The following is a 54,240-nucleotide window of genomic DNA, read 5'->3' as shown; positions in this document are numbered from 1 at the left end:
GGCAACTGCATCGCACCGCCGCCGTCCGCCGCCCAGCGACCGGTGACGACCCCGCCGACGACGTACTTCGGGTGGAAGCGGCCGTCCTGCACCCACTCGTCGAGCCAGGCCCAGCCGTTCGCGGTGAGCAGGCGAGACAGGCGCTTGTACTCGAGCAGCGGGGCGATGACCGGGTGCTCGAGCTCCTGCAGCTCCCACTTCCGCGTGCTCGCCACCATCAGGCCCGCGGCCCGGAGCGACCGGAGCACGTCGGTCGGCGAGTCCGGGTTGAGCGCCGGGTCGCCGAGGTGTCCGCGGATCACGACCGCGAGCTCCTCGAGCCGACGCGGCCGCACCCCGGCGGGCACCCGCGGCCCGAGTGCGTCCTCAAGCAGGCGCTCGTGCACGTCCGCCCGCCACGGTAGGCCCGCGTGCAGGATCTCGGCGGCCACGAGTGCGCCGGCGGACTCCGCGGTGGTGAGCAGGCGCAGCGCGCCGGGCGTGGTCGAGGTGGCGACCGCGTCGAGCTGGCGGCGGAGCTCGACGACCGGGTCGGCCGCGTCGTCGGCGGGCGCGACGGTGAAGAGCGCGTCGTCGAAGAGCGACGCCTGCGTCGCACGGGTGGGACGGGCCTCCTGGCCGGGGGCGTCCCACGTGTCGCCGGGGAGCCGCGCGAGGGCCGTGTCCCGCGCGGCGAGCGCACCGCGCAGGATGCGGCGGCACAGCCGCAGGTCGGTGCAGCGGGCGACGCGGCCGCCGGCTGCGAGGACGGCCGGGTACCAGCGGGCCGTGTCGTCCCAGACCCAGCGGACGTCCGGTCCGTCGTGCGCGGCGACGAAGGCCGGGAGGCGCGGGTCGTCCAGCCGGGTCGGCTCACCCGCCGGCTCCCCCGCGTCGGTCAGGGGCGTCGCCGTGACGCCGCCGTCGACGCGGTGGAGGACGAGGTGCACCCGTCGATCTTCCCCCGGACCACCGTCCCCGCCGGACCGTGGGTCAGTCGGCGTGGTGCGGGTCCTGCGCCGCGTCCGTGCGGGGGTCGGTGCCGGCGGCGTCGCCCGGGCGGACCGCCGCGGTGTCGGCGACGTCGATGCGGACGTCGCCGTCCTCGGCGCGCGAGACCTCGACCCGCGGGTCCGCGTCGTGCTCGTCGGAGCCGGACATGCGCCGGAAGGTGTCCTGCCGCCGTTCCTCGAAGGACATGTCGACCCCGTCGTCGAGCTCGTCGTGGTCGGGCTGGTCGGGCTGGTCGGGCTGGTCGTGGCCGGTCGCGCTCATGGTGCCGACCGTACGCGCGCGCGACCCGGAGGACCGTCCGCAGGAGTCGAGGAGCACTCGTCGATTGTGTGCGTGATCTGGACAACCGGCAGGATGTCGGCATGCAGATCGACGCCACAGGAACGATGCCCTGGCGTCCGGTGACCCCGGACGACGTCCCGATGCACGCCGTGGTGCGCTACGAGGACCGCGGCCGGTCGGTCCTCGGCACCGCCGTCGACGTCCTCGACGCGCACGGCCGCCCCTCGCTCATCGTGCTCGACGACGACGGGCAGCGGCACGTGGCGCCGTGCGACGTCACGCTCGAGATGCGGGTCGACTGACCGCTCAGCAGAGCGGGACGTTCACCGCCAGACCGCCCATCGCGGTCTCCTTGTACTTCGTCGACATGTCGGCACCCGTCTGCCGCATCGTCTCGACCACCTGGTCGAGCGACACGTGGTGCACCCCGTCGCCGCGCATCGCCATCCGCGCCGCGTTGATCGCCTTGTTCGCCGCGATCGCGTTCCGCTCGATGCACGGGATCTGCACGAGCCCGCCGATCGGGTCGCAGGTCAGGCCGAGGTTGTGCTCCATCGCGATCTCGGCGGCGTTCTCCACCTGCTCGGGACTGCCGCCGAGGACCTCGGCGAGCCCGGCGGCGGCCATCGACGCCGCGGACCCGACCTCGCCCTGGCAGCCGACCTCGGCGCCGGAGATCGACGCCCGCTCCTTGTAGATCGAGCCGACCGCCCCCGCCGTGAGCAGGAACCGGACCACGGCGTCGTCGCGGTCCTCCGGCGCGATCTCGGAGACGTAGGTGAGCGCGTACGACAGCACCGCCGGGATGATCCCCGCGGCGCCGTTCGTCGGCGCGGTCACCACCCGGCCGCCGGTGGCGTTCTCCTCGTTGACCGCCATCGCGGTGAGGTTCACCCACTCCATCGCGAAGAGCGGGTCGTGGTGCGGGTCGTCCCGGGTGAGCTGCTCGTACCAGTCCGCGGCACGCCGACGCACGGCGAGGCCGCCCGGCAGGGTCCCGGTCCGGCGGATGCTCCGCTCGACGCTCTCGCGCATGACGTCGTGCACGTGCAGGAGCCCCGTGCGCACGTCGTCCGCGCCACGGCTCACGGTCTCGTTCGCCAGTGCGATCCCGCTCACGGGCAGGCCCGTCGCGGCGCAGGCGGCGAGGAGCTCGGCGCCGCTCGAGAACGGGTACGGCACGGCGTCGTCGACGGGGATCGCGGCCTCGGCCACGACTCCCTCGGTGTCGCTCGTGACGAAGCCGCCGCCGATCGAGTAGTAGGTCTCCTCGGCGAGCACGGCACCGGCGGCGTCGGTGGCGGTCAGCCGCATCGCGTTCGGGTGCCGCGGCAGCATGGTCAGGGGGTGCAGCACGATGTCGGCCTGGCGGAACGGCACCGTCGCGCCACCGGCCAGTCGCAGTGACCCGGTGCGCTCGAGGTCCTCGAGCGCCGCGACCATCTCGTCGGGGTCCACCGTCTCGGGAGCGGACCCCATCAAGCCGGCGAGCACCGCGCCGAGGGTGCCGTGCCCCTGCCCGGTCGAGGCGAGCGAGCCGTACAGGTGGACGTCGATCCCGGCGACCGGTGCGTCGACGACCGCGGCGGCGAAGGCGGCCCCGGCTCGCATCGGCCCGACGGTGTGGGAACTCGACGGGCCGATCCCGACGCTGAACAGATCGAACACGGAGACCGGCACCCCTGCACACTAACCCGTCCGGACGGGCGGCCTCCGAGTCGGTCGGGCATGGACCGCTCCATCGGCGGCAGCGTGGGACACTCGTGCCATGCCCATCCTCAACAAGGACATGCAGGTCTGCATCTCGCTCGCGGCCCGCCCGAGCAACATCGGCACGCGCTTCCACAACTTCCTCTACGACGAGCTCGGGTTGAACTTCGCGTACAAGGCCTTCACGACGACCGACCTGCCCGGCGCGGTCGCCGGCATCCGCGCGCTCGGCATCCGCGGCTGCTCGGTGTCGATGCCCTTCAAGGAGGCGGTCATCCCCCTCGTCGACGTGGTCGAGGACTCCGCCGAGGCGATCCGGTCGGTCAACACCGTGGTGAACGACGACGGCGTGCTCACCGCGTCGAACACCGACTACGAGGCCGTCGCCGCCCTGCTCCGCACGCACGAGGTCGACCCCGCCGCCCGCGTGGTCCTGCGCGGTTCCGGTGGCATGGCGAAGGCGGTCACCGCGGCGTTCCGCGGCGCGGGCTTCGACCACCTCACGGTCGTCGCGCGGAACACGACCGCCGGCCCCGCCCTCGCCGAGCAGTACGGCTTCGACTGGGTCCCCGTCGAGCAGCAGGCGCCGGAGGCCGACGTGCTCGTGAACGTCACGCCGCTCGGCATGCGCGGGGACGACGAGGACGCGCTGGCCTTCGAGCAGGACCGGGTCGACGCCGCGTCCACGGTCTTCGACGTCGTGGCGTTCCCCGCCGAGACCCCGCTGGTCCGCGCCGGACGCGCGTCCGGCGCCCGGGTCGTCACCGGCGCCGAGGTCATCGCGCTCCAGGCGGCGCGCCAGTTCGAGCGCTACACGGGCGTCGCCCTGACGGACGACCAGGTGCAGCGCGCGAGCGCGTTCAGCCGCGCGGAGTGACGGCGGCGCGGCCCTCGGCGATCCAACGCAACCGGCGGATGCCCTCGTGGTTGCGGATCCAGATGCCCGGCTGTGCGAGGAACCCGGGGACGAGCGACACCGCTCCGCGCACGAACTCCTCGCGCAGGGTCACCCGGCAGCCGCGCGGGTGGGGTTCGACGTCGACCTCGACACGGGCCTCGCCGAACGGCCAGCCCCGCGCCTCGATGACCAGGCGCCGTGGCTCGTCCACCTCGAGCACCGTGGTGGTGTCGTCGATGACGAACGGCCAGATGCCGAACGAGTGGTGCAGCTCGCTGCCGACGGCGGGCCACGCGGGGTCCTGGCCGCGCATGCGCGAGGCACCGACCACCCAGGTCGGGTAGAGCCAGCCGTCGCGGAGCACGTCGAAGACCTGCTCCGGGGTGCAGTGCATGATGCGGACGTTCTTGGCCACGGTTCAGTCCTCCGGTTCGAGGTCGACGTGCTCGGACAGCCCGAAGGTGTGCGTGAGGGCACTGCGGGCGGCGTGCCACCCCGCCATGCCGTGCACCCCGGGGCCGGGTGCTGACGCCTCCGAGCACAGGTACATGCCGCCGCCCATGCGCCAGGGGTCGGACGACAGGACGGGCCGCTTGACGAGCTGCCAGAAGCTCGCGGCCCCGGCGGCGATGTCGCCGCCGACGTAGTTGGGGTTGTACTCGCCCATCTGCACGGCCGTGCGGCTGGCCGACTGCAGGATCGTGTCGCGGAATCCGGGGGCGAACCGCTCGACCTGCCGGACGATCGCGTCCGTGGGGTCGACGTCGGATCCCGCCGGCACGTGCGCGTACGCCCAGAAGACGTGCTTGCCGCGCGGCGCACGACCCGGGTCGACCACCGTCGGCTCCGACCCGAGCACGTACGGCCGCTCGGCGTGCTGCCCGTTCGCGACCGCACGCTCCGCCGCGGCGATCTCCGCCCGGGTGCCGCCGATGTGGACCGTCCCCGCCCGGCGCAGCTCCGTGTTCGTCCAGGGCACCGGGTCGGACAGTGCGAAGTCGACCTTCGCCGCCGCGTTGCCGAACCGGAAGCGTCGGAGGGCGCCGCGCTTCGGGGTCGGGATCTGCTTCCCCGCGATGCCGAGCATCCCCGGCACGCTCGTGTCGAAGAGCACGGCCTTCGCCGGGGTGAGGTCGGCGAGCGACCGGACCTCGCGACCGGTCTCGATCGTGCCGCCGTGGGCGACGAGGTCCGCGGCGAGCGCATCGACGATCGCCTGGCTGCCGCCGATCGGCACCGGCCACCCGCGGCCGTGCGCGTACGAGCCGAGCGACAGCGCCGCGGCGGCCGTGGACAGCGACGGCATGTGCTGGATGGAGTGCGCCGCGACGCCGGACACCATCGCCGGGGCCACGTCGTCGCGGAAGCGCAGGTTCCACGCGGCGCTCCCCTGCTCCAGCGCGCGCAGGCCGAAGCGCGCCACGGTCAGCGGGTGCCGCGGCACGTGCAGGAGCGCGTCGGTGGCGAAGTCGGCGACCTGGTCGGCGTTGCGGGACAGCGGCGCCATGAGGTTGCGGAACGCGGGACCGTCGACGCCCAGCGCCTCGGCCGTGCGCTCGAGGTCGCGGTAGGCGATGCCGGCGCGGCCGCCGTCGAGGGGGTGGCCGTACTGCACGTCGGGCAGCCGGAGCTCGATGCGGTCCTCCATCCGGAAGCGCCGGAAGAACTCGGACTGCAGCGCCATCGGGTGCACGGCCGAGCAGACGTCGTGGTGGAAGCCCGGCAGCGTGAGCTCCGCCGTGCGGGCGCCGCCGCCGATCGTGTCGTTCCGCTCGACGACCTCGACCGACAGACCGGCCCGCGCGAGCGTGACCGCCGCCGCGAGCCCGTTCGGTCCGGCACCGACGACCACCGCATCAACCATGGCCCGAGCCTAGGGTGCCGTGCTTCCGTGCTCGGTCAGACGACCGTTCCGCCGCGGGACGCCCGACCGCGCTGGCTGCCCGTTCCTTCCCAGAACGCCTGTGATGGCTGGTGGAACCGGGCATGCCTGGTGGATCGGAACGACCAGGTACGCCCGAGAGGACCAGGTACGCCCGGAACGACCAGGGCCGAGCGCCGCTCCCGGGCAGGGACCGGCGAGGATCAGGGGCGCGCGCTGTCCGCGTCCGCGGGGTCGGTGCCGTCCTCGGCCCCGTCCCCCTCGTCCGGCTCGTCCGCGTCCGCCGGCGTGGTCGCGGGCGACCCCGCGCCGGTCGGGTGCTCGGCGAGCAGTGTCGCGAAGTCCTCGTCGAGCATCTGCTGCAGGCGCTCGTCGCGGCCGACCTCGTAGTCGTCGGCGGGACGCTGCGCCCACCCGAGCCGTCCGACCACCGTCGTGCCGATGTCGTCCCAGGCGCGGGCCCGGGCGTGCAGGACGATGCCGTCGACGAAGCCCTGGTCGTCGCGACGCCGGTCGAGCATGGTGGCGAGCTGCTCGTAGGTGGCCTCGCGCGTCCGGAGCTTCAGGTCGTCGCCCCGCTTGTAGTCGTGCTGGTGGCGCGAGCGGCCCTTCTGCTTGCTCGAGGTCGCACGGATCTCCCGCATGCGGGCGGCGTCGCCGCGCTGCTCCTCGGCCATCCGGTGCAGTTCCTCGCGGGTCGCCTCGGCGATGAGCGCGTGGTCGAAGTACCCCTGATCGCGGAGTGCGTTCGTGATGATCCGGTTCGCCACTGCGACGGTCACGGCCGCACGGGCGATGAGGAAGCCCTCGTCCACGGCCCGCTTGAGCTCGACCTGGCTCACGGGTCGGTCGCGGACATCGTGCTTGGTGCGTCGTCCGAACAGGGCCATGCTCCGACGATACCGGCGTGCGGCCGTCCGTCCGCAGGCTGACCCCGGATCCCGCCGCGGACGGACGCGGCCAGCTCGCCCGGCCCGTAGCGTCGAGTGCATGACCACCACGCAGACCCTCCCTCGTACCGGCCTCGGCACCGCGAGCCTCGTGCTCGGCATCTGCTCGCTGCTCGCCGGGTGGACCTTCTTCGCACCGGTCGTCGGCCTCTGCCTCGGCATCGCCTCACGGAGCCGCGAACCGATGGCCCGCAGCCGTGCGGGCTGGGGCATCCTCCTCAACCTCGTCGCGCTGGCCGTGTGGATCATCGCCCTCGTGCTGGTCGTCGCCTTCGGGGGCTTCGCGGTGTTCGCGAGCTTCGCCCAGACCCACTGAGCGAGCAGACCCACTGAGCGAGCAGACCCACTGATCCGCGTCGGGTCAGAGCACCAAGCCGTAGACCGCGACGTCGACCCGGCGGTCACCGAGCGGCAGCGCGCTGCGGAGCGTCCCCTCGTGCGCGAACCCGAGGCGCTCCGCGAGCCGCCGACTGCGCTCGTTGTCCACCCCGGTCCGGATCTCGACCCGGGCACTCCCCCGCTCGCGGGCGACCTCGACGAGCGCGGCGGCCGCCCGGTGCGCGATCCCCCGCCCCTCCGACCCGGCGTCGACCCAGTACCCGAGCGACGCCTGGCCGAGGTGCGGGTCGAGTGCGAGCGAGGCGGACCCGACGATCCGTCCCGCGGAGCGGATGACGCACGGCACCGCCCGGTCCATCGCGTACCGGCCGAGCAGCTGCTCGGTGTGCAGCACCAGGGCCTCGCGGGTCACCGGCCCCCACGCCCACGGCTCGGCCGCGCGGAGCCGCTCGAGGTTCGCCGCGACGAGGTCGTGCACGGCGTCGACGGTGCTGAGGTCGCGCAGTGTGAGCGCACACCCGTCGCCGAGGTCCCGTCCCGAAGCCGCCACGTGTCCGACACTAGGCAACGGCACGCCCGCACGTCCGGTGCACGCCTGCAAGCTTGCGCACCCTGCAGATCCGGGCCTGCGACGGCTACAGTGACGCCATGTCCGACACCGCGTCCGCACCGGCTCCCGCGCTGGGCCTGCGCGACCGCAAGCGCCTCGAGACGCGTCGCCGCATCGCCCGCGCCGCCCGGTCCCTCGTCCTCGAGCAGGACCTCGAGCGCACGACCATCGAGCAGATCGCCGCTCGCGCGGACGTCTCCCCGCGGACGTTCTTCAACTACTTCGCCAGCAAGGAGGACGCCGTCCTCGGGCACACCGAGGTCGACCTCTCGCCAGAGGCGCTGGACGCCCACCTCGCCGCGGTGTCCGGCCGACCCGTCGTCGAGGCCGTGGTCGACCTGGCGTTCCTGGTGTTCGGCGAGTCCTTCGGCGACGAGCGCGAGCGCACGGACCGCAAGGAGGTCATCGTGCGCTTCCCGCAGCTCGTGCGCCGGCAGGTGGCTCGGATGACGACGGTGGCCGAGGCGATGACCGGCGCCGTCCGGACGATCCTGGCGCGCGACCCGGCATGGGGGCCCGAGGCGGCGACGCCCGAGGCCGCCGAGATGCTCCTGGGCATGTGCATGACCGGGCTGCGCAGCGCGGCCCGCCACGAGGGCTCGGACCCCGTCGAGGTGCGCGCCCGACTCGTCGCGACCATCCGCGACACCGCCACCCGCCTCGACGCGGCCTGACCCGGCCCGACGCAGACGCCGACCGACCCGACGCAGACCGACCCGACGCAGACCGGCGCAGGCTGCGCCCGCGACGCGACCCCGCGAACGACGGGAGGCGCAGTACCCCACCGGCGCCGCGCCTCCCGTCCGACCTGCCGGATCCGCCGGACCCGCCGGAGGGACCGACGACCCGACGTCCCGACCACCCGGTCAGGGCGCCGTGATGAAGCCCTCGTCGACCATCCAGTCGAACGCGACGTCCGCCGGCTCACGCCCCTCGACGTCCACCTGCCGGTTGAGCTCCTGCAGCACCTCGTCGGTCAACGCCGGCGAGATCTGGTCGTACACGTCGCGGAGCTGCGGGTACTCCTCGAGCGTGGCCGAGTCGATCACCGGCGCGACGTTGTACGCCGGGAAGAAGCCCCGGTCGTCCTCGAGGACGGTGAGCCCGAGCGACTTGATGCGCCCGTCGGTGGTGAAGACCTCGCCGAAGTTGCACTTGCCGCGGTCCGTGGCCGTGTAGACCGTCCCGGTGTCGAGGATGCTGACGTTGCTCGTCGGCACGCCGTCCTCCCCCGAGCCACCGAGCTCCAGGCCGTACTTCTCGAGCATCGGCTTGAAGCCGTCCGCACGCGAGTTGAACTCCGACTCGACGCAGAACGTGCGCTGGTCGACCGGGAGCTTCGTGATGTCCGACAGCGTCTGCACGTCGTCGAGCTCGGGGACGGCCTCGTCGCGCACGGCGAAGGCGTACGTGTTGTTCATCGGCGCGGGTTCGAGCCAGGTCAGGCCGTTGCCGGCGTCCTCGTCCTTCACCGCCTGCCACTGCTCGGTCTTGTCCGGGATCCCCTGGTCGTGCGCCATGAACGTCAGCCAGGCCGTGCCCGTGTACTCGTACGTCACGTCGGCGCTGTGCGAGGTCATCAGCTCGCGGACGGCGACGGAGCCGGGCACGTTGGTCTCGTCGGTCACGTCGAACCCGGCGGCCTTCGCGGCGAGCACGGCGATCTTCCCGAGCACGAGCTGCTCGGTGAAGTTCTTCGACGTGACGGTCAGGTGGGCGTCGTCCGGCAGGTCGTCGATCCGCTGGATCGAGCCGGGTGCGGCGCCCGGTACGAAGGACGCGGCCGGCTGCAGGCCGCAGCCGGTCAGGACGAGGGTGCTCGCGCCCGCCACGGCGGCTGCGGCGAGCGCGCGGCGACGGACGGTCGGACGGGAGGCACGGCTCGCGCCCGGCACGTCGGTGCGGGCCGCTGGGCGGTGCGGCTGGTCGGCGTGCGGCTGGACGGCGTGCGGCTGGACGGCGTGCGGCTGGTCGTCGTGCGTCATCGGAGTCCCTTCGGTCGTGCGACGGTCTCGACCACGCGGCCGATCCAGTCGATGGTCAGGGCGAGGAGCGCGACGAGGAGCGCCCCGGAGACGAGCACCGCGGGCAGGAACAGGTTCACGCCCGTGGTGATGAGCAGCCCGAGGCCACCCGCACCGACGAAGGTCGCCAGGCTGGCGGTGCCGACGAGCAGGACCAGGGCGGTCCGGATGCCCGAGAGCATGACCGGCACGGCGAGCGGCAGCTCGACCTTGAGCAGGACGGCGAACGCGCTCATGCCCATGCCACGACCGGCCTCGACGAGCCGGTCGTCGACGCTCTGGACGCCGAGCATGGTGTTCCGCAGCACCGGCAGGATCGCGTAGAGCACGAGGGCGACCACGGCCGACCAGCTGTTCAGCCCGAGCCAGGCGGCGAGCAGCACGATGAGCCCGACCGCCGGGGCGGCCTGCCCGAAGTTGGCGACCGCGATGACGGCGGTGCTCGCCCGGCGGAACGGCCCGCGGGTGAGCAGGATGCCGAGCGGGATGCCGATGACGAGCACGAGCACGGTGGCCTGCAGGGTGAGCACGAGGTGCTGCCCGGTCAGGTCGAGGATGCTCGACGGGTTGAGCGTGCTGCGCTCGGTGGCGGAGAGGTCGGCGGTGGCCAGCCACACCGCGAACCCCGCGAGGACGACGAGGATCGCGATCGGCTGGACGAGCAGGCCCTTCCACGGGGTCCGCTCTCCCGTGGCGGGCCCGGCGACGGCGGTGGTGCTCACCGGTCGTCCTCGGCGGAGCCGGTGCGGGCGGCGTGCTCGTCGTTCCGTTCCTCGATCGTGACGGGCGACGAGGGCAGCGTCTCGATCGGGTTCGTGTTCGTGCCGACCGGGGCGTACGCCTGGTCGGACGCGGCAGCGGCGCGCGACCGGGTGATCGCGTCCATGACGGTCTCGACGGTGATGACGCCGCGGAACGCCTCGCCGCGACCGGTCACCAGCGCGGCTCCGGCGCTCGAGACGAGCATGGTGTCGAGTGCGTCGTTGAGCGTCGCGGCCTCGCCGACCACGGGCAGGTCGGACTCGACGCCCTCGGGCACCCGGGTCAGGCGCTCGAGCTGGCGGCGGCTCGGCCAGCCGACGGGGCGCTGGCGGCGGTCGACGACGACGGCGTGCTGGTGGCCGCCGGCCTCGTCCATGCGCTGCAGCACGGCGCGGGTCTCCTCACCGGCCGAGCACGTGACGGCCGAGGCGAGCTCGACGTCCCGCACGCGGTTGAGCGTCAGCTGCTTCAGCCCGGCGCCGGAGCCGATGAAGTTCTCGACGAACTCGTTCGCCGGCTCGGCCAGGATCCGCTCCGGGGTGTCGTACTGCACGATGTGCGCACCCTCGGTGAAGATCACGATCCAGTCGCCGAGCTTCACGGCCTCGTCGAAGTCGTGCGTGACGATGACGATGGTCTTGTGCAGCTCCTCCTGGATCCGGAGGAGCTCGTCCTGCAGGCGCTGCCGGGTGATCGGATCGACGGCACCGAAGGGCTCGTCCATGAGCAGCACGGGCGGGTCGGCGGCGAGCGCGCGGGCCACGCCGACGCGCTGCTGCTGGCCGCCGGACAGCTCCCGGGGGAACCGGTCGCGGTAGGTGTCGGGGTCGAGGGACACCAGGTCGAGGAGCTCGTCGACGCGAGCGGCGATCTTCTCCTTCGACCAGCCGAGCATCTTCGGCACGATCGCGATGTTCGCCGCGACGGTCATGTGCGGGAAGAGCCCGCCCGCCTGGATGACGTAGCCCATGCGGCGACGGAGTTCGTCGCCGTCGATGCTCGTGACGTCCTCGTCGCCGACGACGATGCGGCCCTCGGTGGGCTCGATGAGCCGGTTGATCATCTTCAGCGTGGTGGTCTTGCCGCAGCCGGAAGGGCCGACGAGCATGACGACCTTGCCGGCCGGGATCTCGAGCGTGATGCCGTCGACGGCGGGCTTCTGCTGCCCCGGGTAGCGCTTGGTGACCTCGTCGAGCAGGATGCTGCGACCGGTGACGTCGCCCTCGGGTGCGGTGGTGGTGGCGGGGTCAGTGCTGGACACGGATACCTCTCGGGGTGGTCAGGCGGCCGAGGCCGATGAGGAGCAGGTCGAGGACGAGGGCGAGCAGGACGACGCCGACCACGCCGATGACGACGGAGTTCAGGGCGTTCGCGCCGCCGAGCCGGGAGAGCCCGGAGAAGATGAAGCCGCCGAGGCCCGGGCCGAGCGCGTAGGCGGCGATCGCGGCGATGCCCATCACCATCTGCGCCGACACCCGGACGCCGCTGAGGATGATCGGCCACGCCATCGGCAGCTCGACCTGCAGCAGGGTGCGCATCCGGCTCATGCCGATCCCCCGCGCCGACTCGACGACGGTCGGCGGGATCTCGGCGAGGCCGACGACGGCGTTCCGCAGGATCGGCAGCGTCGCGAAGAACACGACCGTGACGACCGACGGCACGACGCCGAAGCCGAGCGGCACGATGAGCAGCCCGATGACCGCGAAGGACGGCAGCGTCAGCCCGATGGCCGACACCCCGTTCGCGATCGAGGTGAGCTGCGGACTGCGGTAGACGAGCGTGGCGAGCACCACGGCGATGAGCGTGGCGAGCACGGTGCACTGGACGACCAGCGAGAAGTGCTGCCACGACGAGAACCAGATCTGGTCCCATCGCTCCACGACGTACTGGAGCACGGGTGGGCCCCTTCCTGGTGGGCTGGACGCCCCACAGGACGGGGCACGGACCCGACCGACCGTACGCAGGGCGACCCCCGTTTGTACAACGACAAGGACGCCGAAGCCGCGGATCCTGCGATTCCGCCCAGGAGGAAAGCCCAGGTCAAGAGGGCAGCGCCCCACACTGCCTGGGAGAACGGTAACGATGTCGAGCGGCGGTCGACTACCGGTCGTGCTCGGCCAGCCCCGCCCGCTCGGCGATGTCGACCAGGTGCGCGCGCCAGTCCGCCCACTCGGCGGCGGTCTTGTCGGCGAGGTTGCCGTCCCCGTCGCCGGCCAGACCGTCGAGCATCTCGCGCACGATGTCGGCGTGCCCCGCGTGCCGTGCGGTCTCGTACGCCAGGTGCACGAGGATCCGGTGCAGCGTCACGTCGCGACGGTCCTCGGGCCACCACGGGACGACCCCGCGGGCGTCGAGGTCGAGCGCCTCGATGGTCGCGTCGGCATGCGCGGCGCTGCGGTGGTGGAACGCGACGACGTCCGCCGTGGTCTCGTCGAGCGAGGCGTACATGTCCTCGCCGTCCCACGACTCGAGCCACGCGGGCGGGTCGGGCAGCGGACGGTCGAAGACGAGCCCGAGGTAGCCCGCCTGCACCCCGGCGACGTGCTTGACGAGCCCGAGCACGTTCGTCCCGGTCGGGGTGAGCGGCCACCGGGCCTGCCGCTCCGCCAGGCCGTCGAGCTTGGCGAGCAGCGCGGCCCGGTGCTTCCGCAGGTAGCGGTGCAGCGTGTCCTTCACCATCGCCGCGTCCGTCGTCGGGGCGGAGCCCTCGTCGGACAGCGCCGACAGGCCACTCGCCGCGATCGACGGCGACGGCGCGGCCGGGGTCACCTGCGGGACGGCGTCGGTCACGTCGTCGGGACCGCCGTCCGCCGCGCCTGGACGCGCGCGACCTCGTGCACAGCGACGCGCTCCGCGGTGAGGAGCAGCGAGGCCACCTCGGTCGCGGTGCGGTCCGTGCCGTCGTTCCAGCTCGTCAGGTCGCGGACGCGGGCCATCCGGATGTCCGGCGCCGGGCACCAGGCGACGGCCTGCCCCTCGTCGGCCGCGAGGGCGTGCCAGACCAGGTCGAGCGCCCGCTGCACCTGCTGCGAGTGCACGACCTGCGGACCGCCGGCGGCCGAGACCACGGCGCCGACCAGGCACGCTGCCACGAGCGGACGGCCCTGGGCGTCCATCGTCGCGGCGCTCGCGGCCTTCCGCACGCGACCGTGCTCGTCGAGGTAGGCGAACCAGGAGTGCTGGATCCACCCGCGCTCGACCACGCCGCGCGCGTCGGTCAGGAGCCGCTGGAGGTCGTCGAGCTCGTGCAGGTGCGCGACCAGTCGACGGTCGCGGGCGACGGCCCGACGGGCGGCGAGGCGGTCGAGCAGGCCGCGGACGCCGGCACGCCCGGGAGCGTGCGGACCCCGGCGGTCGGACCGGGTGGACGGGGCGGGGGTGGCGTCGGTGTCGACGTCGTGCGGGGCGTGGAACTCGAGGGTCATCAGGCCCCTCCGATCTCCGGTGCACGGTCAGGTGAGGGAACGATAAGCCCCGGTGCCCTCAGTCGTCCAGCACCGCGTCGATCGCGGCGGCCGCGGTCGTCCGGAACGCGTCGTCGTCGGTGACGGCGAGTGCCGACGCGAGCGACACCGCCCAGCCGCGGGCGCGTGTCCAGGTGGCCGCGTCGGCGGGGACGAGTGCGGCGAACGCGCGCCGTCCCGCACGGTCGAACGTCAGCCACCGCGTCGCGAGGTCGACCGCCGGGTCGCCCGAGGTCACGTCCCCGAAGTCGACCACGGCGGACAGGTGCTCGTCGCCGAGCGGCTGCCGCTGGACGAGCAGGTTGAAGGGGTGCAGGTCGCCGTGCACCCAGACGGGAGGCCCGGTGTGCGTGGGCGCGCCGGCCGCGGTCCGCCAGAGCGCCGCCAGCTCGGCCGCCCGGGGCACGTCGGCCGTCGCCAGTCGCGTCAGCACCGCGTCCGTGCGGGTCGCCAGCGGGACCGCGCGGACCGGGTTCACGGGGGCGTCGGCGGGGGCGGGCACGTGCAACCGGTCGAGGAACGCCGCGAGCGTCCGCGCCACCGCCTCCCCCTGCGGGCGCTCTCCGGCGGGACGGCCCGGCAGCCAGGGCACGACGCTCCAGGTCCACGGGTACCCGAGCGCCGGTCGGCCGGTGCGGACCGGCTCGGGGACCGCGACCACCCCGCCGACCCGGGCGGCGATGTCCGGCAGCCAGCGCTGTTCGTGGGCGACGAGCCGTGCGGCCGCCGCGCGTCGGGGCAGCCGCACGGCCAGGTCGTCGCCGGCACGGACCACCACGTTGTCCCAGCCGCTCGCGACGACCCACAGCGGTCGGTCGGCCAGGTCGGGGTGCTGGTCGCGGAGCAGGGCGGCGACGAGGGCCACGTCGACGCGGTGCTCGGCTGCCGGGGTCGCCACGGGCCCAGGGTAGCGGGGTCGCCGGTCCGGGCCGGGCGGTCCCGCGAACTGGGGCTGCTCGCGAAACGTACTCCGCGGTATCCTCGTGGCACAGCGACGTGGGTGTCCCTGGGGGGACCCGCGTCGCCCTCAGTCGACCGGGTCCCCGGCACCGTCCGCACACGCGGCCGGTCCCGGTGGGTCCGGCACGATGATCGCCACCAGCCGGGGCACCTCAGCGCGTGTCCGTTCCGTCCCGATCGCGCTGAGCAGGACCGTCCAGAGCTCCCGCAGGCGCTCGTACAGGTCGGCGCGGTCGTGCAGCACGTCCGAGATCATCTGGACGCCCGCGACCGCGGGGTTCACCACGCGTCCGACGAGCTCGGGGTCCCACGACGGGTCGACCTCACCCGCGTCCACCGCGCGCCGGATCAGGTCGGCGGTGTGCCCCACCCAGTGGTCGTACGGGTGCTCCCGCGGGATCGCCCGCGCGTTCGGGTCGGCGGTCAGGCGCAGGCCGGCGCGCACGACGACCTCGCTGGTCATCTGCGCGGCGACGCCCTGCGACATCCACATGAGCGACTCGAGCGGCGACGCCACCCGGGCGGCGGCCGCAGCGGCGTACCGGCGCGAGACCTCGTCCTGCGCCGCGATCACCGCGCTCGCCGTGTCGGCCTTCGAGCGGAAGTGGAAGTAGAGCGCGCCCTTGGTCATCCCGGCCCGCTCGGCGACCCCGTCCATCGACGCCCCGGCGTAGCCGCGCTCGTCGAACTCCGCGGCGGCGGCCTCGATGAGGGCCGCCCGCGTCGCCACCGCCCGATCCTGCCTGCCCCGGCCGTCCTGCGCCATGCCGTCGATGGTAACCAGCGGAGCCGGTCGGAAGGAGGCCCTCAGGGGACCCCCCGCGCGCTGTCGTACCGTGACCGGCATGGACGGATGGCGGAACCCGCGACGCTGGGCCCGGACGGGACGGTGGCTGCTGCTGCCGATCGCGGTGCTCGACTGGGTGGCGCTGACCCCGCAGCCCGTGGTGGTCGTCGCCTTCCTGCTCGCGGTGCTCGGGTTCGCCGGACTCGCCGCGGCCCTGGTCGTCCGGATGCTGCACGGCCCGCGCGGGGCGATGGCCGGGCTCGGCGTGGTGCTGCTGCTCGGCGGTCTCGTCGTGCTCGGGACCGACCCGTTCCCCGGCACGGTCCCGTTCCTCGACCCGTGGTGGCCGGCGGCGATCACGCAGCCGCAGGTGGTCGGCAGCGCGTACTGGAAGACCGCGGGGCTCGGCGTCGAGCTCGCCGGTGTGGCGCTCCTGGCGACGCTGCTCGTGGCGGCGGCCACCGGACGACCGGCACCGCGCGCCCGCTAGCCCGCTGGCCCGCTGCGTCCGTCAGTCCACCCGGTGCCGGGTGAGCACGACGACGGTGACGTCCGCGGTCGTCCGGTCGGTGGGGACCAGTGCCCGGACGTGGTCGACCAGGTCGTCGGGGTGCGCCGCGGCGATGGTCGCGAGGCCGTGCGCGTCCCCGATGCCGTCGAGCCCGAGGGTGCCGTCCGTGACGAACACGACCCGGTCGCCGGGCGCGAGGTCGAGGGACGACACGGTCCGCTGGACCCCGCCGGACCGCAGGCCGAACGGCAGGTCCGTGGACCGCAGCGGGGTGGCGGTGCCGCCGGACAGGTGCAGCGCCTCGCCGTGGCCGGCGTCCACCCACTCGGCGTGACCCGACGTCGGGTCGAACCGCAGGTGCAGGAGCGAGCCGACGGCGCCGGCGGTCGACAGGTCGGGGGTGAGCTGGGCCTCCAGGCCGGCGACCGCGTCGCGGAGCGGCAGGTCCGTCCGGGCGACCACGGCCGCGCGGACCGAGGCGGCGAGGAGCGCCGAGGCGCGACCGGCTGCGGTCACCGTGCCGACGGTGACGTGCACCGAGCCGTCGGCGGCGGTGCGCCAGTCGGCGAGGTCGCCGCCGTCCTCGTCCGCCACGACGAGCCCCGTCACCGACGCACCGGGGACGGTGACCGGGTCCGGCACGAGCCCGGCGAGCACCCGCTGGACGCGGCCGCGCTCTATCGAGTACCCGAGCTCCCGCTCTGCCCAGCGGGCGAGGTCGCCGAGGAGCGCGAGGTCCTCGTCGGAGAAGACCCGCGGCTCGGCGTCCATCACGCAGAGGGTGCCCACGCGCGTGCCGTCCGGCATCGTCAGCGGGGCGCCCGCGTAGAACCGGATGCCGTACTCGGTCACCGCGGGCGACTGCGCGAACCGCAGGTCGAGCGCGGCGTCCGGGACCACCATCGGCTCGGGGCTCAGCACGGTCGTCGCGCAGAACTGTTCGCTCGCGGCGACGCTCGTGCCCTGCTGGAACCCGAACGTCGACTGCGTGGTGACGAGGTCGTGGTGGACGAGGTTGAGGAAGGTGAGCGGGACGCCGAAGGCCTCGTGGGTCATGCGGGTGATGCGGTCGAAGCGCTCCTCCGGGCCGGAGCCCAGGACCTCGAGCGCCTCGATCACCGCGGTGCGCCTGTCCGCACCGGCGAGATGGTTGGTCACGCCTCCTGTGTACCCGACCCACCGCTGAGGAACCAGTCCCGCGGGTGGGGGTCGGCCGTCAGCTGCCGGCGCTCGGACGTGGGAGCGGCCCAGGCTGCGGCGTTCGCGAGCACCCGCTGGACGTCCGCGTGGTGGTACACCGGGTACTCCTGGTCGCCGGGCGAGAAGTAGAACACCCGGCCGAGACCCCGGCGGTAGGCGACCCCGGAGCGGAAGACCTCGCCGCCGGCGAACGTCGACAGGAAGACCTCCTCGTCGGGGCGCGGGATGTCGAAGTACTCGCCGTACATCTCCTGGCGGTCGATGACGATCGGGTGCGGGACGCCCGCGGCGATCGGGTGCTCGGGTGCGATCGTCCAGACCAGCTCCCGCTCGCCGTCGTTGCGCCACTTCAGGGAGCAGGTGGTGCCCATCAGCCGGGTGAACGGCTTCGAGTAGTGCCCGGAGTGCAGGACGACGAGCCCCATGCCGGCGTGGACGGCCTCGACCACGCGGGTGACCACCTCGTCGGACACGTCCTGGTGCGCCACGTGGCCCCACCAGAACAGCACGTCGGTCGTGGCGAGCCGCTCGGCGGTCAGGCCGTGCTCGGGCTCCTGCAGCGTGGCCGTGGACACGGACGCCCCGGGGTGGTGCTCGCGGAGGGCGGCGGCGATCACGGTGTGCAGGCCGTCGGGGTAGTGTCCGAGCACGGTCGCGTCGCCGCGGCTCTCGTGCACGTTCTCGTTCCAGACGACGATGTTCAAGGGACGGCTCTCGGTCGGCGCTGACATGACGACGACGCTACCCGGTGTCGGGTCGAATCGATACGACCGGCCGTGTGTCGGGAGTCTCCCCGGCAGGGTGCGCGACCATGTCGGCATGACTCCCCGATCCCTGTTCCGCGCCGCCGCCGTGGCCGAACTCGTGACCTGGACGCTGCTCATCGCCGGGATGGTGCTGAAGTACGCGCTCGACGCCGGCGACTGGGGCGTGCGCATCGGCGGGAGCATCCACGGCTTCGTGTTCCTGGCCTACCTCGTGGTGACGACGGTCGTCGCGGTGAACCAGCGCTGGTCCGTCGGGGCGCTCGTGCTCGGCTGGGCGAGTGCCGTCGTGCCGTACGCCACGGTGCCGTTCGAGGTCGCGGTCGCCCGGCGCGGCATGCTCGAGGGGCCCTGGCGACGGACGGCCGACGAGCGGTCCGGGGTCTGGGACCGCCTGCTCTTCTCCGTGGTGCGTCGGCCCGGGGTGTCGGCGGCGATCGGGGTCGTGGCGGTCGCGCTGGTGTTCGCCGGGCTGCTCGTGGTCGGTCCGCCCGTCCCGAAGGGCTGACGCGGGGGCCTCACCCGCGCGGCGCGCGGGTTCCGCTGAGCGGGCAGGACACGCCGCTCACGTCCGCCGGACGGGCGAGAACCGTCGCCGAGGACCGCCGAGCGTGACGGATCTGGCTCGCTCGGACACACCGGACGATCGGCCGCCGTGCTCGCACCGCGGTGCGTCGAGCGGGCAGGACGTGCCGCTCACGTCCGCCGAGTGGGCGTCTTCCGTCACGCTCGACGTCGAGCGTGACGGTTTCGGCCCGGACGGGGCGGCGGGGCAGGCGGCACGACGACGGACGGGAGGCGCGGTGCCAGCTGGCACCGCGCCTCCCGTCCGTCGTCGGTGCGCGTCTAGAGGGTGGCGAGCGCCTCGTTGAACGTGACGGACGGCCGCATCACGGCGTTCGTCTTGGCGCTGTCGGGGCGGTAGTAGCCGCCGATGTCGGCCGGCTTCCCCTGCACGGCGACGAGCTCCTGGACGATCGACTCGCCCTGCTCGTCGAGCGTCGACGCCAGGCTGCGGAACGCCGTCGCGAGCTCGGCGTCCTCGGTCTGCCGGGCGAGCTCGTCGGCCCAGTACTTCGCCAGCCAGAAGTGGCTGCCGCGGTTGTCGATCGAGCCGAGCTTGCGACCCGGGGACTTGTCCTCGTCGAGGAACGTGCCCGTGGCGCGGTCGAGCGTGTCCGCGAGGACCTTCGCCCGTGCGTTCCCGGTCACGCCGGCGAGGTGCTCGAAGGACACCGCGAGCGCGAGGAACTCACCGAGGGAGTCCCAGCGCAGGTAGTCCTGCTCGACGAGCTGCTGCACGTGCTTCGGGGCCGATCCGCCGGCACCGGTCTCGAACAGGCCGCCACCACCGAGGAGCGGGACGACGGAGAGCATCTTCGCCGAGGTGCCGAGCTCCATGATCGGGAACAGGTCGGTGAGGTAGTCGCGGAGCACGTTGCCCGTGACCGAGATGGTGTCCTCGCCGCGGCGGATGCGCTCGAGCGAGAAGCGCATGGCGTCCTCGGGCGCCATGACCTCGATCTGCAGGCCGTCGGTGTCGTGGTCGCCGAGGTACGTCCGAACGAGCCCGATGAGGTTCGCGTCGTGGGCGCGGGTCTCGTCGAGCCAGAACACGGCGGGCGAGCCGGTTGCACGGGCACGGGTGACGGCGAGCTTCACCCAGTCGCGGATCGCGACGTCCTTGGTCTGGCAGGCGCGCCAGATGTCGCCCTGCTCGACGTCGTGCTCGATGACGGTCTCGCCCGAGCTCGTGACGACGCGGACCCTCCCGTCACCCGGGAGCTCGAACGTCTTGTCGTGCGAGCCGTACTCCTCGGCCTTCTGTGCCATGAGTCCGACGTTCGGCACCGAGCCCATGGTCGACGGGTCGAAGGCGCCGTTGGCACGGCAGTCCTCGATGACGGCCTGGTAGATGCCGGCGTAGCTCGAGTCCGGGATGACCGCGAGGGTGTCGTGCTCCTCGCCGTCCGGGCCCCACATGTGGCCGGAGGTGCGGATCATCGCGGGCATCGAGGCGTCGACGATGACGTCGCTCGGCACGTGCAGGTTCGTGATGCCCTTGTCCGAGTCGACCATGGCGAGCTCGGGGCCGGCGTCGATCCCGTCGGCGAACGCCTGCTTGATCTCGGCACCGTTCGGCACGCTGTCGAGCCCGGCGAGGATCGAGCCGAGGCCGTCGTTCGGGTTCAGGCCGGCGGCGGCGAGGTCGGCGCCGAAGCGCTCGAAGACGCTCGGGAAGAACGCGCGGATGACGTGGCCGAAGATGATCGGGTCGGAGACCTTCATCATCGTGGCCTTGAGGTGCACCGAGAACAGCACGCCCTGCTCCTGGGCGGCGGCGATCTGGTCGCGGAGGAACGCCTCGAGCGCGCGGACGTGCAGCACGGTGCCGTCGACGACCTCGCCCGCCAGGACGGGGACCGCCTGCTTGAGCACGGTGGTCTCGCCGTCGGCCGCCACGAACTCGATCGTCAGGGTGTCGTCGGCGGGCGCGATCCACGACTGCTCGTTCGACCGGAAGTCGTCCTTGCCCATCGTCACGACGTTCGTCTGCGAGTCGGCACTCCACGCACCCATGCGGTGCGGGTGCTTCTTCGCGTAGTTCTTCACGGAGAGCGGTGCGCGGCGGTCCGAGTTGCCCTCGCGGAGCACCGGGTTCACGGCGCTGCCCTTGGTGCGGTCGTAGCGGGCGCGGACGTCGCGCTCCTCGTCCGTGGTGGGCTCGTCGGGGTAGGCGGGCAGGTCGTAGCCCTGCGCCTGGAGCTCCTTGATCGCGGCCTTGAGCTGCGGGATCGACGCCGAGATGTTCGGCAGCTTGATGATGTTCGCCTCGGGCTGCTTCGCGAGCTCGCCGAGTTCGGCCAGGGCGTCGTCCAGGCGCTGCTCGTCGCTGAGCCGCTCCGGGAACTGCGCGATGATCCGGCCGGAGAGCGAGATGTCGCGGGTCTCGACGTCGACCCCCGCGGTGCGTGCGAACGCCTCGACGACCGGCAGGAACGAGTGGGTGGCGAGGAACGGTGCCTCGTCCGTGAGGGTGTAGATGATCTTGGCCATGCTGGCGGGTACTCCCTTGTTCGACCGTCGGTACGTCCACGCTACTCGCGGCGCGGGATGTCTCGACATCAAGATACATGGGCCCTCCGGCGACGACCAGGCTGCCGGTGACGCCTCAGACGGTGACGCCTCAGACGGTGACGCCTCAGACGGTGATGCGGAACACGCGCACGCCGGCGGCGCGGAGTCCCGCCGTGCCGAGCCGCGTGCGCATGCTCCGGAACGGACGCTTGAACCCCGAGGTGGCGGACGCGATCCCGATTTGGTGCAGGACCTCGGACGTGAGCGTGCGCTCGACCTTCGGCGCGAGGCGGGTCACGCCGGACACGGTGACGACGATCCGGACGGCGTGCGGCGCGAGCAGCGGCGCGATGAGCTCGGCCGTCTCCTGCGCGCGGTGGAACGCCGGGTCCTCGCCCGGGCGACGGATGGCGATGACCGCGAGGTCCGCGTCCGCGTGGTCGGCGACCTCGTGCACGTCGTCGACCCCGACGACCCGCATCCGCGACGCGTCGACGCCGGCCCGCACGGCGGACGTCCGGAGCACCGGCAGCAGGTCCTGGGTACCGGCGAGCACGACCTCGGCGGTCGCGAGGTCGATGGGTTCGTGCCGTTCCCGCGGCGTTCGGGCCATGGCGCAGGTCCTTCCGGTCGCTGGACCCAGACGCTACCGATCCGTCGCCCAGCGGGTCCGCAGGCAGGGTGACGCGTCAGCGGACTGTCAGCCGTTGTGTAACGAGAAGATCACGGAAAGGCCTGTACAAAGCGACAGACTCGTGCAGAATGGTCTGCGGCCATGACGACGACACACGACACCGACCAGCAGCAGCCGGAGACCCCGGTCGTGCACCTGTCCCGTCGCGCTGCCCTCGAGGCCGAGCGCGCAGCAGCCAGGAAGCCCGCCCGTCGCCCACGCGCTCCCCGCCCACGCGCTCCCCGCTCCCCGCGCAGCACGGCGGTCCTGCCCGCCACCGCCGCGGCGACCGCTCCGGACACCGCGGCGACCACCGCAGCCGAGCCGGCACCGGCACCAGCCGCGGCAGCAGCAGCGCCGCAGGTGCTCCCCACGGAGAGCCGGCCCGGTCGACGAGCGACCACGGCGCGCGTGGCCACCGAGCACGTCGACGCCCGCATCACGAAGGTCGTCCGTCGCCGCCCCGCCGCGATCACGACCGCCACCACCGTCCGCGCGCCCCGCCCGTCCCGCTCGCACCGCGCGAGCCGCATCACCCTGACGAGCGCCGCCGCCGCCCTGGCCATGTTCGCCGCGTCCGCGATGCCCGCGCACGCCAGCGCCGGCACGTCGACCGCGACGTCAACCCTCGCGCCGCAGGTCCGCACCCAGGACTACGCCGTCACCCAGGCGGTCACGGCGAGCGCCCTCGACCGTGACGACTTCACCGTCAACGAGGCCCAGAAGGTCGTCGTCGCGGCCACCGGCGGCTCGGCCGACGGCGTGGCGGCGGACGGCTCCGTCTCCGCCGGCGGCGAGGTCCGCTCGCCGTTCCCGGGTCCGGTCCGGATGAGCTCCGGCTTCGGCTACCGCGCGGCCCCGTGCGGCGCGTGCTCGTCGCTCCACCAGGGACTCGACTTCAACCCCGGCATGGGCGCCCCCATCGGCGCCGTGGCGGCGGGGACGGTCCGGGTCTCGGGCACGTACTTCTCGTACGGCAACACGGTGATCATCGACCACGTGATCGACGGCCGCCGGGTCTCGACCCTGTACGGCCACATGATCCCCGGGTCGTCGCCCCTCCGGGCCGGCGACACCGTGGCGGCCGGGCAGTTCATCGGCAGCGTCGGCTCCTCGGGCGTCTCGACGGGTGCGCACCTGCACCTCGAGGTCCTGATGGACGCCGTGACGCCGATCGACCCCGAGGCCTGGCTCGAAGCGCGGATCGGTCGCTCGCTCACCACCTGACCCGGTCGGACGCTCGCCGGATGCCCAGCACCCGCGCAGCACCGACGCGGCTCCGTCCCAGCTGACCTGTGCAGAATCACAGCATGGACGATCACCACAGACCGCCCGCCCGTCGTCGACCCTCGGTGGTGTCCCGCTGATGGACGCCGACACCTGGATCGCCTTCGGGCTCGTCATCCTCTTCGTGCTCGTCGGTGGCGTGTTCGCCGCCGCCGAGATCGCCCTCGTGTCGCTCCGCGAGTCGCAGCTCCAGCAGCTCGAACGCCGTGGCAGCCGCGGGGCCCGGGTCGCCGCCCTCGGTCGTGACCCGAACCGCTTCCTGTCCGCCGTGCAGATCGGTGTGACGGTCGCCGGGTTCTTCTCCGCCGCCTACGGTGCGTCCTCGATCGCGCCGGACGTCGCGCCGCTGCTGTCGGGTCTCGGACTCGACCAGGGTGCCGCCGAGGCCGTGGCCCTCGTGCTCATGACCCTCGTCATCGCGTACCTGTCACTCGTCTTCGGTGAACTCGTGCCGAAGCGCCTCGCGCTGCAGCGCGCCGAGGGCTTCTCGATGGCGGTCGCCCCGACGCTGGACCGCTTCGCGATCGTGATGCGCCCGGTGATCTGGGTGCTGTCGGCGACCACGAACGCCGTGGTCCGGCTGCTCGGGGGCGACCCGCACGCCCGCAGCGAGTCGATGAGCACCGAGGAGCTCCGCGGCCTGGTCGAGGACCACGACGCGATCGACGCGCAGGGCCGCCGCATCGCCCGGAGCGCGCTCGACGCCGGCGACCGGATCCTGCGCGAGTCGATGCGGCCCTGGTACGACGTGTCCACGATCGACGCGTCGGTGTCCATCGCCGAGGCGACGGACCACGCCATCGAGGAGGGGCACACCCGCTACCTGGTCACCGAGGGCTCGCGCGACGACGTCGCCGGCTTCGTGCACCTGCGGGACCTGCTCCGTCCGGCCGACCCGGCCGCGCCCGTGTCGACCCTCGTGCGCCCCGTCCTCGCGATGCCCGAGACGAAGTCGCTGTCGAGCGCGATCGCCGACATGCGGACCGACGGCCACCAGATCGCCCTCGTCGTCGACGAGTACGGCGGCAGCGCCGGCATGGTCACGCTCGAGGCCCTGCTCGAGGACCTGGTCGGCCGGATCCGGGACGAGTACGACCCGCCGGCCGCCGAGTCGGACGGGATCGACGGTGCCACCGTGCTCGAGGACCTGGCCGCGGACGGCTGCCCGCAGCTGCCGGACGGCGACTACGAGACCGTGGGTGGCCTCGTGCAGGTCCACCTCGACCGGGTGCCGGAGGTCGGCGACGTCGTCGACGTCGGCGAGCACCGGCTCGAGGTCACCGAGATGGACGGCCACCGCGTCGCGCGCGTCCGGGTGACGCCCGCTGCCGCGGCGGCTCCAGCCGGACCGGCGAGCGTGGCCCCGCCGGCCGCGTAGCCGGGTCACCGCCGGACGGGAGGCGCGGTGCGGTCCGGCACCGCGCCTCCCGTCCGCCGTCCGGTCACCTCCCACCGCGACGGCCGCGCCGTCCACGGGTACCGCGGGTGCCTGTCGCCGCTCGGGTCCGGCCACGTACGCTCGTGCCATGGGTATCGACGTGCGCAACGAGATCCGTGACTTCCTGTCCTCGCGGCGGGCGCGGCTCACCCCGGACGAGGTCGGCATGCCGTCCTTCGGCGGAGGGGTGCGTCGCGTGCCGGGCCTGCGTCGGCACGAGGTCGCGATGCTCGCCGGCGTGAGCGTCGACTACTACACCCGACTCGAGCGCGGCTCGCTGAAGGGCGTCTCGGACAGCGTGCTCGAGGGCCTGGCCGGCGCCCTGCAGCTCGACGAGGACGAACGCGTGCACCTGTTCGACCTCGCCCGGCTGGCGAACGCCGGGGTCAAGGTCATGCACCGGAACGTCCCGACCCGGGTGCGTCCGGGCGTGCAGCGCCTGCTCGACGCGATCACCGGTGCCCCCGCGTGGGTGCGCAACGAACGCGGCGACGTCGTCGCGACGAACGAGCTGGGCCGCGCACTGTACGCGCCGATGTTCGCGGGCCCCGGCCGACCGGTGAACACCGCACGGTTCACCTTCCTCGACCCCGCCGCCCGCGGCTTCTTCCCGGACTGGGCGGCCACGGCGCGGGAGGCCGTGGCCGTGCTGCGGGCCGCCGCGGTGGCGAACCCCTGCGAGCCGGGCCTGGTCACGCTCGTCGGCGAGCTGTCGACGCGGAGCGAGGAGTTCCGGTCCTGGTGGGCAGCGCACGACGTGCGGGTGCACCGACGGGGCGGTAAGCGGATCGCACACCCGATCGTCGGCGAGCTGCAGCTCGACTTCGAGGCGCTCGAGCTCGTCGCGGACCCCGGTCTGACGATGTTCACGTACTCGGCGGAGCCGGGCAGCGAGTCCGAGCGGTCGCTGGCGCTGCTGGGGACCTGGGCCGCGACGGAACGGTCCGAGCGGCTCGCTGCCGTGCGGGCGGGCGAGGCCGAGCAGGCCGACTGAGCGTCGGGTGGGTCCTCGTCAGGAGGCCGTCGGGCCCGACGGCTGGTCCGGGGCGCCGGTGACGCCGGGACCGTCGGTGCCCTCGTCGCCGAGCGTGTCGACGAGCGCGTCCACACGGAGCCGATCGATCCGCAGCTCCTTCTCGGTCGCCGTCAGCCGCAGCACACGGATCGCGGCGAACACGAGCACGACGAGTGCGACGACGAGCACGAGCGCCAGCAGCACGACCGCCAGGTAGACGATGCTGACGACGGCGAATCCCCCGGAGACCACGCGTCGACGCTAGCAGGGAGCCTCCGTAGGGTGGGGCGGTGACGACGATGCCGACGGACGAGGACCGAGCGGCGCTCCTGCGACGACACCGCCGCCCGGAGCCGACCTTCGTCCGCGCGGTCGCGAAGGCCCTCGGTGACGCCCGCATCGTGCGCGAGGTCCGCGGGGGCCCGGTCTCGTACGTGCCCGCGGACCGCGAGCTCGTGGCCGACGAGGACGTCGATGCCACGCTGCTGACCTTCCCGGCCGAGGACACGCTCGCTGCACTCGCGCTGCCCACCGGTGGTCGTGTCGTGGTGCTCGCGCGCGACCCGGACCGCCTCCGTGCCGGGTGGCTCGCCGAGTACGCGCCCGACGTGGTCGCCGCCGAGGCTGCCGGGCTGCCGACGATCGACCGGCTGGCGACGCTCGTCGGGCCGTCCGTCGACGTCGTGCGCCTGCCGGTGCCGTTCACCTGCGTGGACGGCTTCGGTGAGGGCTACTACGCGCGGCCGGAACGACTCCTCGACGCCGACGTCCGGGCCGCCGACCCCGCGTGGAGCCTGGTCGACGACCTGACCGCTCGCCGATCCGTCGCGGCCCTGCGGAACGCGCTCACGTCGGGCGAGTGGGACGCGCGCCACGGTGCGCTCCGTCGGCAGCCCGCGCTCGACGGGTCGATCGTCCTGCTGCGACCTGGTGCTTGACCGGGCTGCCGCCGCGACACGCCCGGCTTGACACGTCGTCGTAGGCTGGACGCGTGAGTCAGCAGGAGGTGGTCGGCGCCCGGAGCGCCGGCATCAGGGCGTGACGCCCCCGGCTGTGCCGTCCGGCACGGCCGCCGTCGTCGTCGAACCCTGACCACACATCCCCTTCGGCCCGCGCGGCGCACTCGCGCCCGGGCCCCGTCGAGAGCGACCACACCGTGCTGCCCATCAGCGAGAAGACCATCCGTTCCTCCTTCGTCAACGCCTCCCGCAAGGAGGTCACCGGCCTCACCCTGCCCGCCGACCTCGACGCCCTCGACTGGGAGGCGCTCGACTTCCTCGGCTGGCGCGACCCGAAGACCACCCGGCGTTCGTACGCAGTCGTGCCCACGCTCGAGGGCGACCTCGTCGGCGTGCTGTTCCGGCAGGCCGAGGCGTCGCCGCGTGCACGGACACAGTGCTCGTGGTGCCAGGACGTCACGCTGCCCAACGACGTCGTGTTCTCCGCCACGAAGCGCTCGGGCAAGGCCGGCCGCAACGGGAACACCGTCGGGACACTGGTCTGCCAGGACTTCGAGTGCTCCCGGAACGTCCGGCGCCCGGTCCCGCCGGCGTACGAAGGGTTCGACGTCGAGGCCGCCCGCCTGCGCCGGATCGAGGACCTGCAGCTGCGCGCGGCGTCCTTCGTCACCGAGCTCTGACGCCCGGGCACCCGTCGGATCCGCAAGACGCAACCTGGGCGACCTCGCGCAGCGGAGTACCGCTGCGAGGAACCGCCGACGTTGCGTCCCGCGGAAGAGGTGCGGGCGACCGGGCACCCGAAACGCCGGCGTAACGCGCGGTCCCTAGGGTGAGGCGGGTGGACCTCAGCGACTTCGACTCCGCCCCCGCCGCCGACGCCCGGACGACCGCCATGGGGTGGGCAGCGGTCCCCGCGTGGGCCGACGCCCTGGTGGCCGCACGCCCGTACCGGTCGGTCCCGACGCTCGTCGCGGCGGCGACCGAGGCGGCGGCGGCGTGGACCGCGACGGACCTCGACACCGCGCTCGCCGAGCACCCCCGCATCGGCGAGCGCACCACCGAGCCGACGTCCGCCCGTGAGCAGGGGGCGATGGCCACGGCGCAGGACGACGTCGCGGCGGCGATCACCCGCGGGAACGCCGCGTACGAGGAGCGGTTCGGCAGGGTCTTCCTCGTGCGCGCGGCCGGTCGGACGCCGGAGGAGCTCCTCGCCGAGCTCGAACGGCGGCTCGCCGGGGACCCGGAACCCGAGGTCGCCGAGGCCACCGCCGCCCTCGCCGACATCGCGGTGCACCGCATCCGTGCGACCTTCGGCGTCCCGCACCTCACCACGCACGTGCTCGACGCCCGGACCGGCGCCCCGGCCGCAGGTGTCGCGCTGGCGCTGCGGACGGCCGAGGGCGAGGTCCTGGCGACCGGCGAGACCGACGCGGACGGCCGCGCCGGGCTCGGTCCGGACGTGCTGCCCCGCGGCGACCTGGAGCTGCGGTTCGACACGGGCGCCCACCACCGTGCGACCGGTGTCCCGTCGTTCCACCCGTACGTCGTCGTGGCCTTCACGGTGTCCGGGACCGACCACCTGCACGTGCCGCTGCTGCTCAGCCCCTTCGCGTACAGCACCTACCGCGGGAGCTGAGCCGACGCGCGGACGGACGGGAGGCCCGTGGCGGGGTCGCCACGGGCCTCCCGTCCGTCACGTGGTCGCGTCAGCGACCGATGGACGACATGTCGGGGTAGCGGTCGCCGGTCGGGACGGGCAGCGCCGACAGGCGCGCGAGCTGGTCGGCGGAGAGCGTGACGTCGGCTGCGCCGACGTTCTCCTCGAGCCGCGAGACCCGCTTCGTCCCGGGGATCGGGACGACGTCGTCGCCCTGCGCGAGCAGCCAGGCGAGCGCGACCTGCCCCGGCTTCGCGCCGACCTCGTCCGCGATCTCCTTGACGGCGTCGACGATCCGCATGTTCTCCGCGAAGGCCTCCTGCTGGAAGCGGGGGTTCTGCTTCCGGAAGTCGTCGTCGTCCAGGTCGGACGGCTTCGTGATGGCGCCGGTGAGGAAGCCGCGGCCGAGCGGGGAGTAGGGCACCAGGCCGATCCCGAGCTCGCGGAGGGTGTCGAGCACGTCACCCTCGGGGTCGCGCGTCCACAGCGAGTACTCGCTCTGCAGCGCGGTGATCGGGTGCACGGCATGGGCCTTGCGGATGGTGGCCGCCGACGCCTCGGACAGGCCGATGTGCCGGATCTTGCCCTCCTGCACGAAGCCGGCGAGCTGGCCGACGACGTCCTCGATCGGGACGTCCGGGTCGACGCGGTGCTGGTAGTAGAGGTCGATGTGGTCCGTGCCGAGGCGGCGGAGCGATCCCTCGAGGGCCTCGCGGACGGACTCGGGTGCGCTCGAGATGCCGCGCTGCTGGGTGGGCGTCTCCTCGCCGGCCTCGTGCCGGTAGAGGCCGAACTTCGTGGCGACGACGACCTGGTCGCGGCGGTCGCCCAGGGCACGGCGGAGGAGGTCCTCGTTCGTGTACGGGCCGTAGGCCTCGGCGGTGTCGAAGAGGGTGACGCCGAGGTCGATCGCGCGGTGGATCGTGCGGATCGACTCGTCGTCGTCGGAGCCGGCGCCCGAGTAGAAGGCGCTCATGCCCATGGTGCCGAGGCCGACGGTTGCGACCTCGAGGTCTGCGAGCTTGCGTGTCTGCATGGTGCCGGTTTACTCCCGGCGACTCCTCGCCAGGGGGGTACCACCACGGCTACGCTGTCAGGACGGACAGGGGGTCCGTGCGGAAGGGGAACGCCGTGATCGTCTTCGTGATCGTCATCGCCGTCGTGGTGGTCATCGCCGCCCTGCTCGTGGTGCTCGAGGTGCAGAACGTGCGACGCCGCCGGGCCCTGTCGCACCTGGAGCCCGTCGACCCGCGCGCCGGCGAGCGCGCGATGACCGAGGCATCGGCCGCCCACGCGGTCACCGAGGGGACGGCCAAGGCCGCACACCCGGGGATCACCGGCGGCGCCGGCGGACCGCTGGGCTGACCGCGGCCGGTTGGAGGGTCGGGTGCACCGTGTTGCACTCGGCACCGTGACGCTCGTCCGCTTCCTCCAACGGGCTCGACGGCGGGGCCGGCTCCTGGTGGGATCGGCACGTGAACCTGTACCTCCGGCTGTTCCTGCTCGCCGTGCGTGTCCGACTGGCCGGCGCGCGACCAGGACGGCGACCCTCGCTGTGGGTCGAGGCACGCACGCCGTTCCGCGTCGTGCCGACGGACCTCGACACCCTGCGCCACGTCAACAACGGCAAGTACCTGGCGATGCTCGACCTGGGGCGCTACGACCTGCTCTTCCGGTCCGGCTTCTGGCAGGAGGCAGCGCGACGGGGCTGGTACGCGGTCGTCGCCGCGCAGACCATCACGTACAAGCGGTCCCTGACGCTCGGCCAGCGGTTCACGCTGCACACGCGGGTGCTCGGCGTCGACGAGCGTGCGGTGTACATGGAGCAGACGTTCGTGCGCCAGGGTGCCGTCGTCGCCCGGGCGGTCGTGCAGGCGCGGTTCCTCCGGCGGACCGGCGGCGCGGTCACGCCGGACGAGCTCGTCGCCGCGACGGGCGGCACCACGCGGGACCTCACCCTGCCCGCGTGGGTGCACGCGTGGGCCGACGCCGTGCGGATCAGCAGCAGCGAGGTGCGCTGACCGGTCGGCCACGCCGTGTCCTCCGCGCGGACGATGGCCGGCGCGCGGCGGAGGCGTAGACAGGTCGCGTGCAGCAGGAGCGACCAGGCGACGACGACCGCGACGACCGGAGCCGGCGGGCCACGCGCCGGACGGTGCTCGCCGGCGGGATCGGCCTCGGCGTCGCCGGGGTGCTCGCCGCCTGTTCCCGGCCCGGTCCCGCTCCGTCCGGCAGCCCGACGCCGTCCGGGCCCGGTTCGGCCGCACCCTCCACCGGCACCGGTACCCCGTCGTCCTCGCCGACCCCCGGCGGCCCGGACTCCTGGGACGCCCTCGCCGCCGCCGTCACCGGCACCCTGCTCCGGTCGGGGTCGTCCGGATGGGACGCCGCCCGCGTGCTGCAGAACCCCCGCTACGACGACGCCGACCCGCAGGCCGTGCTGCGCGTCGCGGGCGTCGGTGACGTGCAGGCAGCCCTGGCGTTCGCCCGGAACACCCGCACGCCGGTCGCTCTGCGCTCCGGCGGGCACTCCTACACGGGGTGGTCGGCGGGCGGTGCACCGGGCACCGACGTCCCCCGATCGCTGGTGATCAGCACGCAGGACCTCGACGACGTCCGGGTCGACGGCGACACCGCGACGATCGGCCCCGGTGCCCGACTGGCGGACGTCTACGCGACCCTGGCCCGTGCCGGACGGGCGATCGGCTCCGGCTCGTGCCCGACGGTCGGCATCGGCGGGCTCACGCTCGGCGGCGGTGTCGGCGTGCTCGTCCGGTCCTCCGGCCTCACCTGCGACCAGCTGACCGGTGTCACGCTCGCCACCCCGGACGGCCGGGTGCACGAGGTGTCGGCGACGGCGGAGCCCGACCTGTTCTGGGCCTGCCGCGGCGGCGGTGGCGGGACGGTCGGCGTCGTCACCTCGATGACCTTCCGGACGCAGCCCGCGCCACCGGTGCTGCTGTTCAGCATCGTGTTCCCGTGGTCCGCCGCGGCCGCGGTGGTGCGGGCCTGGCAGGACTGGGCGCCGGTCGCGGACCGCCGGCTCTGGTCGACCCTGAAACTGCTGAACGGGACGCGGCACAGCGCACCGACGGTCACCGTCACCGGCGTCTGGACGGGGCCGAAGCGCGGCGCCGACGCATCCGTCGACGCGTTCGTCACGGCGACCGGTGCGACGCCCACGTCCCACACCGCCGACGAGCTGACGTACGGCGCGGCCGTGGTCCGCCTCGCCGGGACACCCCAGCGGGTGTCCGAGGCGGCCACCTCGTCGATCGGGACGCGGAAGCTCACCGGGGCGGAGATCGCGGTCCTCGTCCGCCAGGCTGCCGCCGCGGGGGACGTCGCGGGCAACCGGGAGGGCGGCGTCGCCCTCGACGCCCTCGGCGGTGCCGTCGCGGACGTCGGACGCACCGACTCGGCCTTCCCCTGGCGGAACGCGCTGATGACCGTGCAGTACACCGCGGTCTTCGCCGACGGCGCGGACCCCGCCCCCTTCGACGCCTACGTCCGCGGGTTCCGGCAGGCCATGGAACCGGCCTGGGGGACCGGTGCCTACGCCAACTACTGCGACGCGGCGATCACCGACCCGTCGGCGTACTTCGACGTGAACACCTCACGCCTGCACCGCATCGCCGAGCAGGCGGATCCCGACGGACTGCTCGACCAGCCCCACTGGGTCTGAACCGGACCGCCGTCCTACGATGACCGCATGGACGACGAGGACCTCGTGCTGCCGGACGCCCCCGCGTGGCGCACGTGGCTCGACGCGCACGAGGACGAGACGGACGGCGTCTGGCTCGTCCTCGCGAAGAAGGGCACCACGGAGCCGACGACGCTGACCTACGACCAGGCCCTGGACGAGGCGCTGTGCTCGGGGTGGATCGACGGCCAGAAGCGCGGTCGTGACACGGCGACGTTCCGCCAGCGGTTCACCCCGCGCCGCCGGGCATCGCTCTGGTCCGAGCGGAACGTCGGCCTCGTCGCGGCGCTCGAGGACGCCGGACGCATGCGGGACCGCGGCCGTGCCGAGGTCGACCGCGCGCGGGCCGACGGTCGGTGGGACCGCGCGTACGCCGGTGCCGCGTCCGTCGTCGTGCCCGACGACCTCCGGGCCGCCCTCGACGCGTCGCCGGCCGCCGCCGCCCTGTTCGCCGACCTCGACGGCACGAACCGGTACGCCGTGCTGCACCGGGTGGTGACCGCGCCGAGCGACACCGCCCGGGCGAACCGGATCGCGAAGCTCGTCGCCGGCCTGGCCGTCGGCGACACCCCGTACCCGCGCCCGACGCGGTAGGGCCGTCGCCGGCTGCCGCTGCTTGCCCGTCGACCGATGGCCTGTCGGCCTGGATCGAACCACTATCCCGACGTCGAACCACGCGCGCGCCCTGGTTCGACGTCGGGAACGTGGTTCGGAGCGCCCGGCCCCGCGACGGTCGCGAAGCGCGCGCCAGGGGGACACCGACCCAGGAACGGGTCACGGCACGGGCGTAGACCGGATCCATGACCACTGGTACCGACACCACGAACCGTCCTGCCGCCGCATCGGGCACGTTCCGCATCGGCGGCGACCTCGAGGTCCACCGCCTCGGCTACGGCACCATGCAGCTCACCGGCCCGGGCGTCTGGGGGCCGCCGAAGGACCACGACGAGGCCGTCCGCGTGCTCAAGCGCGCTGTCGAGCTCGGCGTCGACTTCTTCGACACCGCCGACTCCTACGGCCCGTACGTCGCCGAGGAACTCCTCCGCGAGGCGCTGCACCCGTACGGCGACGACATCGTCATCGCCACCAAGGCCGGCCTCACCCGTACCGGCCCGAACGAGTGGCCGCCGGTCGGCCGCCCGGAGTACCTCCGCCAGGAGGCCGAGATGAGCCTCCGCCGCCTCGGCCTCGAGCGCATCGACCTGTTCCAGCTGCACCGCATCGACCCGAAGGTCCCGCTCGAGGACCAGATCGGCGAGCTGAAGAAGCTGCAGGACGAGGGCAAGATCCGCCACGTCGGTCTGTCCGAGGTGTCCGTCGACGACGTCAAGGCCGCGCAGCAGCACGCCGAGATCGTCACCGTCCAGAACCTCTACAACCTGACCGACCGTTCGGCCGAGGAGCTCCTCGACTGGTCCGAGGAGCAGGGCATCGGCTTCATCCCCTGGTTCCCCCTCGCCACGGGTGGGCTCACCGGCACGGACTCGCCGCTCACCGAGCTCGCGAAGGAGAAGGACGCCACCCCGGCGCAGGTCGCGCTCGCGTGGCTGCTCAAGCGCTCGCCGGTGATGCTGCCGATCCCGGGGACCTCGAGCGTCGACCACCTCGAGGACAACCTGCAGGGCGCGACCATCGAACTGACGGACGCGGAGTTCGAGGAGCTGTCGAAGCTGGGCGAGTAGTCCCGACCACCCGACGGACGGGAGGCGCGGTGCCGGCTGGCACCGCGCCTCCCGTCCGATCGTGGCCGATCCGTGACTTGCCTGCTGCTGGCTTGCCTGTGCATACTCGGTATGGGCATACGGAGTATGTCTCGGACGGTACGAGGGGGAAGTCATGAGCGTACGGATGGGCGTGCTCGCGCTGCTGGTGGGAGGGCCCGGGTACGGGTACCAGCTCCGGGGGGAGTTCGAGCAACGGACCGGGGGGAGCTGGCCGCTCAACATCGGCCAGGTCTACACGACGCTCGACCGTCTGGAGCGCGACGGTCTCGTGGCCCGCGGCGACGCCGACGACGACGGACACGTCGTCTACACGGCGACCGACGCGGGTCGCGAGGCGGTCGCCCGCTGGTTCAGCGAGCCGGTGCCGGCGAAGCGCGGGCGCGACGAGCTCGCGATCAAGTTCGCCCTCGCGGTGACCGTGCCCGGTGTCGACGTCCCGCGGCTGGTGCAGGTGCAGCGCTCCGCCGCCCTCGGCACGCTGCAGGACCTGACGCGGCTCAAGCGCTCCGCCGACCCCGCGACCGACCTCGCGTGGTCGCTCGTCCTCGAGTCGATGGTGTTCCAGGCGGAGGCCGAGGTGCGCTGGCTGGACCACGTCGAGTCGACCGTCACCCGGCACATGCCGCCACCGGCCCCCGTCACGGACGTCGCGTCGGTGCGCACCGCGGAGCAGGCACGATGACCGCCCCGCTCCTCGAGCTCGACGCCGTCAGCGTCCAGTACGGCGGCGGCGCCAACGCGGTGACCGCCCTGGCAGGTGTCGACCTGCGCGTCGCGCGCGGTGAGATGGTCGCGGTCATGGGCACGTCGGGCTCCGGCAAGTCCACGCTCCTCGCCTGTGCCGGCACGCTCCTGCCCCCGACGAGCGGCGAGGTCCGCATCGACGGCGAGTGGGTGTCGGACCGCCCGGCGCGCGACCTCGCGGCGCTCCGTCGGCGTCTCGTCGGTTTCGTCTTCCAGGACTTCAACCTGATCCCGTCGCTGACCGCGGTCGAGAACGTCGCCCTGCCGCTCGAGCTCGACGGGTGGAAGGCGAGCCGGGCTCGCCGGGCTGCCGAGCTCGCGCTGGACAACGTCGAGCTCGGCGAGCGCGCCGACGCCTTCCCCGACGACCTGTCCGGCGGCCAGCAGCAGCGTGTCGCGATCGCTCGGGGTGTCGTCGGCGACCGTCGGCTCGTGCTCGCGGACGAACCGACCGGTGCGCTCGACTCGCAGACCGGCGAGGTCGTGCTGCGGATGCTCCGGCGGCACGTCGACAACGGCGCCGGAGCCCTGCTCGTCACGCACGACGCGCGGCACGCGGCATGGGCGGACCGGATCGTGTTCCTGCGGGACGGCCGGGTCGTCGACCAGACCGTGTACGCCGGCGTCGAGACGGCACTCGCCGGCCGGACCGGCTCGTGAACGGCCGTCGGCACGCCGTCGACGCCGTCCCGACCCGCGGTGGCCACAGCAGCCGCGTCGACCGTCGACCCGCGCGAGCGGCACGGACCCGCCGCACCGTCGCGCTCCGTCCGGCGATGCGGCTCGGACGACGGCTGGCGTTCGCGAAGGCCGGTCGGGCGGCGCTGATCGTCGCGCTCGTGGGGATCCCCGTCGCCGGCTTCGCCGCGGTCTCGGTGGTGGTGCAGTCCACCCAGCCCACGCAGGCCGAGTCCCTGCGGTACGACCTCGGGCGCGCGGCAGCGCAGATGCGCACCGCGGCCCCCGACCTCCCCGGGCTCCGGCAGGACCCCGTGCAGTGGCAGTACACGGAGACGAAGCGTCACAGCCCGGCAGAGCGCGCCACCTCGGAGAGCCGGACGGCGAACGTCCTCGACCACGTCCCCGCCGGCGTGACCGCCCTGCCCGTCTCCTCGGACGCCGTGGTCGTCGCCGGGCCGAAGGCCCCGATCGGTCTCGTCGCGGTCGAGGGGGACACGTGGTCTCCCGCGCTCGACGGGCACTGGCACGTGCTGTCCGGCACCGCACCGACCGCGCGCGACGAGGCGATGGTGACGCCGGCGACCCTGGAGCGCCTCGACGTGTCGATCGGCGACACGATCGACCTGACCGAGCCCGTGACGAAGCGGTTCACCATCACGGGGACGATGCGCGACGCCGCCTCCGACCCGGGCGCACAGGCCGTCTTCCTGCCGTGGGGCTCGACGCTCTCGCCGACGACCGGCGAGGACGCGCAGGGCCGCTCCGACGTCACCGTCTACCTGCCCGGGTACGCCCCGACCTGGTCGGAGATCCGGGCGCTCAACGAGCACGGCATCATCGTGCAGTCCCGTCCGGTCGTGCTCGACCCGCCGGACGACCGTCCCCCCGGCGCAGCCCGCAGCAGCTCGCTCGACTGGTTCATCGGGGCGCTCGCGCTCCTCGGCGTCTTCGCGATGTTCGAGGTCGCCCTGCTCGCCGGTGCCGCGTTCCTCGTCGGGACCCGGGCGGACACCAGGTCGTTCGCGATCGTCTCGAGCGTCGGCGGTGAACGCGGGTTCGTCCGGGCCGTCGTGGCCGGCTCGGGCGTGGTGCTCGGCACGACCGGGGCGGTGCTCGGACTCGCGCTCGGCACCGGGATCGGCGTGCTCGCGGTGCACGTGCTCGACGACGGCAACGTCGGCACCTGGCCCGGCGTGCACGTGCCCGTGGGACTGCTCCTGGCGATCGGCGTCGCCGGTGTACTGGCCGGGCTCGTCTCCGCGCTCGTGGCGGCCCGGGCGGCGACCCGCGTGAACGTCCTCGCCGCGCTCCGGGGCTCCCTGCGGCCGGCCACAGCGAACCCCCGCACGGAACGGCGCCGCCGGGTCTGGGCTCCACTGCTCGTGGTGGTCGGCACGGTGATGACGCTCGCGTGCGGTGTCGGCGTGCTCCTGCTCGACGACCGTCCGGTGCAGGAGGACCGGCTCGCCTGGGTCGTCGGCGCCGGGGTCGCGATCGGCCCGTGCCTGGTGCAGCTCGGCGTCGCGCTGTCGTCGCCGTGGCTGCTCGCCCTCGTCGCCCGCTGGTCCACGCGCCTCGGGCTGTCCGCCCGCCTCGCGGCACGCGACGCCCGGCGCAACCCGGTCCGCACCGTCCCGGTCCTGGCGAGCGTGATGAGCGTCGTGTTCGTCGCTTCGGTCGCCGTGACGTGGAACGCGTCCTCGCACGCCCAGTTCGTGCGTGACTACTCGTGGACGACGGCCGCCGGCGTCGCGACCGCGAGCGTCTCCGCGACGGACGAGCAGGGGTATGACGTCGGGCAGGACGCGGAACTCACCGCGAAGGCCGCACGCATCGTCGGCGGGGTGCTCGACCACGACCGGATCCGGGTCCTCGCGGTCGCCCGCGAACAGGCCGGCACGGTCCCGGCGACCCTGACCGTGCCGCACGACTGGTCCGACCGCGACTGCTCCCGCGCCGGCGCCTGCCCGGACTTCCTCCAGACCACCGGCACCGGCGGCACCCACGTGCTCGCCGGGACCGTCGACGACTACGCCGTGCTCACCGGGCACACGCCGTCGACGGCAGTCCGGGACGCGCTCGAGAGCGGTGAGGCGGTGTCGCTCTGGCCGGAGTACGTCCACGACGGCGCGGTGCGGATCGACTCGTTCCGCGACCAGACGTTCGAGAGCCCCGGCCTCGTGACGGACCGGACCGCACGCCCGGACGTCTCGACCACCATCCCCGCGGTGCTCGACGCCCCGACACCGCGCCTCCAGATCGGCGTCTTCATGACCCGCGCGACCGCCGAGCGGTACGGGGTCCCGGTCGTCGACGGCCTGCTCGTCACGAGGCTGCCCGGATCGCTCTCCACCCAGCAGTACGACGACCTGGCGTCCGCCTGGCGGAGCGGCGCCGGCGCCGACGGCGACCGGTGGGGCGGCCCGTCGTTCTTCGTCGAGACCGGTCCGCGCGACGACCGGGCGCTCGTCTTGGCGATCGTCCTGGCGTTCGCCGCCGCGGTCACCATCGGGGCCACGGCCGTGGCGGTCGGACTCGCGCGGTCGGACGGCCGACGCGACGACGAGGTGCTCGACGCCGTCGGGGCCGCCCCGCTGCTGCGTCGGAAGGTCTCCGCCTGGCAGGCCGCGATCCTCACCACGGTCGGTGCCGTCGTCGGGACGGTCCTCGGGCTCCTGCCGATCCGCGCGCTGACACTGCGGTTCGGGGACGGACCGGTGGGGACGTCGCACATGCCGTTCGTGGCCGACTGGCCCGTGCTGGCGCTCCTCGCGCTGGGACTGCCCGTCGTCGTCACGGTGGGCACGTGGCTGGTGTCCGGCCGGGGCCGTCGACCGTCGGTGCGTCGTGCGCACTGACCGCGAACCTGTGAGCCGCCGCGAGGACCCTCAGCCACGCCGCCGGTTCCCCAGGTCGGGGGACTGGTCCTGGAGGGTGATCCGCGGGTTACCGTTGCGTGTGACCCGCACGACCCGCCTCGCCATCGTCGCGAGCATCGTCTCCGCCTCCTGCATCGCCGGTGCCGGCGCCTTCGTCCTCTCGTCGACCCACACCGCCAGTGCCGACGACCGTCCGGTCGCCGGGGCGGTGGACACGCGGGTCGAGCGGAGCGCCGAACTCCCCCGGCCGAGCACGCCGGACCAGGTCGACACGGGGGCCCTCGACACCCCCGCGCTGTCCGACGCCGTGCCGTTCGCGTACGCCGGGGACTCGATCACCGCCCGACCCGACTCGTGGCTGCACCAGCTCGAGTCGGACGACCGGCTGCACGCCGTCGGCGGCTACGCCCACAGCGGGTACCGCGCCGACCAGGTGCTCGCCGAGATCGGCCCGGTGCCGCAGGCCCGCGTCCTCGTGGTCGAGGTGGGCACGAACGACGTCAACCAGGCGATCCCGACCGAGCGGACGATCGCGGACGTCGACGCCATCGTGCGCAAGGTCGGGGCGGAGCGCGTGCTCGTCGTCGCCGGGCCGCCCGCCGACTGGACGTGGAGCCACTGGGGAGCCGACCGACGCACCGGGCAGCTCGTGCTGACCGACGCGCTGCACGCGGAGGCCGACCGGCACGGGTGGGCCTTCGTCGACCCCTTCCGGGCGATCCGCACCGCCGACGGCGCCTACGTACCGGGCACCTCGCCGGACGGCATCCACCCGACTGCCGAGGCGAACCGCGGCGTCGCCGCGGCGATGGCCGACGCGATCGAGCGCACCGCGCGCTGACGGCGACCATCGGCGGACGGAAGGCCCGTGGCGACCCCGCCACGGGCCTTCCGGCCGTCCCGGATCACTCGGGCAGCGGCTCGGCGTACGTCCGGAAGTGCCCGCGCTCGGTGTGGATGGTCCAGAGGCGCTCGGCGATGGCCGCGCCGGAGTGGTCGTCCTGGCCGTCGTCGATGCCGAACGGGATGATCAACTGGCCGACGTGCACCTGCTCCTCGGCGACGGCGTCGTGCAGGAGCTGCGCGTAGGCGCTCTCCCCGGCGAAGGCGACGGAGGTCCCGGTCACCCGCGCGCCCGGACGGACCGCGCTGCCGCCGTTGACGAACAGGATCGTGCCCTTCCCGATGGCCCGCATGCCGGGCAGCACCTGGCGCACGGCGTTCACGGAGCCGTAGACCGAGAACTCGATCGGGCCGACGAGGTCCTCCGCCGTGGTCTCGAGGACCGGACGCATGTACTCCTTGGCCGGCAGCGGGCTGTACTGCAGCACCTCGATCGGACCGAGCCGCTCGGTGGCGGCCTCGAGGGCGGCGCGGAGCGAGTCCCCGTCCCGCACGTTCGCGGCGAACCCCTGGGCGCGGTGGCCGGAGTCGCGGAGCTCGGCGGCCAGCGAGTCCAGCCGGTCCTGGTTGCGGGAGATCAGCGCGATGTCGAAGCCCTCGCGGCCGAAGCGGTCCGCGACGGCGAGCCCGAGGCCCTTGCCGGCGCCGACGATGGCGATGGTGGTCATGGATGGTCCTCTCCGACCGGGAACGATGTGCTGCCGACGGTAGGCCGGTGCGCGCAGCGGTGAGGGGTTGTGCCGGGAACCCCCAGGGCTTTCCCGACCGCAGCGTGTGGACTCGCACCACGACCCGGGAGGAACACCGTGGACAGCACCCGCACGACCCGCAGCACGCTCCGCAGCCGCCGCACCTGGTCCGCCGTCGGGCTGGCCGCCGTGACCGCCCTCGCCCTGGCCGGTTGCTCGGACGACCGGGGCGCGACCGACTCCGGCGACGCCGCGCAGAGCAGCACCGCCAGCCCGCCGTCCGACCTCGCGGCCGGTCAGGTCGCTCCGGACGGTGCCACCTCCGACGTCGTCAGCGGGCTCGAGTCCCCGTGGTCGGTCGTCCCGGTGGGCGACGACGGCGACGCGTTCGTCAGCGAGCGGGACTCCGCCCGCGTGCTCGAACTGCGCGCGGACGGCTCCACCCGCGAGGTCGGCACGGTCGCCGGCGTCCGGCACGGCGGCGAGGGCGGGCTGCTCGGCCTCGCCCTGCACGACGACGACCTGTTCGTGTACTCGACCGCCGAGGACGGCAACCGGATCCAGCGCTACGAGCTCACCGGGGACACGGGCTCGTGGCGGCTCGGTGAGGCCACGACCGTGATCGACGGCCTGCCCGCGAACACCTTCCACGACGGCGGCCGGATCGCGTTCGGCCCCGACGGCATGCTCTACGCGAGCGTCGGGGACGCCGGCAACCGGTCCGAGGCGCAGGACCGCGACTCGCTCGCGGGCAAGATCCTCCGGATGACGCCCGACGGCGCGGTGCCCGACGACAACCCGTTCGACGGCTCCCCGGTGTGGTCGCTCGGCCACCGGAACGTGCAGGGCATGGGCTGGGCGGCGGACGGCACCATGTTCGCCGCGGAGTTCGGCGAGAACCGCTGGGACGAGCTCAACGTGGTCGAGCCGGGGAAGGACTACGGCTGGCCCGAGGTCGAGGGCACCGGTGGCGAGGACCGCGGCTTCGTCGACCCCGTGCAGCAGTGGTCCACCGACGAGGCGTCGCCGAGCGGGCTGACCGTGATCGGCGACACCGTCTTCGTCGCGAACCTCAAGGGCGAGTCCGTGCGGGGCGTACCGGTGTCCGACCCGTCGACCGCGACCGAGTACTTCGCCGGGGATTTCGGCCGCATCCGGACGGTGCTGCCCGGGCCGGACGACACGCTCTGGTTCGTGACGAACAACACCGACGGCCGCGGCGACCCCCGCGACGGCGACGACCGGATCGTCTCGGTCCCCCTGACGACCGGCAGCTGACGACCGGCAGCTGACCACCGGCAGCTGACGGGGGTTCCGGCAGCACCTCGTTGCCGTGGCCGTGCCGTCGTAGCGTGGAGCGCATGGACCACCGTGACGAAGCCCGAGACTTCCTGTCGAGCCGTCGCGCCCGGATCACCCCGGAGCAGGCCGGCATCCAGACCTCCGGGACGCGGCGCCGCGTCACGGGCCTCCGGCGCGAGGAGGTCTCGGGCCTGGCGGGCGTGAGCATCGACTACTACACCCGGCTCGAGCGCGGGAACCTGCAGGGCGTCTCCGACAGCGTGCTCGACGCCGTCGCCATCGCGCTGCAGCTCGACGCGGCCGAGCACGAGCACCTGCGCGACCTCGCACGGCACCAGAACGAGGCGCCGCGCCGGGCCGCTCGGAACGTCCGGGTCGCCGCGGTGCGACCGGAGCTGCAGTACCTGCTCGACGTCGTGACCGAGGCCCCCGCGATGATCGTGAACAACCGCCAGGACATCGTCGCCGCGAACGCCCTCGGGTGGGCCCTGCACGCCGCGCTCGTCACCGGGGACCGCCCGATGAACTTCTCGCGCTTCATCTTCCTCGACGCCCGGGCGCGGGACTTCTACCAGGACTGGGACCGCGCGGCGCACACGAACGTCGCGATCCTCCGGCGCGAGGCCGGCCGGAGCCCGCGCGACCGGGACCTCGCGGCGCTCGTCGGCGAACTGTCCGTGCGCAGCGAGGACTTCCGTCGGCTGTGGGCCGCGCACGACGTCCGACGGCACTACGCGGGCGTCAAGGCGTTCGACCACCCGGTGGTCGGCCCGATCGAGCTGCACTTCCAGTCGCTCGAGCTGGCGGAGGACCCCGGCCTGAGCCTCACCGTCTACCCCGCGACGCCGGGCAGCCCCACCGCCGACGCGCTCCGGGTCCTCGCCTCGTGGGCGGCGACCGAACGGATCGCCGACCGCGCGACCGGGCGGATCGCCGACCGCGCGACCGGGCGGTCGACCGCGCCGGAGCGGGAGGACGCGTGAGCGACACCTCGTCGGTCGAGACCGCACGGGCGCTGCCGGCGTCGTCGCGCTGGGACCGTCTCCGCTTCCGCTGGCACGCCGAGCAGGAGATCCACGACCTGACCCGCGACCGGGAGCACGAGGAACGCGTCGTCGCCGAGGCGACCGTCCGCCTCCAGCCCGGACCGTGGAACATCGCGCTGCTGTTCCGTCGGGACGCGGGGTCCCGCCGGTGACCGCCGCGATGACGACCGGTCGCACGGTCCTGTTCGCCGTCGCCGGCGGAGCGGCCGTCGGCAACCTGTACTGGGCGCAGCCCCTGCTCGACGACGTCGCCGCCGACCTCGGGACGTCCTCGGCGCTGGCCGGGCTGCTCGTCACCCTGACCCAGGTCGGCTACGCGCTCGGCATCCTGCTCGTGGTCCCGCTCGGCGACGTGCTCGACCGGCGTCGGCTCGTGCCGGGCGTGCTGCTCACCTCGGCCGTCGCACTGGTCGGCGCCGCCGTCGCCCCGGGGTTCACCACCCTGCTCGTCGCGCTCGCCCTGGTCGGCACGACGACGGTCGCCGGGCAGCTGCTCATCCCGCTCGCGGGCGACCTCGCCGACCCGGCGGCGCGGGGCCGGGTGGTCGGGACCATCGCCTCCGGGGTGCTGACCGGCATCCTGCTCAGCCGGACGGTGAGCGGCGTGATCGCCGGGTTCGCCGGGTGGCGCACGGTGTACGTCGTCGCCGCGGTCGCCGCGGTCGTGCTCGCCGTCCTGCTGCGGCGGGCGATCCCCGAGCTGCCCCCGCGCGAGCGGGTGGCGTACCCCCGGCTCATCGGCTCGGTGTTCCGCGCCGTCGGTGCGCACCGTGCGGTCCGCGTCACGCTCGTGATCAGCGCCGCCGTGTTCGCGGTCTTCACGATGTTCTGGACCTCGCTGACGTTCCTGCTCAGCGCCCCGCCGTACGGGTGGTCGACGACCGCGATCGGTGCCGTCGGACTCGTCGGGCTGGCCGGTGCGGTGGCCGCGCAGCGGGTGGGACGGCTGCACGACCGCGGGTGGTCGGTGCCGGTCACCGGCGGTGCGCTGGTCCTGGTCCTCGTGTCGCTCGTGGTCGCCGGGCTCGGTGCCGGATCGGTCCCGGTGGTGCTCGTCGCCGTCCTGCTGCTCGACGTGGGCGTGCAGGCGACGAACGTGCTCAACCAGACGCGCCTGTTCGCGATCGACCCCGCCGCGCGGAGCCGGCTGAACACGGCCTTCGTCACGAGCAACTTCGTCGGCGGTGCGATCGGCTCGGCCGTGGCCGGGGTGCTCTGGAACGCCGGCGGGTGGACCGCGGTGACGATCGGCGGTGCGGTGCTCGTCGGCTTCGCGACGACCGTCTGGGCCGTCCACCGGCGCCGTGCGCTCGTGGTGCCGGAGCGCACGGCGTCCGCCTGACGCGATCGCGACGACCCCGACCACCGCGCAGCCTCGCCCAGCCCCGCGCAGCCCCGAGCAGCCCCGAGCAGCCCCCGGCCGGGCCCGGTGCCGTCAGGGACGGAAGGACGCGTCGACCGCGAGGTCGCCGTGCTCGGCCTGCCACCGCAGGGCATCGCGGACCGTCTCGGACGCGGTGTACGCCGGTGCGTACCCGAGCAGCCGCTGCGGCTTCTCGGTGCTGAACACCTGACTGCGCGACAGGTGCTCCCAGCTCGCGTCGGCGTGCTCGGTGGCGGTGGTCTCGCGGAACCGGTCCCAACTGACGGACTCGAGCCGTGCCTCCCGGCCGGACCACGACGCGACCAGCGCGGCGTACCCGCGCACGGTGAGCGCCGTCGGGGCGGTGGCGAAGAAGTCCTCACCGGCGGCGGCGTCCCGCTGCTCGACGGCCAGCTGGAAGAGCTGGGCGACGTCGTCGGCGTGCACGTGCGCCATCGACTCGGCGCCGAGCCCGGGGACCTCCACGACCTCGCCCGCGGACAGCCGGGTGACGACCGCCGGGTCGAGGTTCCCCAGCGGGCCGATCGGCACCCAGCCCGGACCGCTGATGTGCCCCGGATGGATCGAGGTCGTGACGACACCCCCGTCGGCGGTTTCCTGCTTGAGCATCCGGGCGATGGCGTCCTTCTGGGTGCCGTACTCACCGAAGGGCGGTGTTGCCGTCTCCTCCGTGATCGGCAGGACGTGCGAGACGCCCGCGCGCCAGATCGACCCGCAGTGCACGAGGTGCGTGCCGCTCCCGCGGAGCGCCCGGACGAGCTGCTCGGCGGACTCGAGCGTGAAGCAGACGAGGTCGACGACGGCATCCGCGGCGAGCGCGGCGATGCGGTCGCCGAACGTGCCGTCGCGGTCCTCCTGCTCCCGGTCAGCGGTGACGCGCTCGACGCGCTCCCACTCCGGAGCGTCGGCGTACGGGGTGCTGGTGCCGCGCGAGACGGCCACGACGTCGTGGCCGGCGCGGACGAGACGGGGGACGAGGAACGTGCCGATGTGGCCGGTGGCTCCGATGACGACGATGCGCATGGCGCTCACGCTAGGCGCGCGTCCCCGGGAGCGGCAGGCCCTGGTGGTGCCCCTGACCCGACAGGCGGGAGGCGCGACGGACGGGAGGCGCGGGTCGTCGCCGACCCGCGCCTCCCGTCACGGCGTGGTCGGGTCAGACCGTGCGGACCGCCTGCACCGACCCGGCGATGACCGCCGCGTCCTCGGCGACGGCACCGACCGCGTCCGGGAGCCCGGCGCTGCTGAGGAGCTTGCGCGCGGCCCAGCCCGCGAAGCTGCCGACGATCGCGCCGACGCCGCCGAGGATCGCACCTTCGAGGCGGAGGTCGCGGCTGCCGGTCGTGCCGAGCGCCGCACCGGCGAGCGCACCGGCGCCGATGCGTCCGATCAGCCCGACGGGTGAGATGCGCGCGGGGGCCTTCTTCGACTTGTCACCGATGAGCTCGCCGACCGCCGACGCGACGAGCAGCCCGCGGCCGAGCGGCGTGCTGAAGGCCTTCCACTGCTGCCAGTCGCCCTTGAGGGCCTTGTTGTCGTGGTTCAGGGCGAGGACGGCCAGCGGGGTGCCGCTCCGTCCGCCGCTGAGGACCCCCAGGGCCAGGGTGCGGACCAGGGTGTGCTGTTCGTGCTGCTTGCTCATGGTTCTCCCGTCGTGTCAGGTCGGACGGTACTCGCGCACCGCTCGGGGGACGCAGCGGTCCGCGTCGTCCGGAGCCGCCCCGCGTACCGTCCAGACCATGAGCAACGTCATCCTGTTCGGCGGCCACGGCAAGGTCGCACTCCTGGCCACCCGCATCCTCACCGAGCGGGGGCACCGCGTCACGTCGGTGATCCGGAACCCCGACCAGCAGGACGAGGTCCGCGCGCACGGCGGGGACCCGAAGGTCGCGGACGTGCAGGAGCAGTCGCTCACCGACTTCGCCGACCTGGTCCGCGGGCACGACGCCGTCGTCTGGTCGGCCGGTGCCGGTGGCGGTTCGGCGGACCGCACGTGGGCGATCGACCGCGACGCCGCGGTGCTCTCGGTGCAGGGTGCGGCGCAGGCCGGGGTCGATCGGTACGTCATGGTCTCGTGGGCCGGTTCGCAGCTCGACCACGGTGTGCCGCAGGACCAGGACTTCTTCGCGTACGCGCAGTCCAAGATGATCGCCGACGCGGTGCTCCGCGACTCCGATCTGCAGTGGACCGTCGTCGCACCGAGCACCCTGACCGACGACGAGCCGACCGGGTCGGTCGACTGGGATGGTTCCTCGTCGCAGGTGCCCCGCGGGGACGTGGCGCACGTGGTGGCCGACGTGCTCGAGGACCCGTCCACCGCGGGGCGCACCATCCGCTTCAACGAGGGGTCGGCCCCGATCGCGGACTTCCTGCGGGCGTAGCCACCGCGCTCGGCCTGTCGCTCGTACCGCGTCGCTCGTACCGTGTCGTGCGCCGCGCAATGAGCGTCGCTGTGAGCGAACCGGGCGGACGAGGGTCGGGTGGGGTGCCTAGGTCCGGTCCATGACCGCAACCGGCACCCTCCCGACCCTCGTCTTCGTGCACGGCGCCCTCGTCCGTGACGGCTCCTGGTGGTGGCGCCCCACCGCCGACCTGCTCCTGGAACGCACCGGGGTCGCGAGCGTCGCCGTGGCCCTGCCGTCGTGCGGCGAGACCGACGCCGTCGGGGGCGACCTGCAGGACGACGCGGCCGCGCTCCGCGCGGTGCTCGACGCCCACGACGACGTCGTGCTTCCTGCAGGACGCCGACGGGCCCCTGCAGCGCGACGCGTTCGCCCGGACGACGTCGCAGGACGCGGCGGCCTTCGGCACGACGACGACCCGGACCGGGTGGGCCGACGTCGACTCCACCGCCGTGGTGTGCACCGACGACCGCAGCACCACGGTGGCGCTGCAGCGGTCGCACGCCGCCCGGGCGACCGCCTCCGTTGAGCTCCCGACCGGGCACCACCCGTTCATCAGCCGTCCGGACCTCGTCGTCGACCTGCTCGAGCCGCTGCTCGCCTGATCCGGCTCAGGCGAACTGGGCGTAGAACGCCTCCAGCGCCCCCTGCAGCGATGCCTTCACCCCGCGGCTCCACTCGTCGACGAGGACCTCGGCCACACCGGCCTCGACCCCGTCGAGCGACGCACGGGCGACGTCCGCCGGGTCGACCATCGAGCCCTCGTACCCGGCCATGATGTCGGTGTCCGCCGCTCCGAGGTGGAGCCCCTGCACGGTGATCCCGGCGGACGCGAGCTCGAGCCGCACGGCGTTCGTCAGGTTCCACTCGGCGGCCTTCGCGGCCGCGTACCCGCCCGACCCCGGGTACACGAACCACGACAGGGCGGACAGCACGTTGACGACCGCGCCGCCGCCGTTCCGCTCGATGACCGGCGCGAAGGCCCGCAGCACCGACAGCGTGCCCCAGTAGTGTGTGTCCATCTCACGGCGTGCGTCGGTCAGGTCGCCGCGCAGGAGCGACCCCGTCGTGGCGATGCCGGCGTTGTTGACGAGCAGCGTGACGTCCTGCGCGGCCGCGGCTGCGGCGGCGACCGAGGCCTCGTCGGTGATGTCGAGCGGCAGCACCTCGACCCCCTCGACGTCGACGAGCTCGGGACGACGTGCGGTCGCGTAGACCTTGCTGGCGCCCCGCTCGAGCAGCTGCGTGACGAACCGGCGGCCGATGCCCCGGTTCGAGCCCGTGACGAGTGCGACGGATCCGGCGATGTCCATGGTGTCCTCCTGCCGAGCGGGCGTCTCCCGCACCGGCTCGGCTACGGTAGGACCTGACATCAGTGTCAGGTGCAAGCACGGATCGGAGCAGGCATGCGCATCGGGGACCTCGCGGCGGCGACGGGGGCGAGCGTCCGCTCCCTGCGGTACTACGAGCAGCAGGGGCTGCTCACGGCGACGAGGACGTCCGGCGGCCAGCGCTCGTACGCCGGGACCTCCGTCGAGCGGGTGCGGCTCGTGCAGCAGTTGTTCGCGGCCGGTCTGCCGAGCCGGACCATCGTGCAGCTCCTGCCCTGCGTCGACGCCGGGGTGGCCACGGCGGAGTCGTTCGCGCTGCTCGTGGCCGAACGCGACCGGATCACCGCGCAGCTCGCCGATCTCGAGGCCGCCCGAGCCCGCCTCGACGAGGTCATCGCGATCTCCGAGCACCCGACGCCGGAGCACTGCCCGGCCCTGCGCGAGCCGACGACCGCCGCGGCCTGAGCCCGCCTCGGACCCGATGGGGCTGTCGGTGGCCGGCCGTACCGTGACGGCATGCCCGAGGGTGACTCCGTCCACCGCCTGGCTGCCCGGCTCCGCAGCACGGACGGTGCCCTGGTCGCGCGGGGTGAGCTCCGCGGCGGTCCCGATGCCGGTGCGACCGTGGCCGGTCGACGCATCGTCGCCCACGCCACGCACGGCAAGCACCTGCTGACCCGCTTCGACGACGGCTCGACCCTGCACACCCACATGCGGATGACCGGCTCGTGGACCGTCACCGCCGCCGGACGCCGGCTCCCCGTGCACGCCGCGCGCGAGGCCCGGGTCCGGATGGTTCTCGACGACGGCCGGACGGTGTGGGGCATCGCGCTACCCGTGGTCGAACTGCTCCCGACCCGCGACGAGCACCGCGCCGTCGGGCACCTGGGCCCCGACCTGCTGCACGACGACCCGGACCTCGACGAGGCCCTCCGGCGCTGCACCGCCGACCCGGACCTGCCGGTGCGGACGGTCCTGCTCGACCAGCGCCGGGTCGCCGGCCTCGGGAACCTCTGGGCGAACGAGCTCGGCTTCATCCGCGGGCTCCACCCCGACCGGCCGATCGGCTCCGTCGACGTGCCGCCCCTGCTCGAGACCGCGCGCCGGATGCTCCGGCACTCGGCGACGACGCCCGACGCGTACCAGGTGACGACGGGCGTCCTCCGCCGCGGCGAGCGCCACTGGGTCGTCGGCCGCGCCGGGCGTCCCTGCCTGCGCTGCGGCACGCGTGTCCGGGCCCGCGACGACGTCGAGGTGAACGGCTCCCCGCCCCGCCGGGTCTGGTGGTGCCCCCGCTGTCAGCCGGCGGCCGACTGACCGTCGGCGATCAGACGGGCGACCTGCTCGGGGCTGCGGTCGACGGTGGAGACCACCTCGGCAGCGTCGTGCAGCCAGCTCCGCGCCGCGTCCGCGTAGGGCTCGAGGCGGCTCATCCGGAAGGTCGAGAAGCCCATCACGGCGTCGTCCTCGATCCGCCGCCGCAGCGTGTCCTGGTCGGCGTGCAGCACGACGTGACGCACCGGGATCGCGTGCGCGTCGAAGCCGTCGGCGATCTCGCGCCAGTACGCCTCGACCAGCACGGTCTGCGGCATGACGAGGGTCCCGCCGACGTGGTCGAGCAGCCGACGAGCGGTCTCGACGACGAGTGGCCGCCACGGATCCCAGTGCTGGAAGTCACCGTGGTCCGGCAACGGGGGACGCACGTCCATGAGGACCTCGCCGACCTTCTCGGGGTCGAGCACGTGCGCGTCCGGCAGCATCGGCTGCAGCAACCGCGCCGTCGTCGTCTTGCCGGCCCCGTGGGTGCCGTTGATCCACACGATCACGCTGCGGACGCTACCGCACCCGCGGCGGCGAGCGCGGTCCGCGACGGACCACGCGCCGGACGGGAGGCTCCCCCAGCGGCCCGCCCCGCGCCTCCCGTCCGGCGCACCGGCCGTTCACCGCGGTGCGGCAGGATGGCCGGGTCCCTCAACCCGACGACCCTCCCGGAGCAGACCGTGTCCGACCAGAAGCCCGCCGTCCTGTTCGTCTGCGTCCACAACGCCGGCCGGTCCCAGATGGCCGCCGGATGGCTCCGGCACCTGGCGGGCGACCGCGTCGACGTGTTCTCCGCAGGGTCCGAGCCCGCGGACCGGATCAACGCGGTCGCGGTCGCGGCGATGGCCGAGGAGGGCATCGACATCGCCGGCGAGCAGCCCGCCGTCCTGACCACCGACGCCGTGCGACAGGCCGACGTCGTCGTGACGATGGGGTGCGGGGACGCCTGCCCGGTCTTCCCGGGCAAGCGGTACGAGGACTGGGCGCTCACCGACCCCGCCGGTCTGCCGATCGAGCAGGTCCGACCGGTGCGCGACGAGGTCCGTCGCCGGGTCGAGACCCTGCTCGGCGAGCTGCTCTAGACGAGCGCCGCGATCCCGAGCACCAGCAGCGCGAGGAGCGGCAACGCGCCCTGCGTGGTCGCGGCACGGCGCTTCGTGGCGTCGCTCGTGAACAGCACGAGTGCAGCGCCGAGCATGCTCGCGGTGCCGGCGATGACGAGCGTCAGTCCGACGGCGGTCCCGCCCGAGGCCGTGACCACGATGCCGACGAGCACCAGCACGGCCAGGAACAGGTTGTAGAGCCCCTGGTTGTAGGCGAGCTGCCTCGTCGCGACGGCCTCCTGCTCGGTCGTGCCGAAGGTCGTCCGAGCCCGCGGGGTGGTCCAGAGGACGGACTCGAGCACGAAGATCCAGACGTGCAGGAGCGCGGCGAGGGCGGCGAGCACCAGGGCGACGGCGGTCATGGCACGACCCTACGACGTCGGCTCAGCGTCGGCGCGCGGCCCGACGACGCACCAGCGCCAGCGCCGCCGCGGCGAGCAGGCCGCCGATCACCGCGCCGATGGCGTTCGTGACCAGGTCGCTCGTGTCGCAGGCCCGCCCGATGCCGAGGACGAACGCCTGCGCCGCCTCGATCAGGGCGGACAGGCCGATGCCGGCGGCGGTCATCAGCACCGGTCGACCGGAGCGGAGTCCGGCCAGGAACACGACCGGGACGAACAGGAGCACGTTCGCGATCGACTCGACCGCGGTCGGTGCGAGGTAGGGCAGGCCCGCCGAGCACCCGACGGCGTCCGAGGCGGAGCCCTCCGGGTACAGGGTGAGCCCGAGCACGGCGAGGAGCGCCAGCACCGCGAGCACGAGGGTCAGCCGGGGCGTCCGGGCCAGCAGCACCCCGAGGAACGGGGCGACGACGACGACCACGACGAGGACGCCGGAGGCGAGCCAGGGCACCTGGACGAGCAGGGTGGAGAGCAGGGTCAGGTCCTTCGGCGAACGCGGAGGGGCAGCTCCCGCGCATCGTCCCACGGCTTCGACCAGCCGAGCCGGTCGAAGAGCGCGTCGAGGAGCATCGCCGTGAACCCCCAGAGCGTGTGGACGCCCTGGTCCGACCGTACCGTGAACGCCGACCCCCGCCACTCCTGGCCGCCGCGCCGCAGCACGGTCACGCCGCGGTTCGCCGGGTCCAGGAGGTCGGCGACGGGCGTCCGGAACACGGCCGCGGACTCCCGATCGTCGACGACCCGCACGGGGCTGGGCTCCCGCCACCAGCCGAGCACGGGCCGCACCAGGTGGTTCGAGTGCGCGAGCGGTACGGCCGGCAGCGTCCCGAGGACCTCGACGCCGGACGGGTCGAGACCGGTCTCCTCCCGGGCCTCGCGGAGGGCGGCGGACACGGCGTCCGGGTCACCCGGGTCGATGCGTCCGCCGGGGAAGGCGACCTCACCGGGGTGCGAGCGGAGGGTCGACGCGCGGGCGAGCAGCAGCACGTCGAGGTCGCGGTGCACGGCCGGTGCCGCGGCGGGGCGCTCGCTGGGCGTGCGGTCGAGGACGCCGAACAGCATGAGGACCGCGGCGGCGCGCGGGTCGGGCGTGGCCGGCATCGCGGGGACGAGGGGCGCGGCCCCGGGAGCGGCGACGGCGGCGAGCGCTGCGCGTGCGGCGTGTGCGGGACCTCCCGCGTCAGCCGGTCCGGCGCCGTCGGCCAGCGTCACCGGTCGGTGCCGTCCGCGCTGTCGTCGGCTGGCGCAGAGTCGGCCGGCGCAGAGTCGGCGGGCACGACGGTCCGACGGGTGCGCAGGGCGCGGATGCCGACGACGGCGGCGAAGGCGACGACGGCCAGTGCGACGAGCAACAGCAGGACGGTGTGGTGCTGGTGTCCGCCGACCGGGGCGGCTGCCTGCGTCGCGGCGATCTCGTCGGTGGTCCCCGTCACGGCGTCCGCGGTCGCCGTCGCGGTCGCGGTCGGCTCGGAGGCCGCCGTCGTGGGACCGGCGGTCGGCGTCGCCGCGGTCGCACCCGTCGACGTGAAGCCGTACTCGCCGGAGATCGGGTGCCCGTCGACCGAGACGCTGCGCCACTGCACGCGGTACGCACCGGCGGCGGTGAGGTCGACGTCCTTCGCGATGGTCGTGCCCTCGATCTGGACGTCGCCGACGGTCCGTTCGGTTCCCCCGCCGTCGGTGACGCTGATGACGATCCCGGTCTGCAGCCCGGACAGCGGCGGCTCGGACAGGGTCAGCGTGACGCGGTCGAGGTCACCGGAGACGCTCGAACCGGCCGCTGGGTCCGAGCCGACGAGGGCGTCATGCGCGGATGCCGGACCGGCGACGAGGACGATCGGTGCGATCGCTGCGACGACGACGCTGGCGAGGAGGGCTCGGAGACGCACGGGTGCCTTTCATCGGCTGACGACCCGGCAGGGACCGGACGTCCCGAGCGTACCCGGGCTCCTCCTCGCGGAGCCGCGGTGTCAGGCCTTGCTGACGAACTGCACGTCGGTCGAGCCCAGCTGCAGCTGCTCCTCGATGCCCTTCTGGTCCGTCGACCCCCACCGCTCGGCGATCTTGCCGTCGACGAACTTCGACACCTGGATGCCGCGGACGGTGAACTCGCGACCGGTCGGCTCGTGGCCCTGGAACGGTCCGGTGTGGGTGCCGTGGATGGTGAAGACGGCGGTGATGAAGTCGTCGGTGACGACGAGCGGGTCGGCCTCGAGCGTGAGGTCCGGGAAGGCCGTCGTGAACTCGGTCCAGAAGTCGACGATGCCGGCGAGACCGGGTGCCTGTCCGGGCGCCGGGTCGTGGTCGACGACGTCCTCGTGCCAGGCCTCGTGCATGCGGCTCCAGTCGCGGGCCTCGAGGATCCCCCCGAGCTGCTCCTGTGTGGCGGCGTTCGCGTCCTTGCTCATCTGTGTTCCTCCCTTGGTCGGACGGTGAGCGTCCTGACTACGCCCGCTCCCCGTGGACGACCGGGGCGTCCGCGGGACGGCTGTCCGGTCGGCGAACACGGGACGCGACGGACGGGAGGCGCGTGGCGACCCCGCCACACGCCTCCCGTCCGGCAGTCCGTCCGGCCGCGGTCAGCGACCGGCGGCGAAGTGGTTCGCGACCTGGGTCGCGGTGAGCTCCGTCGTGTACACCGCCGCGAAGCGCATGGTGCCCGTGAAGTAGTAGTTCGCCGGAGCACCCGGCCACCCGCTGATCGTGTCGTACCCGACGCGGAAGTACCCGGTGTAGTTCTCCGGTGCCGTGAACGCCGTGTTCGAGGCGACGAGGGTGCCGTCCAGGTACAGCCGCATGCCGTTCGCGGGCGACATCGTCGCCACGACGTGGTGCCACGCACCGTCGGTCACGGCCCGCGGCGAGGTGATCACCTGCGTGGTGCCGTTGTACGAGCCGAACACGAGCTGCCCGGCGCTGTTGACGTAGATCTGCCGGTCGTGCTGGCCCGAGGTGGCGACCTGGTTGCTGCCGAAGCCGATGAGCAGCCCGCCGGCGACCGTGGTGCGGAACCAGACCTCCTCGCTGAAGGTCGTCGGGTTCACGACCGACTTCGGCGTCGACACGAAGCTGTTCGAGCCGTTGAGCTGGTACGACGAGCCGGTGTCGCGCGCGCAGGCGTTCGGGCTCGGCGTCGTCGCGGTCATCGTGCCCTGGTAGGTGCCGTTCGCGGCCTTGCCCGACGCGTCGACGGCGGTGGTCGACCCGGACGCCTCGCCGAGTCGGTACGCGAAGAGGGCGCCGGAGGCGTCGGACGCGACGGCGGCCGAGCACGTGAAGTACGGCGCCGTCGCGGCAGAGTTGCCGCTGTTCGTGACCCGCGCGCTGTAGGCGGAACGGGTCGGCGCGAACTGGTTGAGCACGACGACCACGGCGAGGGCGAGGACGAGGAGGGCGGCGACGACGCGGCCGTCGCGCAGGGAGCGGGCGATCACGAGGCGCGCACCGGTTCGATGCGGCCGACCGACAGGCAGAGCACGAGCGGCACGAGGCAGACGGCGACGAGCGCGGCCCAGCCGACCGGGTCGAGGTCGATGTTCGACGTCAGGTGGTAGTACCCGTTCCGGCTGAGCTCGTCGATGACGACCCGGCCGACCTGACCGTCGACGAGGTGGACGGTGTTGCCGCCGTGCGCCTCGACGCGGACCGGGAAGATGCCGGACGACACGATCGTCGCCTGGACGCCGTCGGGGCTCGAGGTGTTCGTGATCGTGGTCACGTTGACGAAGGGCTTCAGCACGAAGGCGGCGTACGAGGTGGTCAGGGCGCCGCCGGCGATGCGCAGGCAGGTGCGGGTGACCCGGTCGGTGAACGCGCTCGTGAGGGTCCAGATGAGCAGGGTGCCGACGAGCAGGATCGGTGCGGCGCGGAACAGCCAGCCGAGGTGCGGCACGAGCAGCGCCGGCGTGCCGATGACGTCGGCCTGCGTGAGCGTCCACGGGTCGGTGGCGCCGTTGATGTCGCCGCGGGTGTGGAGCCCGCCGTCGGCGTCGACGGCGATGATGCGGTGCGTGTAGACCACGCCGGGGTTCGCGTCCGTCGAGAACGTCACGACGTCCCCGACGCGCAGCGTTGCGACGTCGACCGGCATGTCGAGCACGAGGGTGCCGACCGGGGCGGCCTGGCCCATCGAGGGGGTCTCGACGACGAACCAGCGGCCGCCGGCGGAGAGGAACAGGACCGCGGCGGTGAGCAGCACGGCGGCGATCGCGGCGACGGCCCAGGCGAGGGCGGTCTCGGTGCGGCTGGTGGCCCGCCCGCGCAGGATCGGCAGGTCGAGCGTGCCGCTGAGCGGGATCGCTGCGGTCTGGCTCATGTGCTGCTCCGGTGGGGGTCGGCCGCGCGGGGCGGCTGCAGGTGCGTGGTGCGCGGTGCTGTGGGGGGGG

Annotated in this window: 63 protein-coding genes (1 of these 63 only partly in view); 30 read left to right on the top strand and 33 right to left on the bottom strand. The window is 73.6% G+C overall.

All coding sequences use genetic code 11. The features are described 5' to 3' along the window. Positions 1 to 929: the 5' portion of a bifunctional 3'-5' exonuclease/DNA polymerase gene (locus Cus16_RS13580; RefSeq protein ID WP_069713189.1), read on the bottom strand. It extends 757 nt beyond the left edge of the window; only the first 929 of its 1,686 coding nucleotides appear in the window; its start codon is at positions 927 to 929; the stop codon falls past the left edge of the window. Positions 930 to 972: 43 nt separating this feature from the next. Then, complete coding sequence (locus Cus16_RS16100; protein ID WP_141718995.1) at positions 973 to 1,254, bottom strand: hypothetical protein; 282 nt, start codon at positions 1,252 to 1,254, stop codon at positions 973 to 975. A 101-nt stretch (positions 1,255 to 1,355) separates the two neighbouring features. Between Cus16_RS16100 and Cus16_RS13570 the strand changes: the two genes are divergently transcribed. Further along, positions 1,356 to 1,577 (top strand): hypothetical protein, encoded by a 222-nt coding sequence (locus Cus16_RS13570; RefSeq protein ID WP_069713188.1) that lies wholly within the window; start codon positions 1,356 to 1,358, stop codon positions 1,575 to 1,577. A gap of 4 nt (positions 1,578 to 1,581) precedes the next feature. Here the strand turns inward: Cus16_RS13570 and Cus16_RS13565 are convergent, their stop codons facing one another. Then, a complete protein-coding gene (locus Cus16_RS13565) occupies positions 1,582 to 2,955 on the bottom strand; it encodes an L-serine ammonia-lyase (protein ID WP_069713187.1) in 1,374 nt (457 codons plus the stop codon). 88 nt (positions 2,956 to 3,043) lie between these two features. Between Cus16_RS13565 and Cus16_RS13560 the strand changes: the two genes are divergently transcribed. Further along, positions 3,044 to 3,862 carry a shikimate 5-dehydrogenase gene (locus Cus16_RS13560; RefSeq protein WP_069713186.1) on the top strand — a complete coding sequence of 273 codons (819 nt, stop codon included), beginning with the start codon at positions 3,044 to 3,046 and terminating at the stop codon, positions 3,860 to 3,862. On the opposite strand, the gene Cus16_RS13555 is transcribed toward Cus16_RS13560, so the two are convergent. From Cus16_RS13555 to Cus16_RS13545, 3 genes are all read right to left on the bottom strand, one after another. Beyond that, positions 3,846 to 4,298 carry an SRPBCC family protein gene (locus tag Cus16_RS13555; protein WP_069713185.1) on the bottom strand — a complete coding sequence of 151 codons (453 nt, stop codon included), beginning with the start codon at positions 4,296 to 4,298 and terminating at the stop codon, positions 3,846 to 3,848. The genes Cus16_RS13560 and Cus16_RS13555 overlap by 17 nt on opposite strands. 3 nt (positions 4,299 to 4,301) lie before the next feature. Next, on the bottom strand, positions 4,302 to 5,747 hold the full coding sequence (locus Cus16_RS13550; protein ID WP_069713184.1) for a phytoene desaturase family protein: 1,446 nt from the start codon (positions 5,745 to 5,747) through the stop codon (positions 4,302 to 4,304). A gap of 221 nt (positions 5,748 to 5,968) precedes the next feature. Continuing rightward, positions 5,969 to 6,655, bottom strand: a complete 687-nt coding sequence (locus Cus16_RS13545; RefSeq protein WP_069713183.1) for a hypothetical protein — start codon at positions 6,653 to 6,655, stop codon at positions 5,969 to 5,971. Between the two features lie 100 nt (positions 6,656 to 6,755). On the opposite strand from Cus16_RS13545, the gene Cus16_RS13540 reads away from it, so the two are divergent. Further along, positions 6,756 to 7,031, top strand: a complete 276-nt coding sequence (locus tag Cus16_RS13540) for a hypothetical protein (protein ID WP_069713182.1) — start codon at positions 6,756 to 6,758, stop codon at positions 7,029 to 7,031. A 45-nt stretch (positions 7,032 to 7,076) separates the two neighbouring features. Here Cus16_RS13540 and Cus16_RS13535 read toward each other — a convergent pair whose 3' ends face one another. Next, positions 7,077 to 7,604, bottom strand: a complete 528-nt coding sequence (locus Cus16_RS13535) for a GNAT family N-acetyltransferase (RefSeq protein ID WP_069713181.1) — start codon at positions 7,602 to 7,604, stop codon at positions 7,077 to 7,079. A 98-nt stretch (positions 7,605 to 7,702) separates the two neighbouring features. Between Cus16_RS13535 and Cus16_RS13530 the strand changes: the two genes are divergently transcribed. Further along, entirely contained in the window at positions 7,703 to 8,338 is a 636-nt protein-coding gene (locus Cus16_RS13530; protein ID WP_083263980.1) for a TetR/AcrR family transcriptional regulator, read from the top strand. 192 nt (positions 8,339 to 8,530) lie between these two features. Here the strand turns inward: Cus16_RS13530 and Cus16_RS13525 are convergent, their stop codons facing one another. The 8 genes from Cus16_RS13525 to Cus16_RS13490 all read right to left on the bottom strand — a co-directional run bounded on the left by Cus16_RS13525 (position 8,531) and on the right by Cus16_RS13490 (position 15,640). After that, a complete protein-coding gene (locus Cus16_RS13525; protein WP_083263979.1) occupies positions 8,531 to 9,649 on the bottom strand; it encodes a glycine betaine ABC transporter substrate-binding protein in 1,119 nt (372 codons plus the stop codon). Further along, complete coding sequence (locus Cus16_RS13520; protein WP_069713180.1) at positions 9,646 to 10,410, bottom strand: ABC transporter permease; 765 nt, start codon at positions 10,408 to 10,410, stop codon at positions 9,646 to 9,648. Before Cus16_RS13520 ends, Cus16_RS13525 begins: the two co-directional genes overlap by 4 nt. After that, the gene (locus tag Cus16_RS13515; protein WP_069713179.1) at positions 10,407 to 11,711 is read right to left on the bottom strand and encodes an ABC transporter ATP-binding protein; all 1,305 of its coding nucleotides are present in this window, start codon (positions 11,709 to 11,711) and stop codon (positions 10,407 to 10,409) included. The genes Cus16_RS13520 and Cus16_RS13515 overlap by 4 nt, the downstream gene beginning before the upstream one ends. Continuing rightward, positions 11,698 to 12,345, bottom strand: a complete 648-nt coding sequence (locus Cus16_RS13510) for an ABC transporter permease (protein WP_069713178.1) — start codon at positions 12,343 to 12,345, stop codon at positions 11,698 to 11,700. The genes Cus16_RS13515 and Cus16_RS13510 overlap by 14 nt, the downstream gene beginning before the upstream one ends. Positions 12,346 to 12,550: 205 nt before the next feature. Continuing rightward, positions 12,551 to 13,240 (bottom strand): DinB family protein, encoded by a 690-nt coding sequence (locus tag Cus16_RS13505; protein ID WP_223246624.1) that lies wholly within the window; start codon positions 13,238 to 13,240, stop codon positions 12,551 to 12,553. Then, positions 13,237 to 13,875, bottom strand: coding sequence for a hypothetical protein (locus Cus16_RS13500; RefSeq protein ID WP_069713177.1), 639 nt, complete (start codon positions 13,873 to 13,875; stop codon positions 13,237 to 13,239). The genes Cus16_RS13505 and Cus16_RS13500 overlap by 4 nt, the downstream gene beginning before the upstream one ends. A 58-nt stretch (positions 13,876 to 13,933) precedes the next feature. Further along, positions 13,934 to 14,812, bottom strand: coding sequence for an aminoglycoside phosphotransferase family protein (locus tag Cus16_RS13495; RefSeq protein ID WP_069713176.1), 879 nt, complete (start codon positions 14,810 to 14,812; stop codon positions 13,934 to 13,936). Positions 14,813 to 14,941: 129 nt separating this feature from the next. Beyond that, on the bottom strand, positions 14,942 to 15,640 hold the full coding sequence (locus Cus16_RS13490) for a ScbR family autoregulator-binding transcription factor (protein ID WP_069713175.1): 699 nt from the start codon (positions 15,638 to 15,640) through the stop codon (positions 14,942 to 14,944). Between the two features lie 79 nt (positions 15,641 to 15,719). Here Cus16_RS13490 and Cus16_RS13485 point away from each other — a divergent pair, with 79 nt between their 5' ends. Beyond that, positions 15,720 to 16,151, top strand: coding sequence for a hypothetical protein (locus tag Cus16_RS13485; protein ID WP_141718994.1), 432 nt, complete (start codon positions 15,720 to 15,722; stop codon positions 16,149 to 16,151). Positions 16,152 to 16,172: 21 nt separating this feature from the next. Here the strand turns inward: Cus16_RS13485 and Cus16_RS13480 are convergent, their stop codons facing one another. After that, positions 16,173 to 17,330 (bottom strand): PP2C family protein-serine/threonine phosphatase, encoded by a 1,158-nt coding sequence (locus Cus16_RS13480; protein WP_069713173.1) that lies wholly within the window; start codon positions 17,328 to 17,330, stop codon positions 16,173 to 16,175. Beyond that, on the bottom strand, positions 17,327 to 18,103 hold the full coding sequence (locus Cus16_RS13475) for a ThuA domain-containing protein (protein ID WP_189319604.1): 777 nt from the start codon (positions 18,101 to 18,103) through the stop codon (positions 17,327 to 17,329). The genes Cus16_RS13480 and Cus16_RS13475 overlap by 4 nt, the downstream gene beginning before the upstream one ends. 88 nt (positions 18,104 to 18,191) lie before the next feature. Between Cus16_RS13475 and Cus16_RS13470 the strand changes: the two genes are divergently transcribed. Next, positions 18,192 to 18,644 carry a DUF3817 domain-containing protein gene (locus Cus16_RS13470; RefSeq protein ID WP_069713243.1) on the top strand — a complete coding sequence of 151 codons (453 nt, stop codon included), beginning with the start codon at positions 18,192 to 18,194 and terminating at the stop codon, positions 18,642 to 18,644. 338 nt (positions 18,645 to 18,982) lie between these two features. Here the strand turns inward: Cus16_RS13470 and Cus16_RS13465 are convergent, their stop codons facing one another. Together Cus16_RS13465 and Cus16_RS13460 are read right to left on the bottom strand one after the other, a co-directional pair. Next, a complete protein-coding gene (locus Cus16_RS13465; protein ID WP_069713171.1) occupies positions 18,983 to 21,193 on the bottom strand; it encodes an NADP-dependent isocitrate dehydrogenase in 2,211 nt (736 codons plus the stop codon). A gap of 145 nt (positions 21,194 to 21,338) precedes the next feature. Then, entirely contained in the window at positions 21,339 to 21,827 is a 489-nt protein-coding gene (locus tag Cus16_RS13460) for a hypothetical protein (protein ID WP_069713170.1), read from the bottom strand. A 162-nt stretch (positions 21,828 to 21,989) separates the two neighbouring features. Here Cus16_RS13460 and Cus16_RS17075 point away from each other — a divergent pair, with 162 nt between their 5' ends. From Cus16_RS17075 to Cus16_RS13445, 3 genes are all read left to right on the top strand, one after another. Next, positions 21,990 to 23,114 (top strand): M23 family metallopeptidase, encoded by a 1,125-nt coding sequence (locus Cus16_RS17075; RefSeq protein WP_069713169.1) that lies wholly within the window; start codon positions 21,990 to 21,992, stop codon positions 23,112 to 23,114. A 139-nt stretch (positions 23,115 to 23,253) separates the two neighbouring features. Beyond that, positions 23,254 to 24,552, top strand: coding sequence for a hemolysin family protein (locus Cus16_RS13450; protein WP_069713168.1), 1,299 nt, complete (start codon positions 23,254 to 23,256; stop codon positions 24,550 to 24,552). Between the two features lie 148 nt (positions 24,553 to 24,700). Further along, positions 24,701 to 25,606: a helix-turn-helix transcriptional regulator gene (locus tag Cus16_RS13445; RefSeq protein WP_189319603.1), complete on the top strand. Its 906-nt coding sequence runs from the start codon at positions 24,701 to 24,703 to the stop codon at positions 25,604 to 25,606. An 18-nt stretch (positions 25,607 to 25,624) separates the two neighbouring features. On the opposite strand, the gene Cus16_RS13440 is transcribed toward Cus16_RS13445, so the two are convergent. Beyond that, positions 25,625 to 25,879 carry a hypothetical protein gene (locus tag Cus16_RS13440; protein WP_069713167.1) on the bottom strand — a complete coding sequence of 85 codons (255 nt, stop codon included), beginning with the start codon at positions 25,877 to 25,879 and terminating at the stop codon, positions 25,625 to 25,627. Positions 25,880 to 25,926: 47 nt separating this feature from the next. Here Cus16_RS13440 and Cus16_RS13435 point away from each other — a divergent pair, with 47 nt between their 5' ends. The 3 genes from Cus16_RS13435 to uraD all read left to right on the top strand — a co-directional run bounded on the left by Cus16_RS13435 (position 25,927) and on the right by uraD (position 28,222). Further along, positions 25,927 to 26,565: a hypothetical protein gene (locus Cus16_RS13435; protein WP_069713241.1), complete on the top strand. Its 639-nt coding sequence runs from the start codon at positions 25,927 to 25,929 to the stop codon at positions 26,563 to 26,565. 218 nt (positions 26,566 to 26,783) lie between these two features. After that, the gene (locus Cus16_RS13425; protein WP_069713165.1) at positions 26,784 to 27,266 is read left to right on the top strand and encodes an FBP domain-containing protein; all 483 of its coding nucleotides are present in this window, start codon (positions 26,784 to 26,786) and stop codon (positions 27,264 to 27,266) included. Between the two features lie 158 nt (positions 27,267 to 27,424). After that, positions 27,425 to 28,222, top strand: a complete 798-nt coding sequence (uraD, locus tag Cus16_RS17070) for a 2-oxo-4-hydroxy-4-carboxy-5-ureidoimidazoline decarboxylase (protein ID WP_189319602.1) — start codon at positions 27,425 to 27,427, stop codon at positions 28,220 to 28,222. A gap of 70 nt (positions 28,223 to 28,292) precedes the next feature. Here the strand turns inward: uraD and Cus16_RS13415 are convergent, their stop codons facing one another. After that, on the bottom strand, positions 28,293 to 29,279 hold the full coding sequence (locus Cus16_RS13415; RefSeq protein WP_069713164.1) for an aldo/keto reductase: 987 nt from the start codon (positions 29,277 to 29,279) through the stop codon (positions 28,293 to 28,295). A gap of 95 nt (positions 29,280 to 29,374) precedes the next feature. On the opposite strand from Cus16_RS13415, the gene Cus16_RS13410 reads away from it, so the two are divergent. The 9 genes from Cus16_RS13410 to Cus16_RS13370 all read left to right on the top strand — a co-directional run bounded on the left by Cus16_RS13410 (position 29,375) and on the right by Cus16_RS13370 (position 38,815). Beyond that, positions 29,375 to 29,608 (top strand): hypothetical protein, encoded by a 234-nt coding sequence (locus Cus16_RS13410; protein WP_141718993.1) that lies wholly within the window; start codon positions 29,375 to 29,377, stop codon positions 29,606 to 29,608. A gap of 110 nt (positions 29,609 to 29,718) precedes the next feature. Beyond that, positions 29,719 to 30,264, top strand: a complete 546-nt coding sequence (locus tag Cus16_RS13405; RefSeq protein ID WP_069713162.1) for an acyl-CoA thioesterase — start codon at positions 29,719 to 29,721, stop codon at positions 30,262 to 30,264. A gap of 68 nt (positions 30,265 to 30,332) precedes the next feature. Beyond that, complete coding sequence (locus tag Cus16_RS13400; protein WP_083263976.1) at positions 30,333 to 31,928, top strand: FAD-binding oxidoreductase; 1,596 nt, start codon at positions 30,333 to 30,335, stop codon at positions 31,926 to 31,928. A 27-nt stretch (positions 31,929 to 31,955) separates the two neighbouring features. Beyond that, positions 31,956 to 32,540 (top strand): YdeI/OmpD-associated family protein, encoded by a 585-nt coding sequence (locus tag Cus16_RS13395; RefSeq protein ID WP_069713161.1) that lies wholly within the window; start codon positions 31,956 to 31,958, stop codon positions 32,538 to 32,540. Between the two features lie 206 nt (positions 32,541 to 32,746). After that, a complete protein-coding gene (locus tag Cus16_RS13390) occupies positions 32,747 to 33,628 on the top strand; it encodes an aldo/keto reductase (protein ID WP_069713160.1) in 882 nt (293 codons plus the stop codon). Between the two features lie 154 nt (positions 33,629 to 33,782). Next, positions 33,783 to 34,352 carry a PadR family transcriptional regulator gene (locus Cus16_RS13385; protein WP_083263975.1) on the top strand — a complete coding sequence of 190 codons (570 nt, stop codon included), beginning with the start codon at positions 33,783 to 33,785 and terminating at the stop codon, positions 34,350 to 34,352. Continuing rightward, positions 34,349 to 35,074, top strand: a complete 726-nt coding sequence (locus Cus16_RS13380) for an ABC transporter ATP-binding protein (protein WP_069713158.1) — start codon at positions 34,349 to 34,351, stop codon at positions 35,072 to 35,074. Before Cus16_RS13385 ends, Cus16_RS13380 begins: the two co-directional genes overlap by 4 nt. Continuing rightward, positions 35,071 to 37,953 carry an ABC transporter permease gene (locus tag Cus16_RS13375; protein WP_069713157.1) on the top strand — a complete coding sequence of 961 codons (2,883 nt, stop codon included), beginning with the start codon at positions 35,071 to 35,073 and terminating at the stop codon, positions 37,951 to 37,953. The genes Cus16_RS13380 and Cus16_RS13375 overlap by 4 nt, the downstream gene beginning before the upstream one ends. Positions 37,954 to 38,053: 100 nt before the next feature. After that, positions 38,054 to 38,815: an SGNH/GDSL hydrolase family protein gene (locus tag Cus16_RS13370; RefSeq protein ID WP_069713156.1), complete on the top strand. Its 762-nt coding sequence runs from the start codon at positions 38,054 to 38,056 to the stop codon at positions 38,813 to 38,815. Between the two features lie 64 nt (positions 38,816 to 38,879). Here Cus16_RS13370 and Cus16_RS13365 read toward each other — a convergent pair whose 3' ends face one another. Beyond that, a complete protein-coding gene (locus Cus16_RS13365; protein WP_069713155.1) occupies positions 38,880 to 39,545 on the bottom strand; it encodes an SDR family NAD(P)-dependent oxidoreductase in 666 nt (221 codons plus the stop codon). Positions 39,546 to 39,683: 138 nt separating this feature from the next. Here Cus16_RS13365 and Cus16_RS13360 point away from each other — a divergent pair, with 138 nt between their 5' ends. The 4 genes from Cus16_RS13360 (at position 39,684) to Cus16_RS13345 (ending at position 43,256) form a co-directional block, all read left to right on the top strand. Further along, positions 39,684 to 40,844 carry a PQQ-dependent sugar dehydrogenase gene (locus tag Cus16_RS13360; protein WP_223246623.1) on the top strand — a complete coding sequence of 387 codons (1,161 nt, stop codon included), beginning with the start codon at positions 39,684 to 39,686 and terminating at the stop codon, positions 40,842 to 40,844. Between the two features lie 83 nt (positions 40,845 to 40,927). Next, positions 40,928 to 41,851, top strand: a complete 924-nt coding sequence (locus Cus16_RS13355) for a helix-turn-helix transcriptional regulator (RefSeq protein ID WP_069713154.1) — start codon at positions 40,928 to 40,930, stop codon at positions 41,849 to 41,851. After that, complete coding sequence (locus Cus16_RS13350) at positions 41,848 to 42,066, top strand: hypothetical protein (protein WP_069713153.1); 219 nt, start codon at positions 41,848 to 41,850, stop codon at positions 42,064 to 42,066. Before Cus16_RS13355 ends, Cus16_RS13350 begins: the two co-directional genes overlap by 4 nt. Beyond that, complete coding sequence (locus Cus16_RS13345; RefSeq protein ID WP_223246622.1) at positions 42,063 to 43,256, top strand: MFS transporter; 1,194 nt, start codon at positions 42,063 to 42,065, stop codon at positions 43,254 to 43,256. The genes Cus16_RS13350 and Cus16_RS13345 overlap by 4 nt, the downstream gene beginning before the upstream one ends. Positions 43,257 to 43,349: 93 nt before the next feature. On the opposite strand, the gene Cus16_RS13340 is transcribed toward Cus16_RS13345, so the two are convergent. Both Cus16_RS13340 and Cus16_RS13335 read right to left on the bottom strand, forming a co-directional pair. Continuing rightward, complete coding sequence (locus tag Cus16_RS13340; protein WP_069713152.1) at positions 43,350 to 44,321, bottom strand: NAD-dependent epimerase/dehydratase family protein; 972 nt, start codon at positions 44,319 to 44,321, stop codon at positions 43,350 to 43,352. A gap of 133 nt (positions 44,322 to 44,454) precedes the next feature. Next, positions 44,455 to 44,940, bottom strand: coding sequence for a DUF4126 family protein (locus Cus16_RS13335; protein WP_069713151.1), 486 nt, complete (start codon positions 44,938 to 44,940; stop codon positions 44,455 to 44,457). A gap of 97 nt (positions 44,941 to 45,037) precedes the next feature. Between Cus16_RS13335 and Cus16_RS13330 the strand changes: the two genes are divergently transcribed. Together Cus16_RS13330 and Cus16_RS13325 are read left to right on the top strand one after the other, a co-directional pair. Further along, complete coding sequence (locus Cus16_RS13330) at positions 45,038 to 45,679, top strand: NAD(P)-dependent oxidoreductase (protein ID WP_069713150.1); 642 nt, start codon at positions 45,038 to 45,040, stop codon at positions 45,677 to 45,679. 176 nt (positions 45,680 to 45,855) lie between these two features. Then, positions 45,856 to 46,305 carry an alpha/beta fold hydrolase gene (locus Cus16_RS13325; RefSeq protein WP_083263973.1) on the top strand — a complete coding sequence of 150 codons (450 nt, stop codon included), beginning with the start codon at positions 45,856 to 45,858 and terminating at the stop codon, positions 46,303 to 46,305. A gap of 6 nt (positions 46,306 to 46,311) precedes the next feature. Here the strand turns inward: Cus16_RS13325 and Cus16_RS13320 are convergent, their stop codons facing one another. Next, positions 46,312 to 47,013: an SDR family oxidoreductase gene (locus Cus16_RS13320; protein ID WP_069713148.1), complete on the bottom strand. Its 702-nt coding sequence runs from the start codon at positions 47,011 to 47,013 to the stop codon at positions 46,312 to 46,314. A gap of 93 nt (positions 47,014 to 47,106) precedes the next feature. Between Cus16_RS13320 and Cus16_RS13315 the strand changes: the two genes are divergently transcribed. Both Cus16_RS13315 and Cus16_RS13310 read left to right on the top strand, forming a co-directional pair. Next, positions 47,107 to 47,496: a MerR family transcriptional regulator gene (locus Cus16_RS13315; RefSeq protein WP_069713147.1), complete on the top strand. Its 390-nt coding sequence runs from the start codon at positions 47,107 to 47,109 to the stop codon at positions 47,494 to 47,496. A gap of 51 nt (positions 47,497 to 47,547) precedes the next feature. Then, positions 47,548 to 48,348, top strand: a complete 801-nt coding sequence (locus Cus16_RS13310) for a DNA-formamidopyrimidine glycosylase family protein (protein ID WP_069713146.1) — start codon at positions 47,548 to 47,550, stop codon at positions 48,346 to 48,348. On the opposite strand, the gene Cus16_RS13305 is transcribed toward Cus16_RS13310, so the two are convergent. Then, the gene (locus tag Cus16_RS13305; protein WP_069713145.1) at positions 48,330 to 48,857 is read right to left on the bottom strand and encodes an AAA family ATPase; all 528 of its coding nucleotides are present in this window, start codon (positions 48,855 to 48,857) and stop codon (positions 48,330 to 48,332) included. The two genes, Cus16_RS13310 and Cus16_RS13305, sit on opposite strands and share 19 nt — an antisense overlap. A gap of 132 nt (positions 48,858 to 48,989) precedes the next feature. On the opposite strand from Cus16_RS13305, the gene Cus16_RS13300 reads away from it, so the two are divergent. Continuing rightward, positions 48,990 to 49,433 (top strand): arsenate reductase ArsC, encoded by a 444-nt coding sequence (locus tag Cus16_RS13300; RefSeq protein ID WP_189319601.1) that lies wholly within the window; start codon positions 48,990 to 48,992, stop codon positions 49,431 to 49,433. Here the strand turns inward: Cus16_RS13300 and Cus16_RS13295 are convergent. The 7 genes from Cus16_RS13295 to Cus16_RS13265 all read right to left on the bottom strand — a co-directional run bounded on the left by Cus16_RS13295 (position 49,430) and on the right by Cus16_RS13265 (position 54,170). Next, positions 49,430 to 49,816: a DUF1304 domain-containing protein gene (locus Cus16_RS13295; RefSeq protein WP_069713144.1), complete on the bottom strand. Its 387-nt coding sequence runs from the start codon at positions 49,814 to 49,816 to the stop codon at positions 49,430 to 49,432. The two genes, Cus16_RS13300 and Cus16_RS13295, sit on opposite strands and share 4 nt — an antisense overlap. Positions 49,817 to 49,838: 22 nt before the next feature. Further along, positions 49,839 to 50,306, bottom strand: coding sequence for a VanZ family protein (locus Cus16_RS13290; RefSeq protein ID WP_223246621.1), 468 nt, complete (start codon positions 50,304 to 50,306; stop codon positions 49,839 to 49,841). A gap of 26 nt (positions 50,307 to 50,332) precedes the next feature. Beyond that, positions 50,333 to 51,067: an NUDIX hydrolase gene (locus tag Cus16_RS13285; RefSeq protein ID WP_411266610.1), complete on the bottom strand. Its 735-nt coding sequence runs from the start codon at positions 51,065 to 51,067 to the stop codon at positions 50,333 to 50,335. Continuing rightward, complete coding sequence (locus tag Cus16_RS13280) at positions 51,064 to 51,744, bottom strand: copper resistance protein CopC (RefSeq protein WP_069713143.1); 681 nt, start codon at positions 51,742 to 51,744, stop codon at positions 51,064 to 51,066. The genes Cus16_RS13285 and Cus16_RS13280 overlap by 4 nt, the downstream gene beginning before the upstream one ends. Before the next feature lie 81 nt (positions 51,745 to 51,825). Further along, positions 51,826 to 52,263, bottom strand: coding sequence for an ester cyclase (locus tag Cus16_RS13275; RefSeq protein ID WP_069713142.1), 438 nt, complete (start codon positions 52,261 to 52,263; stop codon positions 51,826 to 51,828). A gap of 171 nt (positions 52,264 to 52,434) precedes the next feature. Continuing rightward, complete coding sequence (locus tag Cus16_RS13270) at positions 52,435 to 53,289, bottom strand: LamG domain-containing protein (RefSeq protein ID WP_069713141.1); 855 nt, start codon at positions 53,287 to 53,289, stop codon at positions 52,435 to 52,437. After that, on the bottom strand, positions 53,286 to 54,170 hold the full coding sequence (locus Cus16_RS13265; protein ID WP_069713140.1) for a S26 family signal peptidase: 885 nt from the start codon (positions 54,168 to 54,170) through the stop codon (positions 53,286 to 53,288). Before Cus16_RS13265 ends, Cus16_RS13270 begins: the two co-directional genes overlap by 4 nt. Between the last annotated feature and the right edge of the window lie 70 nt (positions 54,171 to 54,240).

It is taken from the genome of Curtobacterium sp. ER1/6, assembly GCF_001742745.1.
GTDB lineage: Bacteria > Actinomycetota > Actinomycetes > Actinomycetales > Microbacteriaceae > Curtobacterium > Curtobacterium citri.
The sequence above is the reverse complement of the archived record's forward strand: the minus strand, read 5'-3'. Positions and strand labels throughout refer to the sequence as shown.

Bases quoted from the DNA above. Each gene is read 5' to 3' on its own strand.
- Cus16_RS13365 (WP_069713155.1), bottom strand. From the start codon at position 39,545: ATGACCACCATCGCCATCGTCGGCGCCGGCAAGGGCCTCGGGCTCGCC.
- Cus16_RS13320 (WP_069713148.1), bottom strand. From the start codon at position 47,013: ATGGACATCGCCGGATCCGTCGCACTCGTCACGGGCTCGAACCGGGGC.
- Cus16_RS13465 (WP_069713171.1), bottom strand. From the start codon at position 21,193: ATGGCCAAGATCATCTACACCCTCACGGACGAGGCACCGTTCCTCGCC.
- Cus16_RS13395 (WP_069713161.1), top strand. From the start codon at position 31,956: ATGGACGACGAGGACCTCGTGCTGCCGGACGCCCCCGCGTGGCGCACG.
- Cus16_RS13385 (WP_083263975.1), top strand. From the start codon at position 33,783: ATGAGCGTACGGATGGGCGTGCTCGCGCTGCTGGTGGGAGGGCCCGGG.
- Cus16_RS13415 (WP_069713164.1), bottom strand. From the start codon at position 29,279: ATGCAGACACGCAAGCTCGCAGACCTCGAGGTCGCAACCGTCGGCCTC.
- Cus16_RS13500 (WP_069713177.1), bottom strand. From the start codon at position 13,875: ATGACCCTCGAGTTCCACGCCCCGCACGACGTCGACACCGACGCCACC.
- Cus16_RS13380 (WP_069713158.1), top strand. From the start codon at position 34,349: ATGACCGCCCCGCTCCTCGAGCTCGACGCCGTCAGCGTCCAGTACGGC.
- Cus16_RS13355 (WP_069713154.1), top strand. From the start codon at position 40,928: ATGGACCACCGTGACGAAGCCCGAGACTTCCTGTCGAGCCGTCGCGCC.
- Cus16_RS17075 (WP_069713169.1), top strand. From the start codon at position 21,990: ATGACGACGACACACGACACCGACCAGCAGCAGCCGGAGACCCCGGTC.
- Cus16_RS13560 (WP_069713186.1), top strand. From the start codon at position 3,044: ATGCCCATCCTCAACAAGGACATGCAGGTCTGCATCTCGCTCGCGGCC.
- Cus16_RS13570 (WP_069713188.1), top strand. From the start codon at position 1,356: ATGCAGATCGACGCCACAGGAACGATGCCCTGGCGTCCGGTGACCCCG.
- Cus16_RS13525 (WP_083263979.1), bottom strand. From the start codon at position 9,649: ATGACGCACGACGACCAGCCGCACGCCGTCCAGCCGCACGCCGTCCAG.
- Cus16_RS13470 (WP_069713243.1), top strand. From the start codon at position 18,192: ATGACTCCCCGATCCCTGTTCCGCGCCGCCGCCGTGGCCGAACTCGTG.
- Cus16_RS13540 (WP_069713182.1), top strand. From the start codon at position 6,756: ATGACCACCACGCAGACCCTCCCTCGTACCGGCCTCGGCACCGCGAGC.
- Cus16_RS13475 (WP_189319604.1), bottom strand. From the start codon at position 18,103: ATGTCAGCGCCGACCGAGAGCCGTCCCTTGAACATCGTCGTCTGGAAC.
- Cus16_RS13435 (WP_069713241.1), top strand. From the start codon at position 25,927: ATGCCGACGGACGAGGACCGAGCGGCGCTCCTGCGACGACACCGCCGC.
- Cus16_RS13335 (WP_069713151.1), bottom strand. From the start codon at position 44,940: ATGAGCAAGCAGCACGAACAGCACACCCTGGTCCGCACCCTGGCCCTG.
- Cus16_RS13310 (WP_069713146.1), top strand. From the start codon at position 47,548: ATGCCCGAGGGTGACTCCGTCCACCGCCTGGCTGCCCGGCTCCGCAGC.
- Cus16_RS13450 (WP_069713168.1), top strand. From the start codon at position 23,254: ATGGACGCCGACACCTGGATCGCCTTCGGGCTCGTCATCCTCTTCGTG.
- Cus16_RS13300 (WP_189319601.1), top strand. From the start codon at position 48,990: ATGGCCGGGTCCCTCAACCCGACGACCCTCCCGGAGCAGACCGTGTCC.
- Cus16_RS13340 (WP_069713152.1), bottom strand. From the start codon at position 44,321: ATGCGCATCGTCGTCATCGGAGCCACCGGCCACATCGGCACGTTCCTC.
- Cus16_RS13315 (WP_069713147.1), top strand. From the start codon at position 47,107: ATGCGCATCGGGGACCTCGCGGCGGCGACGGGGGCGAGCGTCCGCTCC.
- Cus16_RS13275 (WP_069713142.1), bottom strand. From the start codon at position 52,263: ATGAGCAAGGACGCGAACGCCGCCACACAGGAGCAGCTCGGGGGGATC.
- Cus16_RS13445 (WP_189319603.1), top strand. From the start codon at position 24,701: ATGGGTATCGACGTGCGCAACGAGATCCGTGACTTCCTGTCCTCGCGG.
- Cus16_RS13485 (WP_141718994.1), top strand. From the start codon at position 15,720: ATGGACGGATGGCGGAACCCGCGACGCTGGGCCCGGACGGGACGGTGG.
- Cus16_RS13460 (WP_069713170.1), bottom strand. From the start codon at position 21,827: ATGGCCCGAACGCCGCGGGAACGGCACGAACCCATCGACCTCGCGACC.
- Cus16_RS13550 (WP_069713184.1), bottom strand. From the start codon at position 5,747: ATGGTTGATGCGGTGGTCGTCGGTGCCGGACCGAACGGGCTCGCGGCG.
- Cus16_RS13545 (WP_069713183.1), bottom strand. From the start codon at position 6,655: ATGGCCCTGTTCGGACGACGCACCAAGCACGATGTCCGCGACCGACCC.
- Cus16_RS13390 (WP_069713160.1), top strand. From the start codon at position 32,747: ATGACCACTGGTACCGACACCACGAACCGTCCTGCCGCCGCATCGGGC.
- Cus16_RS13330 (WP_069713150.1), top strand. From the start codon at position 45,038: ATGAGCAACGTCATCCTGTTCGGCGGCCACGGCAAGGTCGCACTCCTG.
- Cus16_RS13265 (WP_069713140.1), bottom strand. From the start codon at position 54,170: ATGAGCCAGACCGCAGCGATCCCGCTCAGCGGCACGCTCGACCTGCCG.
- Cus16_RS16100 (WP_141718995.1), bottom strand. From the start codon at position 1,254: ATGAGCGCGACCGGCCACGACCAGCCCGACCAGCCCGACCAGCCCGAC.
- Cus16_RS13530 (WP_083263980.1), top strand. From the start codon at position 7,703: ATGTCCGACACCGCGTCCGCACCGGCTCCCGCGCTGGGCCTGCGCGAC.
- Cus16_RS13490 (WP_069713175.1), bottom strand. From the start codon at position 15,640: ATGGCGCAGGACGGCCGGGGCAGGCAGGATCGGGCGGTGGCGACGCGG.
- Cus16_RS13295 (WP_069713144.1), bottom strand. From the start codon at position 49,816: ATGACCGCCGTCGCCCTGGTGCTCGCCGCCCTCGCCGCGCTCCTGCAC.